Here is a 53,640-nt window from a genome sequence, read left to right as displayed (position 1 = left end):
CGGGTGGGCCAGGTGCACGGCGCGCTGGGGCGGCCCGGTGAGGAACTGGAGGCCGAGAGCAGGCTGTTGTTCGTCGGGGAGCGGTTGCGCGGGCATCTGCGGAACGAGTCCGCCGCCGCCCGGCCGGCCGATCCCGTGCTCGCCCGGCGGCTGCGCGAGTTGCTCGACGAGCGGATCACCGAGGGCGTCGTCCTGCGGGAGGCCGCGGGGCTGCTCGGCGCCCATCCCGCCCATCTCGTCCGGGCGTTCAGCACGGCCTACGGCATCGCCCCGCACCAGTACCTGACGTCCCTGCGCGTGAATCGCGCCCGGCGGCTCCTCCTGGAGGGACACCCGCCGGGCGAGGTGGCGGTGGCGGCCGGGTTCTACGACCAGTCGCACCTCACCCGGCACTTCCGGAAGCTCGTGGGGGTGCCGCCGGGGCGGTACCGGGCCGGCTAGGACCTGTCGTCGCGCTCCGGGCGCTGGGTGAGGTGGGCGAACGCGTCGAGGTTGCGGGTCGGCTCACCCCGCGAGACCCGCCACTCGTACTCCCTGCGGATCGCCGAGGCGAAGCCCAGCTCCAGCAGGGTGTTGAAGGCGCCGTCGGAGGCCTCCAGGACCTGGCCGAGCAGGCGGTCGAGCTCGTCGGCGGTGACGGCGGACAGGGAGAGACGGCCTGTGACGTAGACGTCGCCGTGCTGGTCGACGGCGTAACTCACGCCGTAGAGCTTGAGGTTGCGCTCCAGGAGCCAGCGGTGGACGCCCTGCTCGTTCTCGTCGGGGTGGCGGATGACGAAGGCGTTCAGCGACAGGGAGTGGCGGCCGACGCGCAGGGAGAGCGTCGTCTTCAGCTTGCGGGTGCCCGGGAGCTGGGCGACGTAGGTGCCGCGCTCGGGGCTCTCCCACTCCAGGTCGGCGTCCTTGAGCACTCCCTCGATGACCTGTGCCGCACGCTGTTCCTGATCGGTTTCACCCATGCAGCGAGCGTACGCGACGGCGGTGCGCCTGCATCGCGGCCGTGTAGACGTCCGCGGTGGCGGCGGCCGCCGTGTCCCAGCCGAAGGACTGGGCGTGGCGGGCCGCCTGGTCGCCCAGCCGGGGCGCCAGCTGCGGGTCGTCGGCGAAGTCGCGCAGCACGCGCGCGTAGTCGGCCGGGTCGTGCCCGCGGACGAGGAAGCCGGTGTGCCCGTCGCGCACGGCGATCGGCAGGCCGCCGACCGACGCCGCGAGCACCGGGGTGCCGGCCGCCTGCGCCTCTATGGCGACCAGGCCGAAGGACTCGCTGTAGGAGGGCATGACCAGCACGGAGGCGGCGCGGAACCAGTCCGCCAGCTGCTCCTGTCCGACCGGCGGGCGGAACCGTACGACGTCCGCGATGCCCAGGCGGGCGGCCAGCTTCTGCAGGCCCTCGGGCTTGGCGAGGCCGCTGCCGGAGGGGCCGCCGACGACGGGGACGAGGATGCGCGAGCGCAGTTCGGGGCGTTCGTCGAGGAGGACGGCGACGGCGCGCAGCAGCACGTCGGGGGCCTTCAGGGGCTGAATGCGGCCGGCGAAGAGCGGGATGAGCGCGTCCTGGGGCAGGCCGAGGCGGGCGCGGGCGGCGGCACGGCCGTCGGCGGGCGAGAAGCGCCCGAGGTTCACGCCGGGGTGGACGACGGCGACCTTGCCGGGCTCGGCCGTGTAGTGCCGCACCAGTTCGTCGGCCTCTTCGGTGGTGTTGGCGATGAGGCGGTCGGCGGCGGCGACGATCTGGGTCTCGCCGATGACGCGGGCGGCCGGTTCGGGGGTGTCGCCGTCGGCCAGGTTGGCGTTCTTGACCTTGGCCATGGTGTGCATGGCGTGCACCAGGGGGACGCCCCAGCGCTGGGCGGCGAGCCAGCCGACGTGGCCGGAGAGCCAGTAGTGGGAGTGGACCAGGTCGTAGTGGCCGGGGCGGTGGTGGGCCCAGGCCTGCATCACGCCGTGGGTGAAGGCGCACAGCTGGGCGGGGAGGTCCTCCTTGTTGAGGCCCTCGTAGGGGCCGGCGTCGACGTGCCGGACGAGGACGCCGGGGGCCAGCTCGACGGTCGGCGGGAGGGCGGCGGCGGTCGCGCGCGTGAAGATCTCGACCTCGATGCCGTGCGCGGCGAGGCGCTGGGCGAGCTCGACGATGTAGACGTTCATGCCGCCGGCGTCGCCGGTGCCGGGCTGGTGGAGCGGCGAGGTGTGCACGGAGAGCATGGCGACGCGGCGGGGCCTGCGGTGCAGCCGCAGCCGGGCCGGCGACGCCGCGGAGCGCCTGCCGAGCCTGCCGATGTACTGGCTCACGTGGCGTTCCTCCTCGCTCCGGGCATGCCTTCGCAGGGCGCACGGTGCCCTCCGACGGGGTGCAACACCGGAGCGTGGCGCTCCATTTCCCGATTCGGCAATTTTACCGAATCATTACCGCTTGTCGCTCAACCGTTCGATGGTGAGGAGAGGTCGGGTCGAGGACGTACGGGGTCGGGTCACAGCGGTCGCGGCCCCGGAACTGACCGGCACCGAACCGCCGGGGCCCCTACCCTCACGGGATATGACAGGCGCACGACACCGCCCGGCCTCTCCGCCTCCGCCTCCGCTCGAGGAACTCCTCCCCTGCCCCTGCTGCGGCCACCGCACCCTCGGCGAGCTGTGGGCCTACGAGATCTGCCCGGTCTGTTACTGGGAGGAGGACCCCTTCCAGCTCCGCCACCCCACGGCCGGCTTCGGCCCCAACCACGGGCTGAGCCTGATCGAGGCGCAGGGCAACTACCGGCGGATCGGCGCGGTCACCGAGGAGATGCGGCGCCACGTACGGCCGCCGCTGGACGACGAGCCGCTGGACCCGGGCTTCCGGCCCGCCGACCCGGACCGGGACCCGTTCGAGCGGGGACCTGCCTACGACCCGATGCCCGACGACCTCACCACGCTCTACTACTGGCGCCCCACCTACTGGCGGCGGCACCTCGCCCCCTGACCGGGGCGGCGGGCGCTTAACCTCGTACACATGACACCCCGCACCTCCACCCGCCCCCTCGGCACGGTGACGCGCGGGACGACCAACCCCAACCGGCTGCGCCGTATGGACCGCTGGATCGCGGCCACGCACGGCGCCGAGCTGCGCCGCGCGGCCGACCCGGTGGCGGTCGACCTCGGGTACGGCGCCGCCCCCTGGACGGCCGTCGAGCTGCTGCAGCGGCTGCGTACGGCCGCGCCCCGCGCGCGTGTGGTCGGCGTCGAGATCGACCCGGCCCGGGTCGCGGCGGCGCTGCCCTGGGAGCGGGCGGGGCTCGCCTTCCGGCACGGCGGCTTCGAGATCCCGATCCCGCAGCGGCCCCTGCTCGTCCGCGCGGCGAACGTGCTGCGGCAGTACGAGGAGGGCGAGGTCGCGGCCGTGTGGCGGCGGCTGTGCGCGCGGCTGGCTCCGGCCGACCCGGCGACCGGGTCGCGCGGCGGGCTGCTGGTCGAGGGGACCTGTGACGAGATCGGGCGCCGGCACGTATGGGTGGCACTCGGCCCGGAGGGGCCGCGCACGGTCACCTTCGCGACCCGGCTGGGCTCCCTGGAGCGCCCCTCCGACCTGGCGGAGCGCCTGCCGAAGGCGTTGATCCACCGCAACGTCCCGGGCGAGCCGGTGCACGCCTTCCTGCGCGACTTCGACCGCGCCTGGGCGGCCGCCGCGCCCTACGCCTCCTACGGCGCCCGGCAGCGCTGGATCCGCGCGGTGCGGGACCTGACCGCCGACTGGCCGGTGACGGACGGACCGGCGCGATGGCGGCAGGGCGAAGTGACGGTGCGCTGGGACGCTTTGGCCCCGGGCGCCTGATGGCTCCCGTCCCGGCAGGGCCCGTTGGAACGATCTCCGTGAGTCGTTCGTCACACTGACGGGGAGATCGTCATGCCGGGGCATACCGCCGCCGGAGTGGCGGGAAGTACTACCTCTGTCGCTTTCCGAGCCGACGTGGCAGCATCCCCAGGCGAACCGCAAGTTACTGATGGTTAATCAGTTTGGGGGCTGAGGTATGGGAACGGGCAGGCGTGGCCTGATGGCGACCGCGGTGGCCGTGGTCTGCGCGGTCACGGTGCTGGCGGCACCGGGCACGGCGTTCGCGAACCCCACCCCCTCCCCCACCCCCAGCGCGGGCCCGGCACTCGCACCCGCCAAGGACCTCGAGGCCGTCCGCAAGAAGCTCGACAGGCTCTACCGCGCCGCGGGCCGCGCCACGGACGAGTACAACGCCGCCGACGAGAAGGCGGACAAGCAGTCCGCCGAAGTCGTCGAGCTGGCCAAGAAGATCGTCAAGGGCCAGGAGAAGCTCAGGAAGCTCAAGGACCGCGCGGGCGCCGCGGCCGCCGCCCAGTACCGCGGCGGCGGGCTGCCGCCCGAGGCCCATCTGGTGCTGAGCGACGACCCGCAGGACTTCCTCGACGGCGCGGGCCGGGTCCGCGAGGGCCACCACGCGACCAAGGGCCTCCTGGGTGAATTGACCCGCACCCAGGAGGACTTGGAGCAGTACGCCAAGGACGCCTCCGCGCAGCTGAAGAAGCTGGAAGCGGGCCGCAAGGCCAAGGCCGCCGCGCAGAAGAAGATCGAGAAGCAGATCGCGCAGGCGGAGAAGCTCGAATCCGAGCTGCAGAAGGAGGAGCAGGAGCGCCTCGCCGAGCTGGAGAAGGAGGCCGCGGACAGGGCGCAGACCGCCTGGCTCGGCTCCGGCATCCTCCAAGAGATCAACGGCAAGGCCTCCGAGCAGGGCAAGAAGGCCGTGAAGTACGCCACGGCCCAGATCGGCAAGCCGTACCAGTGGGGCGCCGAGGGCCCCGAAACCTACGACTGCTCGGGACTGACGTCACAGGCCTGGATCTCCGCCGGGCGCGGCATCCCGCGCACCTCCCAGGAGCAGTGGAAGCGGCTGCGGCACGTCGACATCCAGGACATGCGCCCCGGCGACCTCGTCATCTACTTCGACGACGCCAGCCATGTCGGCATGTACATCGGCGACGGGGCGATCGTGCACGCGCCCCGCCCCGGGCGGAGCGTGACCATCGCGGGCGCCGGGACCATGCCCATCCTCGGAGTGGTGCGACCGGACGCCGACACCGACGCCGGCGCCGACTGAGCCCGGGCAGCACCTGAGGGACGTACGGGGGCCACGGAGGGGCCGCCCACCGGCCGACCGGGCGCCACATACCGGCCGACCGGGCGCCGCACACCGGCCAACCGGGCGCCGCACACCGGCCAACCGGGCGCCGCGCACCGGCCAACCGGGCGCCGCGCACCGGTTATCGGACATCCGCGGTGACCTGCCCCACGTGACCCACCGCACGCCTCGCCCCGAGCAGACAGTGCGCTGACGTGACGTTCGTCATCCCCACAACATCTCCGAGCTGTCCAACTGCTGCGCATATCGCGGCATATGACACAGGCCGATGGCACAGCGGCGTGGCTCACACCATTCCAATGCGGCACCGACACCCGCTATGGTCCCGCTCGGTGGGTCGAGGTCCCTCGCCCCACCGTGCCCTCGGGGGGAGGGAAGGAACCCAAGACGATGCCCGTACCCATACCGCGGCAGAGAGCGATCCCGGCCGCGGAGAGTGGTCAGGCGCAGGCCGCGTCCCCGCGCGGCGGCTCGGCCGAGGAGTCCGCGAAGGACGCCTCGCCCGCCGGCCGCACGCCGGACACCGCCGGGAACACCACGGACAAGGTGGAGAACAACACCGCCCACACCAACCTGACGCTGCTGCTGATCGAGGACGACCCGGCCGGTTCGCCGATCGTGCCGGACATGCTCGACCAGGCGGGCAAGCCGATCCGCGTCCGCACGGCCCGCAACCTGACGGAGGCCGGCCGGCTGCTGACCGACGACGTCCACTGCATCCTGCTGGACCTGGCGCTGCCCGCGCCGGGCCACAGCGACTCCGCGGACGAGCTCGCCGTGCTCCGGCACGTGCTGGAGCTCGCGCCCCGGCACGCCGTCCTGGCGCTGACCGCCTCCGGTGACGCCGAGCGCGGCGCCGAGGCGGTGCGGGTGGGTGCCCAGGACTACCTCTTCCGCGACGAGCTGGACGGCAGGCTGCTGAGCCGGGCGATCCGCTACGCGGTGGAGCGCAAGCGCTCCGAGTCGGCCGAGCGCCGGCTCGCCGAGGGCCGGCTGCGCGCGCAGGAGAACCGCCGCCTGGAGCGCGGCCTGCTGCCGACGCCGCTGCTGGAGGGCTCCTCGCTGCGGTTCGCCGCCCGCTACCGCCCGGGCCGCTCGCGCGCGCTGCTCGGCGGCGACTTCTACGACGTCGTACGCACGCCGGACGGCACGGTGCACGCCATGATCGGCGACGTCTGCGGGCACGGCCCGGACGAGGCCGCGCTCGGTGTGGAGCTGCGCATCGCATGGCGGGCGCTGACGCTGGCGGGCCTGTGCGGCGACCAGCTGCTGGGCACGCTGCAGCAGGTGCTGGAACACGAGCGGGCCGACGACGAGATCTTCGCGACCCTGTGCACGGTGGACATCGCACCGGACGGCCGGCGCGCCGGGCTGTGCCTGGCGGGTCACCCGTCGCCGCTGCTGGCCCGCCCGGGCAAGCCGGCCCGGCTGCTGCCCTACGACAACAACGGACCGGCCCTCGGCCTGCTCCCCGGCGCCCGCTGGCCGCGGATGCAGGTGGAGCTGGGCGCCGAGTGGAGCCTGATGCTCTACACCGACGGCCTGATCGAGGGCCACGTCGGCCGGGGCCGGGAGCGGCTCGGCCAGGACGGCATGACGGAGATGATCCGCCGCCAGTTCGCCGAGGGCCTGCGGGGCGAGCAGCTGCTGCGGGCCGCGGTGAACGAGGTGCGCGACCTCAACGGCGGCGAGCTGACGGACGACGTGGCGGTCCTGCTGCTCGACCGGGTGCCGTAGGCCCGGGCAGGGGCCGGGGCCGGGTGCCGTAGGTGTCCGGGCTGGGGCCGCGCAGGGGCCGGGGCCGATGTCCTTACCGGCCGCCGTTCCACGGGCCGTAGGGGCCGTCGCTGCTGGAGCCGCGCCGGCTGCGGCCGCCGCCCGGGAGGGCCCGGATCGCGGGCCGTACGTCGACCATGTACACGATCGTCGCGATGAGGCCGATGATCGGCAGGAACGACAGGATCGGGAAGAGCAGGTTCACCACGAAGGCGATCCCGAGGATGATCAGCCAGAAGGGCTTGGTCTTCTTGTCGGCCGCGCGGTAGGCGTCCTCCCTGCGCACGGCCGCGTCGAGCAACGCGAAGCCGCTGAAAACGATCAGGGCCATGCTCAGAAGCCACATCAACCCTGCGAAGCCCTGCATCAGCACAACGTCCACCACCTGACTCGGCTCGTCCTACGCGGTCACCGTACCCGTACAACGGGCCGGGCACCCCCGGGGTGCCCGGCCCGTTGCGGCCGCTCCGCCGTACTACTTGGCGGGCGGGGTGGTCTTCTTGGCGGTGGTGGGCTTGCGCGCCGGGGCCTTCTTGGCGGCCGGGGCCTTCTTCGCCTCGGCAGCGGCGGCCGGCTTGGCCGGCTCCTCCTTGACCTCGACCGGCTGCGGCTTCGGCTTCGGCTCGACGGCCACGGCCAGCTCCTCGACGCCCTCGGCGACGTCCTCGATGCTGTCGGCGGCCTCGCCGCGCCAGGTCCGCACGGCCTGCTCGCCGTGCTCGGCGACCTTCTCGTAGGTCTCGCGGGCCTTGACGGCGTACTCGGCGGCCACGCCGACGCCGCGCAGCGCGAAGTCCTGGGCGCTCTCGCCGATCTTCTTCAGGTCCGAGTCGATCGTGCTGCCGAGCTTCTTGATGTCGACGTCGATGGAGCCGATGAACTGCGTGACCTTGGTCTGCAGGGTCTCCTGCGTCTCCTTGACGCGGGCGGAGGCCTCCTTGGCCCGGGCGGACGCCTTCTCCTGGACGGCCTTGGTGTCGGTGTTGCGTACGGCGTCGAACCGCGCGGGAGCCTCGGAGCGCAGCTGCTCCACCAGGGCCGGCACCTTCTTGGCCTGCTGAAGGGCGAGGTCGGCGGTACCTGCGGCGAAGTAGAGCGGGGTCGGGTTGCTGAGGGTCTTGCGCAGGTCGTCGGTGATGGCCATGGTGATGGTCCTCCCGGATTCTGTGTCGCTTGAGGGTTCGGCTGAGGGTTGTGTGATCCGCGGCGGGCGGCCCATGCCCTGGTCCGGCTCAGCCGGCCGTCTGCTGCGGATCTGTGTCGCTGCCGCCGGAGCCCTCGCGGGTGCGGCGGGTGGCGGTCGTACCGCCGTCGTTCGTGCTGTCGCTGCGTGCGGCGCTCTTGCGGCTGCGGCGCCGGGCGGAGTGACCGCCGTCGGCCGGGCCGGCCGCGGGTATCCCGGTGCCGGGAGCGTCCCCGTCGACGCTCACCGCCCCGTCGGCGGTGACGACACCGACGACGCCGGCACCGCCCGCCCCGTCCGCACCGTCGCCGAAGCCGTTCTCCTTGCGGAAGGACTCGTAGATCTGCAGCAGCACCTGCTTCTGCCGCTCGTTCAGCGTCGGGTCGGCGAGGATGACGGCACGCGTCTCCACGTCGTCCTGATCACGCTCGGCGTCGAGGATGCCGGCCCGGACGTACAGCGTCTCGGCGGAGATCCGCAGCGCCTTGGCGACCTGCTGCAGCACCTCCGCGCTCGGCTTGCGCAGCCCGCGCTCGATCTGGCTGAGATACGGATTGGACACTCCGGCGGCGTCGGCGAGCTGCCGCAACGACAGCTGCGCAGTGCGCCGCTGCTCGCGCAGGTAGTCACCGAGATTGCCGACGTTGAGCGATGCCATGCCTCCACAGTGCAGCACTCCGCTAACTATTGCAAGCACCTGCTTGCAAAAGTGCGTCACAGCACCCGTCCGGCCGCAGTGCCGGGGAGCGAGCCACCGCCGGGGGCCGCCCCGCGCACCTCATACCCGGCTCCGCGTCATCGCGCACACGATCGCCGCAGTCATCGCCGGCGGTGGTCACGGTCCTTCGAGCTGCCCGACGGGTTCACCGCCGAGCGCGAGGCATCGCAGTGCTCACCGCCGCCACGGTAAGGGACATCGAACGCCTCCGCCTGTCCCCTTTTACGGGGACACGCAACCCGTTGACTCGAATACCCGACCGGCGAAATCCTTCTCTGCGAATTCATGGAGAGACGGGCGGTCGTGACGGTGACCATAGCGGAGACCGAGGAAACAGGTTCGTCGAGCCGGCTCGCCGGGGAACCGACGGGGGCGGTCTGGTCGGGGGATTCTCTCACCGGCAGAGAAGAACTATGGCGTATTCCCATCCCGTCCGGGGTGGTGGCCGAACTCATTCATGCCGCCCGTTCGGCGATTTCGAGCGGGACAGAGGTCGGGATCGGCGGGGCGCGTCCCGGCGGACTGCCGCGCAGCGAGGAGTTCGCCGCCCGTCTGCACCGGCGGCTGGCGGGGGGCCCGGGGTTCGTCGTCGTGACCGGGTTCCCGGTGGACCGCACCGATCCGCGTGAGGTCGAGATGGCCTACTGGATCCTCGGACTGCTGCTCGGCCGGCCTGTTTCGCAGAGCCGCAAGGGCGATCTGCTGGGCCGGGTCGAGGACCGCGGCGCCGATGTGTCCAGCCCCGTGCAGCGGGGGTACGAGAGCTCCGCCGAACTGCCGTTCCACGTGGACCGCACCGACGTGATCGGCCTGTTGTGCGTGCGCCCGGCGCGCAGTGGCGGTCTGAGCCGGCTGGCGTCGTCCCGATACGTGCACGACGTGCTGGCGGACGAGCATCCGGAGCTGCTGGCCGAGCTGTGCCGGCCCTTCCCGAACGACCGGCGGGGCGAAGAGCAGCCGGGTGAGTCCCCCTGGTGCGGGATCCCCGTGTTCAGCGAGACCGGCGGGGACTTCGCCGCCCGGTACGTGCGCCGCTTCATCGAGGGTTCGCAACGGCACGCCTCGGCGCCCCGCCTCACGGAACGCCAGATCGCCGCCATGGACGCGCTCGACCGGACCCTGAGGCGGCCCGGGGTCGCCCTCGACATGGAGCTGCGCGCCGGTGACCTGCAGCTCATCAACAACTTCCACATCCTGCACGCCCGGACGGCCTTCACCGACGGTGGCGGGCACGGACGGCTGCTCCTCAGGCTGTGGCTGGCCTTTTCCGGCAGCCCGGAACTCCCCGCGGACTTCGCCTCGCTGTACGGCGCCACCGCCGCCGGCAGCTACCGGGGCGGGGTCTGGCCGACCGGCGTCAACCCCCCGGGGCTGGGCCGGCCACTGGCCGAGTCCGGCTGAGGCCGCGGAGACGGGGATGGCATACGCACTGCCGGAACTCCGCCGGGTCGGCACGGTGGAGCTCCTCGACCACGACCGGCTGCCGGGTACCGCGACCGGTCCCGCCGCGCCGGGGCACCTGCTGCTCCTGCACGGGTTCGGCGACGACAAGACCGCACTCCGGGCGATCGGTGACGCCCTCTGCCCGGCGGGCTCCCTCGCCGTCTACCCCTCGCTGCGCGCCCACGGCGCCAGCCCGGCTCCGAAGTGGGGGTACTCACCGCTGGACTTCGCCGCCGACGTCCAGCGGATCCTCGACCCGGTGCCCGGGCCGCTGCATGTGATCGGCTACTCGTACGGGGCCCTGGTGGCCGCCGTGCTGGGGGTGGCCCTGGGGCCTCACCGGATATCCAGCGTCGTCCTCCTCGACCAGTCCTTCGAACGGCTGCCGGACCGGTACGAGGCCGACGAATGGGCCGAGGCGAGTTTCCTGAAGTGGCACTACGACTACGGCCACCTGCTGGACGCGCTGGACGGCCTGGGGATACCCGTTCTTTCCGTCGTCGCCCGTAGCAGCCCGGTGGTTCCGGAAGCGGAGCGGGCCCGCATGCTCGCCCGCGCACGACACGGAGGGCTTTTCTCCTGCGTCGTCACGGAGGGCACCCACCAGTCTTTTCTGAAGAATTCCGCCATCGAAATCATCGCGGAATTCTATGGCCGATCCATGGAGACCCGCACGTGACAGAGAGCACCCCCCACGAAAAAACCCCGGTCGCCATGAACACCCTGTTGCGCATCCACCGCGAGCTGCTCCAGGAATCCGACATCGGGCCCGAGGACAATTTCTTCGACCGCGGCGGCAACAGCATTCTCGCCTTCCGGCTGATCCGGCGGGTGGCGGAGGAACTCGGGGTCCGGCTGTCAGCCCGTACGGTCTTCACCGCCGCCTCGGTGCGCGAGCTGGCGGAACGGATGGACGCGAGCGGAGCGGAGCCGGCGTCCGCGCCCGCCACCACGTCCGACGGCCGGGCCTCGATGGCCCAGGAGTGGGCCGTGCTGTCCGCGCTGGGCGACCCGGACGCGCCGGCCCTCCAGTTCCACGCGGCCTACCGGCTGCGCGGTCCCCTCGAACCGGCGCTGCTGGAAGGCGCGCTGCAGGCCGTCGCCGACCAGCACGCGGCGCTGCGCACCGGGTTCGAGGCACGCGAGGGCACCGTGCGCCAGTACGCCGTCGCCGGAACCCGGGTGGACCTGCTGATCGACGAGTTGTCCTGGCTCCCCGAGGACGAGCGGTCCGAGGAGGCCGTACGGCTCCTCGACAAGGAGGTCCGCCGCACCTTCGACCGCACCGCGCCGCCCCTGTTCCGGGCGCACCTGGTGCGCTGCGCCGACGACGACCACTACCTGGCCCTGGTCTTCGACCACATGGCCGCCGACGGCTGGTCGCTGGACATCCTGACCGCCGACCTGGCCACCGCCTACCGTGCCCTGGCCGCCGGTGAGCGGCCCCGGCTGACCGCGTCCGGCGCCTACGCCGACTGGGCGGCACGCCAGTGGGACGGCTACCGGCAGGGCCGCGGCGAGGAGGTCGCGCGGTACTGGCGGGACCGGCTCGGACCCGACCCCGCGGCGTTGGAGCTCCGCCTGCCCGGTTACCTGCCGGACGGTGGCCTGCACGACCCGGCGAGCCTGGAGCACGACGTCCCCGCGCCGGTCGTGGCGGCACTCGACTCCTTGTGCGCCCGGATGCGCACGACGCCGTACGTCGTGACGCTCGCCGCGCTCAAGGCACTGGTCGCGCTGCGCACCGGGCGCTCCCGGGTCACCCTGCTGACCAGTGCGGCCAACCGGCTGGAGCCGGACTTCCAGGACACGGTCGGCTGGTTCGCGAACGGAGTCTTCCCCACGACCGACGTCGACCTCTCCCGCGACTTCGGCCACCTCGTCACCGCCGTACGGGAGACCGCGCTCGCCGCGACGGCGCACGGTGACCTGCCCGCGGCGTACGTCCGCGCCCTGATGTGGCCCGGCACGGCCGCCGGCAACGGCGGGTTCCGCAGGTCGCCCGGCGTCTACTTCATGTTCAACGACGTGTGGGGCGGGTCGCTGCGGCTCGGCGGGACACGGGCCGAGCCGGTCTTCCTGCCGGAGACGGCCGACTCGCCCGGCCTCCACCTCTGGATGCTGCGGCACGGCCCGGACGTGCGTTTCACCGCGCTGTACTACCGCTCCGAGTACCCGGACGCCGTGGTGCGGGAGTTCGCCCGGGACTTCCTGGCCGCCGTCCGGGCCCTCGCGGCCCAGCCCGACCTGCCGGTGCGGGAGGTCCTCGCATCCGGCCACCCCTCCCAGCGACAGGACCGCCATGCCTGACATCGACTACGACTCCTACGCCCGCGACGGCCACCACCTCCTGCCAGGACTGCTGGACGACAAGGACCAACGGCTCGCCGTCGAGGCCTTCGACGCCTTCGACGCGGCCGACGAGGTACCCGCCGGCTACGAGGCCGAGTACGACGAGGGGGGCGCCGACGGCGGAGGCCGCAGGCTGCGCAAGCTGCGCCGGCTGCTGTGGAACGACCCCGGGCTGTGGGGCCCGATGCTGGTGCGCTCCGGTGTCACCGGCATCGCCCGGCGGCTGATCGGCGACGGCGCCACCGTGGTCTTCCACGCCGCCTTCCTCAAACCGGCCCTGGTCGGCACCGAGGTGACCCTGCATCAGGACCAGGCGCTGTGGACGTACCAGTACCCCAAGGCGTTCAGCGTCTGGTTCGCGCTCACCGCGGTGTCCCCGGCCAACGGTGGCCTCTTCGGCAGCCCCGGCTCGCACGCCCGCGGCCACATCCCGCACCGCGAGCGCCCGCACTACCGCTGGCACCCGGGGCTGGACGCCGCCGAGGACGGGCTGCGCGAGCCCGTCCAGTTCGAACTGAACCCCGGTGACGCCGTGATGTGGGACCGCTACTTCGCGCACGGCAGCGCCGCCAACACCTCACCGGACGACCGGCGCGGCATGGTCGTCGTCTTCGCGGACGGGTCCGACCCGGAGTTCCGCGCCAAGGACAGCTTCCCGCTCGCCGGCCTCGACGACCTCCGGGAGACCCGATGACGTACATCATCGACAGCACGCTGCGCGAGGGCACGCAGTCCGCGCACGGCCGCTTCACCCTCGACCAGAGCGTCGACATCGCCACCCTGCTGGTGCGTTCGGGGGTGGACGCCATCGAGTGCGGCCATCCCGCCGTCGGCCCGGAGGAGATCCTGCGGACCGCCGCCGTGGTGGAGGCGGCAGGTGACGTGCCGGTGCTGGCCCACGCCCGCGCGCACGTCGACGACATCGAGGCCGTCGCCAAGAGCGGGGCTGCCTGGGTGGGCGTCTTCCTCGGCGTCAACGAGATATCGCGCCGCTCACGGCTCCCCGGCCACAGCGTCGAGGACCTGCACCTGAGGATCGAGGAGTCGGTCACGCACGCCCGGGGCCTCGGGCTGCGGGTGCGGTTCACGGTGGAGGACAGCAGCCGCACGGAGACCGAGGACCTGATCGCGGCCTACCGGATCGCCGTGGCGGCCGGAGCCGAGCGGATCTGCTTCGCGGACACCGTCGGAGTGCTGGAGCCGCAGGAGGTGGGCGAGCGGATCGCGCGGTTGCGCGCGGCGTGTCCCGGCACCGAGATCGAGGTGCACCTGCACGACGACCGCGGACTCGCCCTGGCCGGCACCCTTGCGGCGCTCGACGCGGGCGCCACGTGGGCGTCCACCTCCGTCAACGGCCTCGGCGAACGGGCCGGCATCACGGACTACGCCGCCCTCGCCACCAACCTCGACTTCCGGGGCACCCGGCCGCTGACCGCCGGTGAGCTGCTGCCCGAGCTCAGCCGCCTGGTCGGCGCCCACTCCCGCTCCATGCCGGACCACCGGCGCCCGGTCGTCGGCCGGGACGTGTTCCACCACGTCGCCAGACTCCATGTGGCGGCCGTGGAGCGGGAGCCCTCCTCGTACGAGTGGATGGACCCGGCGCGGGTCGGCCGCACCGGCACCACGCACCGGGCGGGGCTGCCCGAGCGGCCGGAGGAGTGGATCAACGATCCGCAGATCATCTCCGCGACCGAACTGCGCCACCACCGCAAGGGCCCGGGCGACCGCTTCGTGGTGGTCGACAACCGGTTCGTGCCCGGCGCCGAGCAGTACTGCATCGCCCGCCGCATCCCGCTCATGGACGACTACGGCGCGGGCCACGTCGACACCCATGTCCACCACTGCGACAGCCTCTTCGTCTTCCTCGGCGAGGAGGAGGCGTACCGGGGCCTGTCCGTCGAGGTGACGCTCGGCGACCGGACCTTCCCCGTGCAGAGCCCGGCCGGCGTGTTCATCCCGGCCGGAGTCCCGCACGGCTACCGCGTCGTGGGCGGAGCCGGGACCTACATCAACCACGTACTCGCGGGCGACTACAACTCCAGCCTGCTCGACCCCGTAGGGAGCCACCAGTGACCACCACCGTGCCTCGGAGCGCGACCGAGAACGAGAAGTCCGCCGCCTGGGACCTGATCGGCTCGCTGTTCTGGGAGTCGGGGCGGACCACCGCCAAGCCCAGCGACGAGGAGATCGGGCTGTTCACGGAGGGCATCGAGGCCGGTGACACGTGCACCGTCGTCGGCGCCTCCACCAAGGACCTGGTCGAGGCGCTGATCGCCCGCGGCGCCGAGGTGACCGTCCTCGACTTCTCCGCCCGTATGTGCGACGACCTGCGTGCCGCGCTGCCCGCCGGTTCCTGCCGGGTGCTGCGGCACGACATCACCCGGCCGGCGCCCGAGGACCTGCGCGGCACCCAGCGGTTCGTCCTCAACGACCGGCTGGTGAACCGCTTCAGCGAGACCGAGGCCCGCCGGGGCGTCGAGGGCATGCTGGACCTGCTCGCCGACGGGGGCAGGCTGCACACCTCGATCAAGCTGGGGCTGTACCCGATGGACGAGCGCATGATCGCCGTCGGACGCGAGCGCGGCTGTCTGGAGCGGTTCTACGACGCCGACGCGAAGGTCGTCGACTTCGCCGCCGCCGGGGACGTACTGACCGAGGCGCTGCTGCCGCACGGGGCCATCGACTCGGCGACCCTGCTCCAGTGGTACCGGGGGCGCGGCCGTGAGCAGCGGTTCGACCACGAGGACGTCGTCGCGCTGCTGGACGCGGCGGACGTGGCCGGCCGCGGTCTGGCCCTGCTGTCCACCACGCCGTTCGGGCAGGCGCCGTCGACCCGGATGTACACGGCCGAGGCACGCCCCGCACGACAGGACGGCTGACCGGTGTGCGGCGTCGTGGGCGTGAGCCTGGCCCCCGCCCCGTCCCGGGGGTGGCGGGCCGACCGGCTGGCCCGGCAGGCCATCGGGACGCTGTCGCACCGGGGCCCGGACGGCCACGGTGTGGTCGGCGACGCGGGGTCCGCGGTGGCCATGTGCCGGCTGCGGGTCCGGAGCCGGCCGGGCGACGCCGTGCCCTTCGCGGGAGGGGAGGCCGTGTACGCCTTCAACGGTGAGGTGTACACGGCCGGCGGGACGGTTCCGGCGGGCGGCACGGACGAGGCGGAGGCGGTGCACGCGGCCGGGGAGGGCCTGGGCGCGGCGCTCGACGGCATGTACGCCCTGGTCCGCCGGGCGCCCGACGGCTCCCTCACGGTGGCCCGGGATCCGCTCGGCATCAAACCGCTCTATCTGCGCCGCACCCCGGCGGGCGTCGCCGTGGCCTCCGAGATCCCGGCGCTGCTGGAGCTCTTCGGGCCCGCCGAGGTGCGTGCGGCGGCGGTCGCCCAGTTCCTGCTGTACGGCAGGGTGGTCGACGGCGGCACGTTCTATGAGGGCGTCGCGCCGGTGCCGCCCGGTGGCCGCCTGCTGATCAAGGAGGGCCGCGTCCAGCACCTCGGCACGGACACGGTCGCCCCCGCCCCGGTACCGGCCGGGCCCGAGGCGTTGCGGGCAGCCGTCGCCGACTCGGTGCGGCGGGTGCTGGTGTCGGACCGGCCGGTCGGCCTGGCGGTCAGCGGCGGCCTCGACTCCACGGTGCTGGCGCTGGAGCTCGCCCGCCTCGGGGTCCGTGAACTGTCGACGGTCAGCGTCGTGCCCGACGGCAACGGCGACGGGATCACCGGCCTCTGCGCCCTCGGCCTGCCCGGCACCGTCTGGCACGGCTGGCGGCACCGCTGGGCCCCGTTCGGCCCCGGGGACCTGCTGGACGGCATCCCGGACGCGGTGCGCGCGCTGGGCGAGCCGACCGCCATGACGAGCGTGCCCATGTACGCGGCGCTGGCCCGGCTGGCCCAGGACAGCGGCATCGTCGTCCTGCTGGCCGGCGAGGGCGCCGACGAACTCTTCGGCGGCTACCGCAGTTACCTCCGGCTGCCGGACACCACGGATCCCGTCTCCTTCTATCTCCCCACCGCTCGCGAGAACCTGCTGCGCTCGCTGCTGGCACCGGATGCGTACGAGGCGGCGCGTGACGCGCTCCACGACGCCCTGCCCGCGTCGGGCGGACGCCGAGCGGCGGAGGTGGTGCGGGAGTTCGAGTACACGCACAGTCTCGAACCGCTGCTCCGTCGCGCCGACCATCTGCTGATGGCGCGGGGAGTGGAAGGGCGTACGCCGTTCCTCCACGGCGGTGTGCCCGCTCTGGCGGCGGCGGAGTCCTTCGCCGGTCTGGTCGGCGCCGGGCAGACCAAGCTTCCTCTGCGGCGGGCGTACGGCGCGGAGTTGCCCGCCTACCGCGACGAGGTCAAGAAGCCCTTCCGGGCTCCGGTCGCCGACTGGCTCACCGGCCCGGCCGCCGGCCGCGTCGTCGCCGGACTGAACGGCCACCGGGACCTGCTGACCGGAGCCGGCCTCCGGCCGGACGGCATCGACCACCTGCTGGCCGGCCTGCGGGCGGGCGATCCCACGGCGGCCGAACTCTCCTTCCCGCTGCTGACGTTGGGGGCCTGGCTGGAATGGCAGGCCGATCAGAGCGCATCCCCGAGGAACTGACACATGCCAGAGCGAGAACTCCCCACCCTCCACGCGGCGGTCGCCCGGCAGGCGCTGATGCGACCGGACGTCACGGCCCTGGTCTTCAAGGGCACGCGGACCAGCTACGCGGAGCTGGACGCCGCTGCGGACGCCGCGGCGGCCGGGCTCCGCGCCCTGGGCGTCGGTCCGGGCAGCCTGGTGCCGGTGCTGCTGCCCCGCTCGCCGGAACTGGTCGTGGCGCTGCTGGCGGTGCTCAAGTGCGGGGCCGGGTACTCCGCGCTCGACCGTCGGTGGCCGGCCGCGCGGATCGACGCCGTGGTACGGGCGCTGGGGGCGCCGTTCGTGATCACGGACGGCGGCCTCCCGAACCTCGGCACCCCGACGCGGCCGCTGCCCTGCGGTGATCCGGCCGGGGCGGCGGAGCCCGCCGGGGTGGACGCCGCCGCGCCGGCCGCGGTGTTCTTCACCTCGGGCACCACCGGCACGCCCAAGGGGGTCCTGTCACCGCACCGGGCCACCACGCGTCTGTTCGCCGACCGGACCTTCGCGGACTTCGGCCGGGGCAGGGCGATGGTCCAGGCGGCGCCGGTGTCCTGGGACGCCTTCCATCTGGAGCTGTGGGGCATGCTCACGACCGGCGGCACCGCCGTGCTCGCCGACGGCGAGTATCTCTTTCCCGGCGACCTGCGCGACCTGGTCAAGTCGGCGGGAGTGGACTCGCTGTGGCTCACCGCCTCGCTGTTCAACCTGTTCGTCGACGAGGACATCGACTCGTTCGCCGGGATCCGGCAGGTGATGACGGGCGGTGAGCGCCTCTCCGTGCCGCATGTGCGCGCCTTCCTCGCCCGCCATCCGCACATCTCGCTCCTCAACGGCTACGGCCCGGTGGAGAGCTGCGTGTTCGCCACCACGCGGGCGGTCCGTCCGGCCGACTGCGAACTGCCCGACGGCATCCCCGTCGGCCGCCCCGTCCCCGGCACCGCCGTGCACCTCCTCGACGGCGACACGGTGCTGGAGGACGGCCGGCCGGGCGAGATCTGTGTCGCGGGCGACGGACTCGCCCTCGGCTATCTGGGCCAACCGGCGGCGACCGCCGAGAAGTTCGTCGTCGTGGACGTCGACGGCATCCCCACCCGGCTGTACCGCACCGGCGACCTGGGCCGGCGCGGCCCTGACGGAGTACTGCACTTCCTCGGCCGCGCCGACCGCCAGGTCAAGATCTCCGGCTACCGCGTCGAGCCCGCCGAGACCGAGCGCGCCGCACTCGGTGTGCCGGGCGTCCGGGAGTGCGCGGTGGTCCCGGTACCCGGCGGCGACGGCACATGGGAGGGCCTCGCGCTGTTCTACCGGAGCGATGCCGGCGACCCGGGGCCGGAGGCACTCCGGCGCACCCTGGCCGACCGGCTCCCGCACTACCTGACGCCCGCCTCCGTGCACCACCACGCCGGAACGTTCCCGCGCACCGCCAACGGCAAGCTCGACCGAGCGGCCCTGCTGGACTCACTCGACGAGCCCTCCCGCTGACCACACGGCTCGACCCGACCCGCGAACACACCCCTGCCCGCATCACCGCGTCCACGAAGGCCCCCATGACCACACCCCTCGGTCCGCCCCACGGAGGCACCCTGTGACCGTGCTCCCCCCTCGCCACGACCTGCACTCGACCGCCCGGTCGGCCGGTGCCGACCTCGCGGTGATGCCGTACACGGCACGGGTGCTGCTGGAGAACGCCGCGCATCTCGTGGCCACCGGCCGGGCGGAGCCCGGCCTGGTGCGGGCGGTGGCCCGTTGGGGAGCCGGTGACGGTACGCCGGGCGAACTGTCGTTCCAGCCCTCTCGGGTGCTCCTCCAGGACTACTCGGGCATCCCCGTGATCCTGGACCTCGCGGCGCTGCGCGCGGCGGCGGTACGCCGGGGCCTGCCCGCCGGACGGGTCAGCCCGGTGATCCCGGCCCACCTGGTCGTCGACCACACGGTCCGCGCCGATGTCACGGGCCGCCAGGACGCCCTGCGGATCAACACCGAGCTGGAGTTCGCCCGCAACGAGGAGCGCTACGCCCTGCTGCGCTGGGCGGAACGGGCGCTCCCCGGGTTGCGGGTGGTACCGCCCGGCAAGGGGATCGTCCACCAGATCAACCTCGAACGGCTCGCCCAGGTCGTCACCGTCGGTCCCGGCCCCGACGGACAGCCCCTGGCCAGGCCCGACACGGTGCTGGGCACCGACTCCCACACCTCCATGGTGGGCGCCCTCGGTGTACTCGGCTGGGGCGTGGGCGGCATCGAGGCCACGTCCGCGCTGCTCGGCGAGCCGGTGCTGATCGCCCCGCCCCGGGTGGTGGGGGTACGGCTGACCGGCCGCCCCCGCCCGGGCACCACCGCCACCGACATCGTCCTGACGCTCAACCAGCTCCTGCGGGATTACGGCGTGGTCGGCGCGATCCTGGAGTTCCACGGCGAGGGCGCGCGGCGGCTCTCCGTCCCGGACCGCGCCACGATCGCCAACATGGCGCCGGACCACGGCGCCACCACGTCCTTCTTCCCGGTGGACGACGAGACGCTCCGCTTCCTGCGGGCGACCGGCCGCGACCCGGAGCATGTGGCGCTCGTCGAGTCGTTCTGCCGGGCCCAGGGGCTGTTCCACGAGCCGGGCACTCGGTCCTCGGTGCGCTACGCGGAGGAGCTGACGGTCGATCTCGGCGGTGTGGAACCCTGCGTGGCCGGTCCGCACCGCCCGGACCAGCGGCTCGGGCTGTCCGCCGTGCCCCGCAGTCTGGCCGACGCCGGAAGCGGGACCGCGCCCCGCCCCGCCGCCGGGGGAACGCCGCAGGACGGTGCCGTGCTCATCGCGGCTCTGACGAGCTGCACCAACACCTCGCACCCCTCCTCGATGGTCACGGCCGGCCTGGTGGCCCGGCGCGCGGTCGAGCTGGGCCTCACGGTCCCGCCGTGGACCAAGACCAGCCTCGCTCCGGGCAGCCGTACCGTCCCGGCCTACCTGGAGGAGGCCGGGCTGCTGGCCCCGCTGGAGAAGCTCGGCTTCGGGGTGGTGGCCTTCGGCTGCACCACCTGCCACGGCAACAGCGGCCCGCTCACCGAGGAGGGGACCCGGGCGGCGGACAGCGGGGTCCTCGGTGCCGCCGTCCTCAGTGGGAACCGGAACTTCGAGGGCCGTATCCACCCGCGGATCCGCGCCGCCTACCTGGCCTCCCCGGGGCTCGTGGTCGCCTACGCCCTGGCCGGCACGGTCGACCGCGATCTCACCCGCGAGCCCGTCGCCTTCGCCCCGGACGGCCGGCCCGTCCACCTGCGTGACCTGTGGCCCGACCCGGCCGAGGTGGCCGAGGCGGTGCGGGCCGCCGCCGGTCCCGGACTCTTCGCGGACGTGTACGACGACCTGTTCGAGGGCGATGAGCGGTGGCGGTCGCTCGAGGTGCGCGGCGACGAGCTGTACGCCTGGCCGTCGGACTCCCGGTTCATCCTCCGACCGCCGTACGTCGACACCGCCGCGTCCGGGCCGGTGGCGGACGAGGTGACCGGGGCGCGCGTCCTCGTGCTGCTCGGCGACCGCGTCACCACCGACCACATCTCGCCGGTCGGCCCGATCGCGCCGGACAGCGAGGCCGGCGCGTACCTGACCGGGGCCGGGGTCCCGCCGGACCGGCTGGGCAGCTTCGGCACCCGCCGGGGCAACCACCACGTCATGGTCCGGGGCACCTTCGCCAACCCCCGGCTGCGCAACGCCCTGGCCGAGCACGGCAGGCAGGGCCCCTGGACACGGCACCAGCCCTCCGGCGAACCCGCCACGATCCATGCGACGGCCGAGCGGTACCGGTCGGAGGGCGTGCCCGCCGTCGTCGTCGCCGGGCGCGAGTACGGCGCCGGAAGCGCCCGCGACTGGGCTGCCAAGGGCACGGCGCTGCTGGGCGTCCGGGCGGTGATCGCGGAGAGCTTCGAGCGGATCCACCGGGGCAACCTGGTCGGCATGGGAGTGCTGCCGCTGTGCTTCCCGGCCGGGCAGAGCAGCGGCACGCACCGGCTGGACGGCTCCGAGCAGATCGACCTCGTGGGACTGTCGGGCCTGGGCCCGCGCGGCACGGTGCTCGTCCGGGTGCGCCGTGCCGACGGCTCCGTCACGGAGTTCGAGGCCACCGCCGCCGTGGAGACCTCCCGCGAAGCCGAGTATTTGCGGGTCGGCGGGATCCTCCCGTACGTGGTATCCCGGTTCGCCGCGGAGACGGCACGGTGACGGGCACCGCCCGCTCAGCCGGACGTCTCGTAGGTGACCTGCGCGGCGAACCAGTCGGCAAGCCGCCGCATGCGGTCCTCGACCTCCCGTTCGTCCGTCCCGGAGACGACCGCGAGGCCGGCCCGCAGGTTCGTGGCCTCGGTGGTGTCGGGCAGGACCGTGCCGGGACCGGCGGTGACTTCGGCGTACACCACCCCGGGCCGCCGCAGGACCTCGCCGGCGGCGGGCACCGCGCGTATCGGACCCGGTCGTGCGGACAGGTTCATGCCGCCGAAGACCGTGCCGTCCCCGTGGCCGGGGAAGCCGCTGACGCCGGAGGAGCGGCCGGTCGCCAGCCGGGCCCACACGTCGTGCAGCCGGACGCCGAAGGCGCGCTCGACGACCTCGTCGGTCCGGCCTCCGCCCACCCGCGCCCCGCATTCGCCGAACACGATCTCTCCGTCCCCGGCATGCTCGAACACCTCCAGGTGGAAGACCCCGTCGTGGTGCCCGAGCGCCTTGAAGGACGTCTCGGCCAGCGCCCCGACCTTCGCGTACAGCTCCGGGTGGGTGCGCGGCGGAAGCACGATGTGGGCCACCAGTCCGCCGCTGTGCACCTCGATCAGGTTCTGCACGTACCGGGAGATCGACAGCAGCCTCAGCTCCCCGCCCTCGACGAACCCGTCGACCTGGAACTCGACGCCCGGCACGTACTCCTCCAGCAGCCAGGGCCCGCCGCCCGCGGCGAACTCCGGCCGTTCGAGGACGGCCGCCAGCTCCCGCTCGTCGGCGACCAGGAACGTGTTCCGGGCCCCGCCGCCGTCGAGGGGCTTGAGCACCTGCGGGAACGACGGCAGCGCGGCCGCGGCACCGCCGGGCTCGTCGAGCACCGCACAGTCGGCCGTGCGCACCCCGGCGTCCCGGACGACACGCTTCTGCACGAACTTGTCCCGCATCGCCAGGGCCCGGGTGACCGCCGCCGCGTCGCCCGTGACCGCCGCCGCGTCGAGGAGGCAGAACTCCAGTCCGCTGCACACGGCGTCGAAGGAACCGGCGGCCAGGCCCACCCGGGCGAGTCCGGCCAGCACGTCGGTGCCACGGGCCGGGTCGGGCACCACGACCGGGCGCACGCCCATGGCGCGGGCGGCGGGGGCGTCGGCGGGTTTCACCGCACAGGTCACGTCCGCACCGGAACGGACGAGTGCGTCGACGGCACGGGACATCCAGCCGACGTGGAGGACGGCGGGCGCTTGTTGCATATCAGCTCTCCGAGAAGTGTCCGAGAAGACGAGAATCAGGAAGAAAAAGGATGATCCGGAAGGTACTGCCGTGGTCCCGGGCGGTGTGGGTGCTCAACCTCAGCACCCTCGCCCGGAGCGTCGGCCACGGCGTCGTGGTGACCATCTCCGTTCTGTACTTCACCCGTTCCGTGGGCATCGCGCCGGGCCAGGTAGGTCTCGGGCTGACACTCGCGGCGATCGCGGGCATGGCGGCGAGCATTCCGGCGGGCCGTCTCGCGGACGTCGTCGGCGCCCGGGGCGCCTCGGTCGGATATGTGGTCCTGCAGGCGGTGGCGCTGTGGGGCTACGCCTTCGTCGGTGGCTTCGGCGGCTTTCTGCTGGCGGCGAGCGTGGTGGCGGTCGCGGAGTCCGGATCCACGGCGGCCCGGGGGGCGCTGGTGGCCAGGGCGGTGCCGGGGACGGACCGGCTGCGCACCCGGGCCTATCTCCGCTCGGTGACCAACGTCGGCTTCTCCGTCGGCACGGTGGCCGGCGGTCTCGCTCTCGACGCCGGGTCCCGGGCCGTGTACACCGCCGAACTCCTCGCCGGCGGGGTGGTGTTCGTGGTCGCCGGGGTGATCCTGCTCGCGCTTCCCGCGCTGCCGCCGGTGCCCACGGAGCCGGACGGACCCCGATGGGCGGTGCTGCGCGACCGGCCGTACGTCGCGGTGGGACTGCTCAACGCGGTGCTCATCACGAACTCCGGCATCCTCAACGTCGCCCTGCCTCTGTGGATCGCCGAGCGCACCGACGCCCCCACGTCCGTCTACGCGGGTCTGCTGCTGATCAACACCGCGCTGGTGGTGCTGGGACAGGTCCCGGTGAGCCGGGGCGCCGAGGACATCAGGGGCGGCGCCAGGGCGATGCGCCGGTCCGGGCTGTGGCTCGCCGCGTGCTGTGTGCTGTTCGCGTCCGCCGCCGGGCGTCCGTCGTGGCTCGCGGTGGGTGTGCTCGCCGTGGGCGTCGCCGTCCACACGATGGGAGAGCTGCTCTACAGCGCGGGCTCGTGGGCCCTGTCGTACGAGCTGGCTCCCGAGCACGCCCATGGGCAGTACCAGGGCCTGTTCGGGCTGACCACGCAGCTGGGCACCGCCATCACCCCCGCCCTCACGGCCTTGTTGATCATCGACCACGGTATGGCAGGCTGGGCCGTACTGGCCGCCCTGCTGGCCGCCGCGGGGCTGGCCGCCCCGGCCGTGGCCGGGTGGGCGGAACGGACCCGTCCGCACCCGGTGACGCCGGTGCCGGCCGACGCGTAGCCACCCCTCAGCCCCCCTCCCCGTTCCGCCCCTAGGAGACCTGCCATGACCAGCACGTTCCGTCCTGACTTCGGGCTCACCGCGCAGGACTACGGCCGCCACCGCGCCGGATTCCCACCGCAGATCGTCACGCACCTGTACCGGCACGGCATCGCCTTCCCCGGCAAGGACGTGCTCGACATCGGGACCGGCACCGGCACCCTGGCCCGGCTGTTCGCCCGGGCGGGGGCGCGGGTGACCGGCCTCGACCCGGCGGAGCCGCTGCTGGAGCAGGCCCGGGAGCTCGACCGGGAGGCCGGGGTGCGGACCGACTACCGGGTGGGCACGGCGGAGTCGACGGGGCTGCCGGACGGGTCGTACGACGTGGTGGCGGCCGGCCAGTGCTGGCACTGGTTCGACGCGCCGAAGGCCGCGGCCGAGATCACGCGGCTGCTGCGTCCCGGTGGCCGGGTGGTCATCGCCCACTTCGACTGGCTGCCCCTGCCGGGCAACGTGGTCGAGGCGACCGAGGAGCTGATCCTCTCCTTCAACCCGGCCTGGACGATGGGCGGCGGCACCGGCCTGTACCCGCGCTGGCTGACCGACCTGGCCACCGCGGGCTTCACCGGCATCGAGACCTTCTCCTTCGACCTGGCCGTGCCGTACCCGCCCGAGGCGTGGCGGGGCCGGATCCGGGCCAGTGCCGGGGTCGGCGCCAGCCTGCCGCCGGACGAGGTGGAACGCTTCGACGACGCCCTCGGCCGGGTGCTGGGCGAGCGTTTCCCCGGCGAGGTGATCGAAGTCCCGCACCGCACCTGGGCCGTTGTGGCCACGAGGGGCGACGGCTGACGCGGTCACCAGGCGTCCGTCAGGGCGGCCCGGGTGAGCTCGGCCTTGTTCCCCAGGCCGAGTTTGCCCTTGGCCCGCTTGACGTACGTGTTGATGGTGTGCGGGCTCAGCCCCAGTCGGCGGGCGGTCTGGTCGTGGGTGTAGCCGTCCGCGATCAGCCGCAGCACCTGTCGCTCCCGCGCGGACAGGGGGAAGCCGCCCTTGTCGGGTGGCACCGGCGTGTCCGGGGCCGCCGCGTCACGGATCGCGGCGACCAGTTCGGCGGCGGTGCAGCGTTCGGAGAGGTGCCCCGCGAAACCGGATGCGGCCATGTCGAGGTCCGGCGGCGGATCGTTGGGGGACATCAGCAGCATCCGGGTGGCCCGCGCGCCGATCGCGGGGTCGCGCGGCTGGTGGTCGGTGACCAGGACGTCCATATGGCGCGGGGCGTTCTCGCCACCGTCCTCGGGGACGCTGTGAACCTGGAGTCCGGGCACCGCCGACAGCGCCGTGCGCACCGCCCATGCGGTGAACTGACGGTCGTACAGCAAACCGATCTGGTACACCGCTCACTGCCAGCCCACGTCGGAGGCGTCCGCGGAGCTCGCCGTGACAGTGGTGTCGGTCGTGTTCAGGGGGGCGTCGGACGCCGCCGGGACGCATACGCCTGCCAGCACCGTGCCCAGTACGAGGGCGGCGACGGCGGCCGACCGGGCGATGTAGTCACTGATCGGATTCATGGTGGTAACCCCTGTCAGGAGATCCCTCACGGGAATCACGGATCGAAGAGTCCTGATGCGGATGCGATCTGCTCGTGACCAGCACTCTGACCGGCCGCGGGAGAGCGCGGAAGGGATCTTCACTGGACGGAAGGTGCAGTGGACTGTTCCGTCCAGGCGGGCCGGGCTCGGTCAGTCGTGCGGAAGCGGTCCGGGCTCCGGCCACCGGCCGGGCGACGGGGTGCCCGGCAGTTCCGCCCCGACCACCTCCCAGTCCGGATGCAACGACGGGCAGCCCGTCAGCATCCGGCGGCACACCTCGTGGGCCACGGACCGGGCTTCCTCCGCCCGCTCCGCGACCAGATACAGCCCGAGAACGGGATACGGCAGGGCCCGCCCGTGCGTCACCACGTGCTCGATCCGGTCCGCCGCCCGCGCGGACGACCGGACCAGGCTTTCGATGCCTTCGGGCAGCACGGCCCCTGGTGGACCCTTGATATGGACGTGGATGAGATACACGCACCGACTCTGGCAATCCGCCACGACCCCCGCCACCGCTCCGCTGAGGACGGTTCCGGCAACGGACACATCCGTCCTGCCCTGTTTCCTTCCCTCCGCCTCCCCGTGAATCCAGTCACAGCCGCTCCCGGCCGTGTCGGGAATGATGCAGCATGCATCGAGGTGCGTACGCGTCAGATTCGTACGCTTCACGAACAGGGGGACGTCGTGCTGGCATTGCTGGGGCTCGACGACAAGACGGAACAGGTGTACCGGGCGATGTTGTCGGAACCGCAGGCCGGAGTGGCCGGACTCGCGGATCGGCTCGGCCTGAGCGAGGAGGCGGTCCGCTCGGCTCTGGACACGCTCAGCGAACTGTCCCTGGTCCGCCCCTCCTACGACCGGCGCGGCGAACTGCGGCCGGTGTCGCCGGACATCGGCATGGAGATCCTGCTCGCCCGCCAGCAGGCCGAACTCGCCGCCCAGCAACAGCGCGTGGACGCGTCCCGCGCCGCCGCCGCCCAACTCATCGCCCAGTACGCCGATCTGCGCCCCGACGCGGCGCATGTGGAGGTCGAGCAGCTCGTCGGCCTCGACCGGGTCCGCGACCGGCTCGCCACCCTCACCGCCGAGGTGCGCACCGAGGTCCTCACCCTGGCGCCCGACGGCGCACAGACCGAGGACAACATGCGCGCGTCTCGTCCCCTCAACGAGGCCCTGCTGGACCGCGGCGTCCGGATGCGCACGGTCTATCTCGACAGTGCGCGCAACAGCACCGCCACCGTGCAGCACGCCACCTGGCTGGCCGAACACGGCGGCGAGGTCCGTACCACGCCGTCCCTGCCGACCCGCATGATCATCATGGACCGGTCCCGGGCCGTCCTCCCCGTCAGCAGCGACGACACCTCGGCGGGCGCCGTCGTCCTCACCGGCAACGGCACGCTCACCGCCCTGTGTGCCCTGTTCGAGAGCATCTGGCAGACCGCCGCCCCGCTCGGCGAGACCTGCCGCCGCGACAGCCAGGGCCTCACTCCGCAGGAGGCCAACGTCCTGCTGCTGCTCTCCAACGGCCACACCGACGAGTCCATCGCCAAGCGTCTGGGCGTCTCGCCGCGCACGGCCCGCCGTATCGCCGGCGAACTCATGGAACGGCTCAGTGCTCGCAGCCGCTTCGAAGCCGGCGTCCGCGCCGTCCAACGCGGCTGGCTGCCCTCGACGCCCTGAGATCGCGGGCCTTCTCAGACCTGGAACGTGTGCAGGCCGGCCACCGCCAGGGTCTGTTCGGCTTCGTAGGCCTCGAACGTGCCGACGGGCCGGAAGCCGAGCCGGGCGGCCAGGGCGAGGGAACGGGTGTTGGCCGTCTGGGTCACGATCAGGACCGGCTGATCGGGCAGTTCGGAGGCGGCGGCACGCAACGCGGCGGTGGCTGCTTCGAAGGCCAGTCCCCTGCCCCAGGCAGCACGGCGCAGGACGTAGGTCAGTTCCAGCTCCCCGCCCTCCTCGGTGACGTGTCCGGGCAGGTCGAGGGGGCGTCGGTGGATCAGGAGCATCCCGAGGAGGTCGTCGGTCGTCCGGTCGGCGATGACGAACGAGCCGGGCTTGTCGGTGACGTGCGCGACGCCCCTCGCGTCGAAGTACTGCTCGACCGCACTCCGCGGCCTCGGACCGCCGAGATGTGACCGGACCCTGGGGTCGGTCTGCAGCTCGATGAGCCCGGCGCGGTCGGCGTCGTGCGCTGCGCGCAGCCGGAGCCGGGGCGTGGCGATCTCCGTGGCGGACAGGGCGGGCGAAGTGGCCACCGGGACTGGCGGGTTCGGTGGGTGCGGTGCGTTCTGTTCGTTCCGTGTGCGGGGCGACGTCATGAGGGCTCGACCAGACCCCCGACGATGCAGAAAGGATGCCCGGCCGGGTCCGTGAGGACGCGCCATCTGCCCGGGTCGGGCTGATACTCCGGCTTGCCCGCGCCCAGCCTCAGCAGCCGCGTCTCCGTCTCCTCCAGGTCCCCGACCCGGAAGCAGCAGTGCAACTGCTGGGGAACGGCAGGGTCGGGCCAGCTGGGAGCCCGGTGGTCCTCGACCCACTGGAAGGCGAGGGAGAGGCCGTTCTCACTCTCCAGCGCGGCGAAGCCGGCGTCCGACGCCGGATGCAGCTCCAGTCCGGTGGCCTGCCGGTAGAACGCCGCAAGGGCGAGCGGATCGGCACAGTCCAGGGTGATCGCGGTCAACTTCATCCGGCGAGCACCTCCTGGCAGTCCGCCCAGGCGGGTTCGCTCAGCAGGGGACGGACGCGGGTGAAGAATCCGAGGAGTTCGGGACCCCACCGGTCGCGGAAGGCGGGGTCGAGGCGGGCGAGGTCGAGTTCATTGGCGGCGGACAACTCGGCGAAGTCCCGCCGCGGTTGCGGCTCCGGGGTGTGGCTCAGGCCGGTGAACCGGTCGTGAAAGGGTCCGTCGGCGTCGGCGAGCGCCGGATAGGTGGCCGCGCGATCGCAGGAGGCGTACAGATACACCAGAGACTCGGCCTCGGCACCGACCGCCGCCGCGAGTTCGTCACGGCGGTCCAGGGGCAAAAGGGCGTCCGGAAAGCCGTCGGTGCCGTAGAACGCGTGGCACAGGCCCGCCAGTTGGAGGGCAGGGCGGGCGCCCCACTCGGCGAGTTGTCTCTGCACCCGCGTGAGGTGGGCGAGGAGGGTGCCGCCCGGATGGGCGATGTCCGCCGCGCCGAGCTCGCTCAGGAGCGCGACGGCCGGGCCGGGGTGGGCAAGGGGGACTGACACAGAGGAAGTCCTTCCCACGGTGGTCGGGGGCGGTGACCATCAAATCGGTGGACGGACCGGGCCCGCCATCGGTTTGATCCCATCATGACCACCTCACGGCCCTCACTCGTCCGGGCCGCCGCCCGGAACAACGCCGAGTGGTGTGCGGCGATGTGCCGGGCGCACGGCGTGACCGGCGAGTTCGGGGCCGACGCCTGGACCGCCCCGGTGCGCACGCCGCTCTACTACCCCGACGCGGTGACGCTGGGGCCGGACGCCGACCCCGACGCGCTCACCGCCCGGATCGACACGGCCTCGCCCGGCGCCTCGGTCAAGGACAGCTTCGCCGACCTCGACTTGACGGAGGCCGGGTTCCGGGTGTTGTTCGAGGCACAGTGGATCCACCGGCCCGCCGGGGCGGCAACGGCGGCACCCGATCTCGAATGGGACGTGGCGGGCGACCCGGACACGCTGCGTGCCTGGGCACTGGCCTGGGACGACGGGGCGGGGAACGCCGACCTGTTCCGGCCCGGGCTGCTCGCCGATCCGGAGACCTTCGTGATCCTGGGCCGCTCCGCTGACGACACCGAGGGCGGAGCGGTCGCCGGAGCGGTCGCCAGCCGAAGCGAGGACGTGGTCGGCGTCTCGAACGTCTTCGCCCGGGACGGCGGGCCCGACGCCGCCTGGCCGCTCGTCCTGCACGCACTCGCCCGTCTCTTCCCCACCCTGCCCGTCGTCGGCTACGAGCAGGGTGACGATCTGGCGGTCGCGCTCCGCCACGGCTTCGAGCTGGTGGGGCCGTTGCGCGTGTGGACGCACTCCGGTCAGCACGGTCCGCGTGACTGACCCCGCCCCACCGGCCCCGTCCCCCTACCGCGGCTTGTGCGCCAGAAACGTTGCCGCCCGCCTCTTCGATCCGCCCTCCGGCTCCTGTACCACCCGCGTCGTGACCACCAGTCCGGCCCGGGCGAGCAGGTCCGCGATGCGGTCCGGCGGCAGCAGGTGTGACTCGTAGGACACCGGATGGTCGCCGTATGCCCGGGTCGGGCGCAGGTGCTCGCCGTCACCCGCATGGCCCGCCAGCATGAGCCGGCCCCCGGGCGCGAGGGTGCGGTGGAACTCCGCGAACACGGCCGGGAGCCACTGGGGCGGGGTGTGGTGGGTCGAGTAGTACGCCAGGATGCCGCCCAGTTCGCCGCTGCCGATCTCCAGTGCGGTCATCGAGCCGACGGCGAAGCGGAGTTCCGGGTACGCCGCCCGGGCCAGTCCGATCATCTTCGGCGACACGTCCACGCCGAACACCGGCACTCCGAGGGCGGCCAGGTGTGCCGTCACCTTGCCGGGACCGCAGCCCAGGTCGGCGACCGGCCCGACGGCAGCCGTGAGTTCGGCGAAGGAGGCCAGCAGGCCGCGGGAAACCGGGTCCAGCGCGGCCGGTTCCGGCACGAGTCGGGCGTAGTCGGCGGCGACGGTGTCGTAGGACTCGCGGACGGCGGTGAGGTGGGAGGGCTCGGTCATGCCGCGAAGGTAGGCGACGGCACTGACACGCCTCGCACTCCGGCCCGGCAGCGCTCATGAACACCGCCAGGATGGTCACGCCCACTTGCCTAAAGGTTTTAGGCAGATGCACACTCCCTTCAGGCAGAAGGGAGAGACCTCATGGCACGCGTGGGACTGACGCCGGAGCGGCTGACCGAGGCCGGTGCGGAGCTCGCCGACGAGGTCGGCTTCGACCAGGTCACCGTCTCCGCACTCGCGCGGCGGTTCGACGTCAAGGTCGCGAGCCTGTACTCGCACGTGCGCAACTCCCAGGACCTGAAGACCAGGATCGCCCTGCTCGCCCTCACCGAACTCGCCGACCGCGCCGCCGACGCCCTGGCCGGACGGGCCGGCAAGGACGCCCTGTCCGCCCTCGCGAACGTGTACCGCGACTACGCCCGGGCGCACCCCGGCCGCTACGCCGCGGCCCAGCTGCGGCTCGACCCGCAGACGGCCGCCGCCAGTGCGGGCGTCCGGCACGCGCGGATGACCCGGGCCCTGCTGCGCGGTTACGACCTCACCGAACCGGACCAGACCCACGCGGTCCGGTTGCTCGGCAGCGTCTTCCACGGCTACGTCAGCCTGGAGCTCGGCGGCGGTTTCAGCCACAGCGCGCCGGACACCGAGGAGACCTGGGCCCGGATCCTCCACGCCCTCGACACGCTGCTGCGGAACTGGCCCGCGGCCCCCACCGACCCCCGAGGCTGACACCCATGCACACCGAGCACGACTGGATCACCACGCCCCTCACGGCGGACCTGCTGCGCGGCGCCCTCGACGTGGAGCGCACCGAGCACGGCCTGCTCCCCCACCGCCTGCCGGCCAGGGCCCGCGCGCAGAACACCAACGCGCAGCTGGCGATGGCCGAGGCCCAGCCCTCCGGCGTACGGCTGGTGTTCCGTACCGCCGCGACGGCCGTCGAGCTGGACACCCTGCGCACCAAGCGCGACTACACCGGCTTCCCGTCGCGCCCGGACGGGCTGTACGACCTGCTCGTCGACGGCCGCCCCGCCGGGCAGGCCGCCGGGACCGACGGCAACGTCCTGACCGTCGACCTGGCCACCTGGGAGGGTGAGTTCACGTCCGGCCCGGTCGGCACGGTCCGCTTCACAGGTCTGCCCGCGCGGGACAAGGACGTCGAGATCTGGCTGCCGCACAACGAGACCACCGAGCTGGTCGCCCTGCGCACGGACGCCCCCGTGGCGCCCGCGCCGGACCGGGGACGCCGGGTGTGGCTGCACCACGGCAGCTCGATCAGCCACGGTTCCGACGCGGCGAGCCCCACCGCCATCTGGCCCGCGATCGCCGCGCTGCGGGGCGGTGTTGAGCTGGTCAACCTGGGATTCGGCGGCAGCGCGATGCTCGACCCGTTCACCGCGCGCGCCATGCGGGACACCCCGGCCGACCTGATCAGCGTCAAGATGGGCATCAACATCGTCAACGCGGACGCGATGCGGCTGCGCGCGTTCGGTCCCGCCGTGCACGGCTTCCTCGACACGATCCGCGACGGCCACCCGGACATCCCGCTGCTGCTCGTCTCCCCCATCCACTGCGCCATCCACGAGGACACACCCGGCCCCACCGCCCCGGACCGCGCCGAGATCGGCAAGGGCCGCCTGGTCTTCTCCGCCATGGGCGACCCCGCGGAGACGCCCCTGGGCAAACTCACCCTCACCGTCATCCGCGAGGAACTGGCGCGCATCGTCGAACAGCGCGCCGCCGACGACCCGAACCTCCACTACCTGGACGGCCTCGGCCTCTACGGCGAGAAGGACGCCGCCGCCCACCCCCTGCCCGACCACGTCCACCCGGACGCGGCCACCCACCGTCACATCGGCGACCGCTTCCACGAACTGGCCTTCGGAGACGGCGGGCCCTTCGCCGTGACGTAGCGGCCGACCGGCCGAGGCCGGCCGCTCAGTCCTCGAAACCCTGGTCCGCCAGGATCCCGTCGATGCGGGCACGGTGGGCCGACTCCCAGTCGTCCAGGGACTGCGCGGCCTCCTTGGCGAGCCTGGCCCGGGCCGCGGCCAGGACCTCCTCGCGCCGGGCCGACGTCGGTCATGACAGGGACCCCAGCCGTCGAAGATCCGGCTAGAACGGCAGTGGCCTCCCCCGCACCACCTCCAGCCGCGACACCGCCCGGGTCAGCACCACGTACAGCCGGTGCAGCCCCCGTTCCTCCGCCTCGGCGATCGCCGCCGGTTCGACGGCCACGACCTGGTCGTACTCCAGGCCCTTGACCACGCTCGCCGGCACCAGCGCGACCCGCGCGCCGAGTTCGTCCGGGCCCGCCGTCTCGACGCCGGCCGCGTCCAGGGCCGCCCGCACCCGGGGAACGTCCGCGTCCGCCGCGACGACCCCGACCGAGCCCTCCCGCTCCAGCGCCTCCCGTACGGCCGCCACGACCGCCCCGGGCACGCCGTCGACGGTCGTCTCCCGCATCCGCAACTCCCCGTCCCAGCGCAGCGAACGGGCGGCCGGCACGTCCACCGCCAGCCGCTCCAGCAGCCGGTTGGCCAGCCCCACGACCGCACGCGGCACCCGGAACCCGGTGGTCAGGGCGATCACGTCCGCGTCCGGCTTGCCCAGGTGCGCGAGGACCGTACGCCACGACCGCGCCGCCCACGGTGTCGTCCCCTGCGCCAGATCACCGAGCACGGTCAGCGAACCGAAGCGGGCCCGGCGTGCGATGGCCCGGCACTCCATCGGAGACAAGTCCTGCGCCTCGTCGACGACGACGTGCCCGTACCCCTCGGGATGCGCGATCAGCCCGGCGGCCTCGTCGAGCAGCACCAGATCGGCGGCCGAGAAGCGCGCCGACCGCCAGGACCGGGGCGGCCGCCGCCACAGCAGCGCCCGCTGCTCACCGGGGTCGAGGATCCCCTCGGCAGCCGTCGCCAATACACCCTCGTCGCCGAGCAGTTCCGCCACGACCTCCTCGGGCCGCACCCGCGGCCACACGGCGTCGAGGTACGCCGACACCGGCCGCGCCCGCTCGATCCGCCGCACCCAGGCGGCGGTGGGCGGCCCGGCCCGCCGCTCGGCCTGCTCGCGCAGACACCGCACGATCCGCGCCCGCACCCGCTGCCGCCCGACCTCGTACGGCGGTTCCTCCTGCCGCACCCGGTCGACGATCTCCGCCAGTACCCCCGCCGGGACCCGCCACCGGTACGACCCGTCCGGTACGGCCAGCGACGCCCCGCCGCCGTCGGGGCGCACCCGCGCGTACAGCGCCCGGTGCAGCACCTCGGCCATCCGGGCGTCGTGCTTCACGACCGCGGCCGGCTCCTCGTCCACGCCACGGACCGGGCACCGGGCGATCTCCTCCCCCAGGGTCGACTGCCGCACACCGGTCTCGCCGAGGGCCGGCAGCACCTCGGCGATGTACGACAGGAAGGTGCGGTTGGGTCCGAGGATGAGCAGGCCGCCTCGCCGGATGCGCTGCGGGTGCGTGTAGAGCAGATACGCGGCCCGGTGCAGCCCGACGGCGGTCTTGCCGGTGCCCGGCGCGCCCTGCACGCACACCGACACCGCCAGGTCCGCCCGCACGAGGTCGTCCTGCTCGGGCTGGATCGTCGCGGCGATGTCCCGCATGGGCCCGACCCGGGGCCGTTCGATCTCCCGGGCGACGATAGCGCTGTCCCGCGTCTCCCCGCGCTCCAGGTGCTCGTCCTCCAGACCGGTCAGGTCCGCGGAGTCGCCCCGGCTGCCGGGCGCCCAGCCGAACCGCCGCCGCACGGCGACGCCCTGCGGGTCGCGTGCCGAAGCCTGGTAGAAGGCGCGCGAGACGGGCGCACGCCAGTCGACGACGAGGGGCGGTTCGGCCGGGTGCTCGGAGATCCGCAGCCGCCCGATGTGCAACGGCCCGTCCCCGCTCTCCAGGGCTCCGAAGAACAACGGCCCCTCGGGCAGTTCCCGCAGCGCCTTCGCCCGGCTGCGCAGCCGGTACCCGAGGACTTCGGCATCGGCCCCGGACGCGGAGACGTCCTCACCGATGACGACCTGTTCACCGGCGCCCTCGACCATCGCGGCGAGGGCGGTCCGGCAGCGCTCGTGATGGGCGCGTTCCGTGGCGAGGGCGTGCTGGAGGGCGGGCTCGGTCGAGGTCATTCCCCCGAGCGTACGCTAAAACGTGACTGAGTTAAATACGTTACCGAGCCTCACGGTGGAGGTTCGGCGGCAGCCACGCCGCGAGCCGTCCGAACGCCCGCTCCGCGGCCGCCACGGCCTCCGGCCGCACGTCCGCCACCCGCTCCCCCGCCGCGATCCGCCGCCAGTTCTCCAGGGCGAGCACCCGCAGCACGGCCATGATCTGCCCGGCCGCCAGCCGCGCCTCCAGATCACCCCCGAGCACCTCGGCGAGCGCGGCCTCCGACCGCTCCTGGTGCGCGTACGCCCGGGCGACCAGGGAAGGCGTCCCGTACAGCAGGGCGTGGAAGGCGAGTACGTCGGGATGGTCGTTGAGCCCGGTCACCGGATCGCCCCGCTCCAGCCCGGCCACGAAGTGCCGCCGCAACGCCTCCACGGGCGCCGTCCCCGCCTCCGCCACCACCCGGGCGGCCTCCCCCTCGTGGTCGGCGATCCGGTACAGCACCAGATCCTCCTTGGCCGGGAAGTACCGGAACAGCGTCGGCTTGGAGATCTCGGCCGCCGCCGCCACCTCCGCGACGGACACCGCGTCGAACCCCTTCTCCAGGAAGAGCCGCACGGCGATGTCCGACACGGTCTCGTACATCCGCTGCTTCTTGCGCTCACGCAGGCCGGGGGTGCTCATGCCTGGGAGCCTACGCAGAAGCAGGATCAGGCGAGGGCGCGGGCGAGGTACGGGTTCGCCGTCGAGCGCACCGGGAGGCCGAGCGAGCCCGTGGCGACGGCCAGCGTCACCGCGTAGGAGGCCACCGCCCGCCGGACGTTGGGGGCGTCCAGGCCGGCACCCGTCACGATGCGGTCCAGGTCGACGTACGCGGAGCGCACGATCTCCAGCCGGCGGTACACCCGCCAGTCCTTGCGCCAGTCGCGGGTGTACTCGGCGGGCAGCCGGCGCTCCCAGCGCCGGAACATGCGGTCCCTGATCTCCGGCCGGGTGGGCGTGAGGTGCATGTGCCGCACCAGGTCGTAGAGGGGGTCGCCGACGACGGCCATCTCCCAGTCGATGATCGTCAGCGCCAGCCGGTCGTCGCGGCGCACGAGGTTCCAGGGGTTCAGGTCACCGTGCAGGAGCGCGGGCTCCCGATGGCTCACCTCGTACCGGGAGAGGATCAGCTCCAGCCGGTCGGCGTCGGGCAGCCCGAGGTGCCGGGCCAGTTGCTGCGATTCCTTCGGCAGGTCCCGCACCAGGGAGATCAGCCGGCCCCGGAGCCGCCCGTGGAACGCGCCCTCGCCCGCGGTGGGGTCGACCTGCTGGTACCTGACGCCCGTCAGGGCGCACAGCTGGTCCACCAGGCCGTCCGCCTCGTGCGGCAGCAGACCGTGGACGGGGTGGTGGGGAGGCCGGTCGACGTCCGGCGGCCCGACGTAGGTGTGGAGGGCGATGGTGTCGCCCTGGTAGGTCTCACCCAGGGCGAGCACCCGCGGTGCCGCCACCCCGGCGGACGACTCCTCGATCGCGCGCAGCACGGCGTGCTCGCTGAGGATGCCACGCTCCCGCCGGCACACCTCGGGCAGCTTCCGCCGTACGACCACAGGAGCGTCGAAGCCCGGCACCGACACCACGGTGTTCAGGTGGGCGGTGCCCTTGAACACCCTGCACGCGGGCGCCGCCCCCTCCGCCAGCAGGGCGTCGCGGACCGCTGCGGACGGGAAGTCGGTGCGCTCGGGGACCCGCCGGTCGGGCCGCCACCGGAACGCCTCCGCGGCCCATGCCCGACCGTCGACGTCCCCCTTCCTCCGCGACACCAGCCACCGGAAGAGGGCCCGCCGGATCTCGCCCTCCCCCGGCACGCCGACGAGCCGCAGCGGTTCCGCCGCCGCCTCCAGGGCCCGGCGCACCTCCACGGTCGCCTCGTCGAGGCTCGTCTGCGTGAACGATTCCTCCAGGGACCGGGCTGCCCTCATCACGTCGGCGAAGAGGGACTGCGCCCGCTCGAACGCCAGGTAGTGCCGCAGATCCCGGGCCAGGCCGTTGACCGCGGCCGGACGGACCCGCTGCATGGCCTCGGCCCAGGCGTCGACCACCTCGGCCCACTGGTGCGCCGGGTACCGCATGCGCACGAGGTGGGTCGCGAGGTCGTGCAGCGGATCGCCGTAGGTCGCCAGCTCCCAGTCGACGCAGACGAGGGGCGGGTCGCCCGCGTACGACACAATCACGTTGTCGCGGTGCAGATCGCCGTGGAGCAGGCTGTACGGCCGCCGCGCCATCGCGGGCACCCGGCCGGCCAGCCCGGCGAGCGCGTCCTCGGGGATGCCCAGCGCCGCGAACAACCCGCCGAACTCCTCCCGGTTGGGGCGTCTGATCTGCTGGTCCGCCAGGTGGGCCAGGGTCCGCAGGAAGCCCTGGCTGTCCGTGTGGTTGCGGGGCCAGACGGCCGGCAGGGCGGGCAGCGCCGCGCGCCGCACCTGTGCCGTCCGGGCGAGCAGACCGGCCAGTTCCCTGACGATCAGGGTGTCGACGGGCTTGCCGTCGCCGCAGACGCCGGACAGCGGCACGCCCTCCACAAAGCTGTGGATCGCGAAGTCGTCCCGTTGCACCAGACACCGCGGGGCGTGGGGCATGACGCCCCTGACGGCGGCGAGGACCTCGGCCTCGTCCTGCCAGGTCCGGATGACCACGGGCAGCGCGTCCGGACGCCGGATGCGGACCGTGACCGGCGTCCCGGCCTCACCGCCGACCAGCCGGGCCATGTCCTCCGTCAGCGCGAGGACGTGGTTCCGGTTGTGGTGGCCGCCGCTCTCCTGCCCCAGCTCGGCGGCGAGTGCGGCGAAGGCCCGGAAGGTGGCGTCGTGTGCGGCGCGCTCCCCGAGAAGTGGACGGGGACGAGGAGGTGCGCCCACTGGCCGCTCCGGGAGTACGAGAAGGGGGGACGGTATGGCAAACCGTAGGTTCGCGGCCGACGCCGCGCATGGCGGAGTGAGCCATTACGGGTGTCTGCCACCCATCAGCATGAGACTGCGTGAACTCGTTCGAGGACGGCCGGTTGGCCTCGTCCCATACGAGCGGTGCGAGTGTTTGACTCAATCCTTGCGCGGTGCCGGAATGCTACACCCGCCCACCAGGCATCTCCTGCCGTCCCCTGAGCACATTTCAGTCACCCGCGCAGCAGGCTCAACAGCGGCTCCAGGGACACGAGCACCGTGTCGGCCCCGGCGTCCCTGAGGATCTTGGCCTTGCGCTCGTTGCGCGCGTACCCCAGGAACGGCACCCCCGCGCGGCCCGCCGCCTCGTGATCGGAGGGCGTGTCACCGATCATCAGCGCCTCCCCCGGTGCCGCCCCCATCGCGCTCAGCGCCCGGTTCAGGCAGTGCGGATCCGGCTTCAGGTGACGCAGCTCCTGGGTGCGCCCGTAGACGTGGGGCGCGAAGCAGTCGGCCAGACCGCGGCCCTCGAGGTAGGTGCGGGCCGCCCGTGGCGAGTTGTTCGTGGTGATCGCCAGGCGGGAGCCCACCGCCGTCCAGGTGCGGATCAGCGGGTCCGCGTACGCGGTCGGCCAGGCCGAGGAGGAGGCCCGCAGTTCCTCCTGGGTGAGACGTTCCTCCAGCTCGGCGACCAGGTCGCTGCCGGGGTGCCGGCGGTCCACGGCGCGCAGGACCACCTGCGGGTCGAGGGACTCGCGCTCGGCGTCCGTGAGCAGGCCGTGCAGACCGCGGCCCTCCAGCCAGGACACCAGGTCGCTCGAGACCCGCTCCGCGGAGTGCCCGGCGAACAGGCGGCAGACGGGCCCGTCGAAGTCCCACAGCACGACACGGGCCTGTTCGATCAGATGGCGGAGTCGGTTCGGATCGTTCTCGGTCTCGAAGGACACCGCACCAGTCTGCGTCGCATCAGAAGTCACTAGGAGAGTGTCAGGTCCGTCGTGATGGTTTCCCAGAGGGCGTTGAACCACTTCTGGGATTCCTTCACGAATGCCGCGTCCCGCCGGCCCGTCCGCTCCACGAAGGAGAAGAGCAGGGACTGGGAGCCGAGGACGTCGTACATGTCCAGGGTCTGGCTGCCCCATTCCTCCTCGCGCCTGGTCAGCATGTAGTAGCCCATCAGGGCCTCCTCCTCGTTGAGGAGATACAGCTTCACCGGCGGGGTGAAGGGCAGCGCCCGGAACGTGACATGGACGTCGATGCCGTGCGTCGAGCGCAGCGTCCGCAGGTTGTGCTGGAGGACCTGCCCCTGGGCGTTGCGCATCGCCAGCCAGCGCTGGTGCACCGGGTTGTCGTCGCCGTGGGCCTCGACCGGCACGGGGAACGCCAGCTCGATGTCCCGGGACGGGACCAGGATGCGGACGTCGATCGACTCGGGGTGGAGGCGGCCCTCGTGGATCAGGCGCAGCGGCTCGCCGATGGCGACCATCAACGTCTCCGCCGTGTGGCAGACCACGTCGACCCGGACGCGACGGGCCGAGAACGCCTCGGTCAGGCGCGGGGCCAGACCCACCATGGTGGGCTGGGGCTCCCCTCGGGTGGCGGCCGGGACGGCGACCCGTGGCGGACTGCCCTTGCTGACGTCGGCGAGGAGACCGTCGTCCTGGAGGGCCCGCAGGGCCTGGCGGACCGCGCCCCGCTCCACGCCGAACTCCTCGGCGAGCCGGGTCTGGGTGGGCAGGCGGTCCCCCGGCCTGAGCTCCCCGGCCCGGATGCGTTCCCGCAGGCTGTCGGCGATCTCCTGGGGCGATGACCTTCTGCTGCCGTTGACTGCCACGTTCTCCGCCACGCTCTCCTGGGCCACGACCAAACGCTACAACTTTGATCCATCTGACGGGAGTTGCTTGAAAGTTGTTTATAACTAGGGACCAAGTGGGGACAACTTAATCAGAGTTGGTTGCCAACTTCTCAAAGTTGGCGGAAGTTTTGCTTCCGGACTTCCGAAGGGGGAACACCGATGCCCGCCCTCGCTCTCCTCTCCGCCGCCTTCGTCGTCGCCTTCGAACAGCTCGTCCAGTGGAAGTACGGTCCGGCCGGCATCGTGGGCCTGATCCTTCTCACCGTCGGCGTCAAGGCCAAGAGCCCGGCCGTCAGTTCCGCGGGAGCCGTCGTGCTCGCGCTGCTGATGACGGGGCCCGCACGATGACCCACCGCACCGCACCGGAACGACCCGTGGGGGACGTCAGTCCGTGAGCACCAGCTCCGAACTGATCGTCTCCCACAGTGCGTTGAACCACAGGTGCGACTGCTCCACGAACGTCGTGTCGCGCAGCCCGGCGCCCTGCCGGAAGGCGAACAGCATGGACCGGGTGCCCTGGGCGTCGTACAGCGCCGGCTGCTCGCGGTCGGTCTCGGCCTCACGGCGCGTCAGCGTGTAGTACGCGAACAGCGCCTCCGTGCCGTTCAGCAGGTACAGCTTCACCGGCGGGGTGAAGGGCAGGGCCCGGAACGTGACGTGCACGTCGATGCCGTGGGTGGCGCGCAGGGCCAGCAGGTTGTGCTCGAGGACCTGCCCCTGGGCGTTGCGCATCGTCAGCCACCGCTCGTGCACCCAGTCGTCGCCGCGCCCCTCGACCGGCACCGGGAAGGCCAGGTCGATGTCCCGGCTCGGCAGCAGCACCCGGACGTCGACCTTGGCCGGTTTCAGCCGTCCGGCGTGGATCTGCCGCAGCGGTTCACCGATGGCCAGCGTGAGGGAGACGGACGTCAGGCACACGGCGTCGATCTCGACGTGCTCCGCCGCGAAGGCCTCCGCGATCCGGGGTGCGAGAGCCACCGTCGTGGGCCGCGGCGGCGCTTGCGGGCCGGTCAGCACGCCGACGGGGTCGGACGCGACGGTCGCCGGACTGCCCTTGGACACGTTGGTGAGCAACCGCTCGGACTGCAGGATCCGCAGCGCCTGCCGCACGGCACCGCGCTCGACCTCGAACTCCTGTGCCAGCTGCGCCTGGGTGGGCATGCGCTCACCCGGGCGCAGCGCTCCCGACCTGATCCGGGCGCGCAGCTCGTCGGCCACCTGGTGATGTGTTCTCTGTGGCCGTCCTGACCTCTTCCGTCCGTTGACGGAGTCATGTTCCGGGTCCACCACTGAACAGTACAACTTCCCGCCATCTTCCGGCAGTTCAGGGAAAGGTGGTTATGAGCCGCTTCCCGGCGGAGATAAGTACAGAGAAGTTGGTAGCCAACTTGGGGAACATGGTCAGACCTCAGGGAGGTTGGCCACCCGCAGGGGACTCCCTTCCGGAGGGGAGCCGGGAGTCCCGCCCGGCCGGCACGGCCGCACGACAACCACAACCGAACAGCTCACTACGGATGCGGGTCCCCAGCACACCGGCAGGAAGGGAGCGGCTCAGAACATGTCCGGGCACCACGGCCGCCTGGACGTACGCAGCAGGGCGTCGGCCTTCCGGGCGGCGCCCACTCGTCCTTCGCGCACCCGCCCCAGCGCCGCCAGCCGCACCGCCGACTCGTCCCCGAGCCACAGCGCCGACAACTCCCCCAGCCCCAGCTCGAGTTCCGCGCTCCCGGTGGTCGGCGTGCAGGACGCCCCCTCGGGCGAGGCCTGAAGCCGGTAGCGCCCGCCGGTCAGCCCGTCCACGCCGGCGACCTCCAGCACCAGGGCCCCCTGACCCTCGTACGTCCGCGCCTCCAGCGCCCGCTCGACGTCCAGGATCCGCACCCACAGCCAGTCCGCCAGCGAGGTGATCCGGGCCGCCCTCGGGTCGGGCAGGAAGTGCGGGAGCAGGTCGTCGGGCGCCCGCCGGCCGCTCTTCACCTTCACGACCCAGTCGACGGAGCAGACGTACTCCCACAGCGCGCGTTCCGCTGCCGGTGTCGTGCCGATCAGCCACCGCACGGTCGCCGTGTTCAACGGCTGCTTGGCGTCGCCCCAGTTGTCGTCCACCTCGTAGGCTGCCATGCCCTCGACCTCGCCGGAGGCCGAGCGGTACACGGCGTAAAAGGGCGGCTTCCACGACGGGTCCCAGCGCAGGACGCCGGTGTTCACCTTCCACCACGTCTCGTCGCGGTCGATGGCACCGGGCAGCCCCCGGCGCAGCCGCTCGTGCAGTTCGGGGCCGAGCTTGCGGACGTCCTCGCCCTCCACCAGATCGATCCGCCCGCCGTCCGCCGGACCCGCCCAGCGGGCGTCGAGGCCCGCGCGCGGCACGTCGACCGTCCACTCCGCCATCCGGGTCGCCGGCCCGAAGCCGTAGCGGCCGTAGATCGGGTACTCGGCGGCGATCAGCGTCGCGACGACGTCCCCGCGGTCCTTCGCGGCCGCCAGGTCCTTCGCCATCATCCGGCTGAGCAGTCCGCGGCGGCGGTGGGTGGCGGTGACGGTGACGCCCGAGATCGCGTCGGCCGGGAGCAGGGCCCCGCCGACGGCCGTGAGCTCCTGGTCGAAGGAGCGGAAGGTCGCCACGCACCTGCCCCGGTCGAAGGCCCCGAGGTAACGGCCCTCGACGAACCGCCCGCGCCGGCCCTCGACCTCCTCCCCGGAGAGCGCGGCCGCCCGCAGGAAGCCGGTGTTCACGGCCCGCAGCCAGTCGGTGAACTCGCCCTCGGTGATCGGGCGTATGTCGATGTCGTCGGCACGGGGCATGGAAGCCATGACTTCACGCTAGGCACAGGACCGGTCGGTGTCGCGTGAATATCCGACCGGCCCTCCACCCGGCCCCGGAGCTCCGGGGGAGCCTGCTCGAGCGGGCCGCGCAGCGGACCCCGCCCGCCCGGCGGTAAGGCGTGGGACGGCCGCGCGGCCGTCCTCCGAGCGCCGCGGTCTTTCGGCGCCCGGCCCGGAGCGGCTCAGACCAGCAGGTCCTCGACCTGCGCCTCCCCCTCGCGGTAGCGGCGCGCGATCTCCGCGCCGCACTCGTCGGCCGTGCGCTGGAGCCGCCGGCGGCGCCGGGAGACCTGCTGCTCGTGCCGCTCGAGCCGGCCCATCGCCGTGTTGAGCTCCAGGTCCGTGCGCGCGTCCAGGTCGGACAGCTCGACCTCGGCGAGCATCTCCGCGGCCAGCCGCCGGTACTCCTCGCCCTGCGGTGTGCCCAGGGTGACGTGGCGGGCCGAGGAGCGGTGCCGGGCCGGGGCGTCCCGCAGGATCTCCGCCAGCCGCTCCACCACCGAGGTCTCCTCGGCCACGGCGACGGAGGCGGCGTCCGCCGGGGCACGCCGGGTCACCTCGGCGCGCAGGATGTCGATGCGTCCCTGGAGCAGCCGCCGCAGATAGCTCAGGTCGGCCTCGTCCCGCTGGGCCTCGCGGCGCAGGGTGCGCAGTTCGGGCAGGCTCAGCGCGGGCAGCTCCGGCCCGGAGGTGTCCGAGGGCAGCCTCGGGCTGTCCGTGCGCTGTGTGGGCGGCCGGTGGTACTCCGACGCGCCGATCCCCGTGTACGACCGGAAAGCCGCCTGCTGCTGTCCGGTGATTGATGTGCTCATGTGCCTCAACCGTCCCCTCGACCGGTGTGTTCAAGCATCGTGCCACCCCAAGTGGCCGCTATGGGAACGAGTGCCCCCGATAGACCCCAGATGGGCGGTATAGCAGCAAAATACGTCCGTGCAGGGGCTGTTGGCGCCCGCGCAAACCACCCTTTCGGGCCATGCGCCGACCGGCCGAGGCGCGAATGTCACCGCCCTGCATGATGGACGTATGCGAGCAGTGGTGCAGAGGGTGGACGGCGCGAGCGTCGTCGTGGACGGCGAGACGGTGGGGGCGATCGAGGGCGAGGGGCTGTGCGTCCTCGTCGGCGTCACCCACGAGGACACCAAGGAGAAGGCGGCCCAGCTGGCCCGCAAGCTCTGGTCGATCCGGATGCTGCACGACGAGAAGTCCTGCAGCGACGTCGACGCACCGCTCCTGGTGATCAGCCAGTTCACCCTCTACGGCGACGCCCGCAAGGGCCGCCGCCCCACCTGGAACGCCGCCGCCCCCGGGGACGTGGCCGAACCGCTGGTCGACGAGGTCGTCGCCCGGTTGCGCTCCCTGGGCGCGACGGTGGCCACGGGCCGTTTCGGAGCGGCGATGCGTGTATCACTGACGAACGACGGCCCGTTCACCGTGCAGATCGAAATCTGACCCGAAAGATCTACAAGTCCTACGGCTCGACGACGACTTCCTGGGCCGCGGCGGTGTCCCCGGCCACCAGCGGGGCGTCCGGCGCCACGTTCCGCTTCACCAGGGCGAGGGCGACCGGGCCGAGCTCGTGGTGGCGGGCGGACGTCGTGATGAAGCCGATCTTGCGGCCGTCGGGGCCCTCGTCCGCGAGCCGCAGCTCCGTCCCGGCCGCGGGCAGGTGGACCTCGCTGCCGTCGAGGTGCAGGAAGACCAGGCGGCGCGGCGGCTTGCCCAGGTTCTGGACCCGGGCGACCGTCTCCTGGCCCCGGTAGCAGCCCTTCTGCAGGTGCACCGCCGAGCCGATCCAGCCCAGCTCGTGCGGGATGGTGCGGTGGTCGGTCTCGAAACCGAGCCGGGGCCGGTGCTGCTCCACGCGCAGCGCCTCGTAGGCGAGGATCCCGGCGGGCGGCCCGGCCTGCCCGGCGAACGCCTCCAGATCGGCGCGCGGCAGGAACAGGTCCCGGCCGTGCGGCGTCTCCCGTACGACGACGCCGTCCGGCACCTCGGCGATGGAGCCGGCCGGGAGGTGCACCACGGCGATCTCGTCCGTGCGGTCGGCGACCTCGACCTTGTAGAAGAACTTCATCGACTCCAGGTAGGCGATCAGCGCCTCCTGGGTGCCCGGCTCCGCATGGGCCCAGACCGTCGCGCCGTCGTCGACGAGGTACAGCGCGTGCTCGATGTGGCCGTTCGCGGAGAGGATCAGCGCCTCGGTCGCCCGGCCCACCGGCAGGTCGCTGACGTGCTGGGTGAGCAGCAGGTGCAGCCAGGCCAGCCGGTCCTCGCCGGTGACGGTGACGACCCCCCGGTGCGAGAGGTCCACGAATCCGGTGCCGTCGGCGAGGGCGCGCTGCTCACGGAACAGGTCGCCGTAATGGGCGGCGACGCCTTCGTCCACGCCCTCCGCGGGGACGGCGCCGGGCAGGGTCAGCAGGGGGCTCTTCATATCCGTAAGCCTACGACTCGGTAGTTGAAGCCTTGAGCGTGCAGTCCTCGCACCGGCCGAAGATCGCGAAGTGCTTCATGTCGGTGTCGAAGCCGAACGTCTGCCGCAGCTTGTCGGTGAACTCGGCGGCCACCGAGACGTCCGCCTCGATCACGTTCTGGCAGTCCCGGCAGACCAGGTGGATGTGGTGGTGCCGGTCCGCGAGGTGGTACGTCGGCGCCCCGTGCCCCAGGTGCGCGTGACTGACCAGCCCGAGCTCCTCCAGAAGCTCCAGCGTCCGGTACACCGTCGAAATGTTGACCCCCGACGCCGTCTTCCTCACTTCCACGAGGATGTCGTCGGGGGTCGCGTGCTCAAGGGTGTCCACGGCTTCGAGCACGAGTTGCCGCTGCGGGGTCAGCCGGTAGCCGCGCTGCCGCAGATCACTCTTCCAGTCGGTGCTCACCACACCCAAGAGTCTAGGACCACTTGCGCGGGACCGGTCGAGGAAGGCCCGGGCCTACTTGAAGAAGGCGATGCCGTCGTCCGGCATGTCGTCGGGCAGGGCCTTGGCCCAGCGCTCGACCTCCTCCGGGGTGACGACCTTCTTCAGGTGGGCGGACATGTACGGGCGCAGCTCGACCTCGGGGGTCTGCTTCTCGCCGACCCACATCAGGTCGCTCTTGACGTAGCCGTACAGCCGCTTGCCACCGGTGTAGGGCTGGGAGGCGGCCGTGCGGGCCACCGCGTCCGTCACGAGGTCGATCTGCGGCTTCTTGTCGGCCAACTCGCCGTACCAGATCTCGATGACGCCGTCGTCGCGGGTCATCGTCACCTCGACCTTGCGGTCGGCGTCGATCCGCCAGTAGCCGTGCTCGGACTCCAGGGGACGGATCTTGTTGCCGTCCTTGTCCAGCACCCAGCTGTGGGACTGGTACTCCAGGAAGTCCCGGCCGTCGTGGGCGAAGGTGACCTCCTGCCCGAAGTTGCACTTCTCGGAGCCGGGGAAGTCGTGCACGCCGGCGCCCGCCCAGTTGCCGAGCAGGAAGGCGAGCGGGACGAGGTCCTTGTGGAGGTCGGACGGGATCTCGATCATGGGAACTTCCTAGACGTGGGTCAGCGCTGGCCCTGGTACAGCTTCTTCACGGTCAGTCCGGCGAAGGCGAGGACGCCGACGGCGACCAGGACCAACAGGATTTCGAAGAAGATCTCCACGGGGTGCTCCTTGAGCGGGGGTGCGAACGGTTGCACAGGGCCGAGCCCAGCTTACGCGGCCGGGATCCGGGCCTCTTGACGAGGTACGGCCGTGCGACCTCAGCCGAGCAGCCGGCTCTGCAGCGTCACCGTCTGCTGGAAGGGCACGGCCCGCGCGCCGCCCTTCCGGGACTGCACGACCAGCGCGAGGGTGTCGCCGGCGGCGAGGTAGGCGTGGCGGACGTGCTCGCCGCCGTGCGGCCTGGACTCGTCGTAGACCACGCGCTGCACGTCCTCCACCAGGGCCTCCTGGGGGAACGTCCGGTCGTTGGCCGAGGTCGCGGCGCCGCGCAGCGGGAACTTCGGCGCGCTGAAGGGGGCGAAATAAGGCCCCAGCAGCGCGTCCACGACCGCCGCGGTGTCGAACTGGAGCAGATAGATCCGCGTACGCGTACCGTCCGGCATGCTCCAGCCGCGAGCGGCGATGTGCCGCAGCCCGTGATCGGTGAGGTGCCGCCCGAGTTCCGCGCGGTCGTCCTTCGCGGCGTATTCCGCCAGGAAGTCCTTCCGCGCCAGCCAGCCGTCCGCGCCCCGCAGTGTCCCGTCGTCCCGGGCGCCGGCGGGAGCGGGCAGAAGCAGCGCCCGCAGGTCGGCGTGGTGCGTGCCGGCCCTGTTGGCCTCGGCGAAGGGGCCCGGGCTGCCGGAGGGCAGCGGCGGCCTGGTGAGCGCCGGGTACTCCCAGCGCCCGTCCGACTCCGTCGAGAGCCCGGGTAGGTCGGTCCGCTCCAGCCTCGTGAGGCCGTACGCCGTGCCCGCGCCGACCACCGCGAAGACGGCCACGGCGGTCGTCCAGCGCAGGACGGCCCGCAGGGCTCCGCGGTCCTTGCGGTCCCTGTCGTCCCGGTGCACAGGCGCCGGGGGTGCCTCCGGCACGACCTGCTCCGCGGGCCGTACGGCGGTCTGCTGCTCCTCGGTCATATCGCCTTCCCCGGCTCGGTGATGCGGTCGAGCTGCTCGCGGAACAGCGCCGCGGCCCCCTTGGTGTCGAGTGGCTTCGCACCGTCCGCGAGAGCGGTGACCAGGACGTTCCCGACGTGCGCGAAGCAGAGCATCGTCTCCAGCTCCTCGTCGTCGTCCTTCGGCGGCAGGAAGCAGGAGGCGTCCTTGTGGCCCTTGATCCTCGGGCCCGTACGGAAGTTTTCCAAGGAGTCGAGGAACGCGCTGCTCATCCGCGAGGCCTCCCGGACGGCGTCGCGGTTCTCCATCCGGAAGAGCTGGACGCGCAGGGCGACGGCGTCGTCGGTGAAGCCGTCGGAGAGCTGGGTCGTGCTGAGGTAGCTGCGCATGGCGATGCCGCTGATGCGCTGCTGGTCGACGGCCTTCTCCAGTCGCTTGCGCTGAGTGCGCGGCAGGCCGCTCAGCGCCTCCTTGCGCAGGGCCGTGGCCTCCTGCCCGCTCAGCGCGGCGTCCGGGCCGTACTCGCCGAGATCGGGGCCCGGCCCCCAGCCGTCGGTCCCGTACGGCACGAGCATGCCGGCGAGCCCCGTGGGGGCGGCCTTCTTCTCCGTCTTCGGCTCGCTCCTGGCCTCGGGGGAGGCCCAGACCGGCGCGCCCGCGTCCCGGTCGGCGCCGTTCACGGCCACGACGGTGTACCCCACGCCGCCGACGACGGCGACCGCCAGCAGCGCGGAGGCGGCGGCAGCGGCGGCCCGGGCGCGGCGTGCGGGCTTCTCGGCGACCCGGGGGACGGGCTGGGACACGGTCCCCGCCTCGACCGGCTCGACCGGCTCGACCGGCTCGACCGGCTCGACATGGTTGTCACTCACAGCCGCTCCATCTGCCGCTCGGCCAGGTCCATGATCTTCGCCTTGGAGATCGGCTCGGTGTCCACGATCCACATCTCCAGGCCGATGTCGCCGCGCCAGGCGTGTGCCTCTGCGGTGTACATGGGCAGGTAACCGGGTCTGGTCTCGGGTCGCGTATGGACGTAGGCACGCCCGTTCCCGGAACCGGGGATCGCCCAGCTGTCGGTGCCTCCCTCGTCCTCGACCCAGTACTGGGTGTTCTTCACGTTCCCGGCGGCGGCGAGCGTCTCCTCCTGCCGGAACTGCACCAGGCGGATCTCCACCTCCTGGGTGCGGCCGACCAGCCAGCCGGTGACGGCCGCGCGCCGGAACTCGTCGCCGACGATCTCGCCGAACATCTCGCCCGGCTTCTCGTAGAGGCCGGTGTAAGCCGCCAGGTCCAGCCAGCCGTCCTTACCCATCAGGCGGGTGGCGTCCCGCGCCCCGCGCGGCTTCTCCAGCAGCAGCTCGCGCAGGTCGCCGTCGGTCTTCACCCGCCGGTCCTGTGCGGCCGACAGCGGCTCGGGCCCCTCGCCCTTCGCCTGCCCCACCACCGGCTGCGCGAGCGAGGGCAGCTTCGTGGGCGCGCGGTGCACCTGTACGAGGTAACCGGCGCAACCGCCGGCGATCAGCCCCAGCACGGCGGCGCCACCGATCAGCACCGCCGTACGCCGCCGCCGACGCGGCCCGGGCCGGGGCGCGGCGGCCACTTCTTCCTCTGCTTCCAAGACGTCCCCCCACACACACAGAACGCGAGTCGCGCATTCCGTATGCGCGCGCACAGGAGACCCTCGGTCGATGGCCACGGTTGCACGGGAGTTGATTACGATTCGGCCATGGCGAAGAAGCTGGTGATCAAGGTGACGGCGGGGGCCGACGCACCCGAGCGGTGCTCTCAGGCGTTCACGGTGGCGGCGGTGGCCGTCGCCAGCGGCGTCGACGTCTCCCTGTGGCTGACCGGCGAGTCCGCCTGGTTCGCCCTGCCCGGCCGGGCCGCCGAGTTCGAGCTGCCCCACGCGGCTCCCCTGCCCGACCTGCTGGACTCCCTCCTCGCGGGCGGCCGGGTCACCCTGTGCACGCAGTGCGCGGCCCGCCGCGACATCACCGAGCAGGACGTCATCAAGGGCGTGCGGATCGCGGGTGCGCAGGTCTTCGTCCAGGAGGCGATGGCGGACGGGACGCAGGCGCTCGTCTACTGAGGCGCTTCCGTGTAGAGGCAGAACGGGTGGCCCGCCGGGTCCAGGAGCACCCGGACGTCTTCCTGCGGCTGGAACTCCGCGAGCCGCGCGCCCTCGGCGACGGCACGCGCGGTCGCCCGTTCCAGGTCCTCGACCTCGAGGTCGAGGTGCATCATCATCTGCTGCCGGCCGGGGCCGCTCGGCCAGACGGGCGGCACGTACCCGGGTTCGGTCTGGAAGGACAGCCCCGTGCCACCCCCGGGCGGCCGGATGTGCACCCAGTCCGGGCCGTCCTCGCCCGGCCGTACGGCCCAGCCGGGCAGCAGCCGCAGATAGAAGTCCGCCAGTTCGCGAGCGTCCGGTGCGTCCAGCGTCGCCGCCGCCAAGCGCATGGCCCTCCCCCCGGCCGGTTCAGGACCGGCGCTTCCTGCCGTCCAGCTCGTCCCACCATTCGTCGGACTGCGGATCCCCGGAGGGGTCGTCCCACCACCGGTCCTCCGGGCCCCGCCGGTTCGCCACCATGGCCGCCACGGGCGGGATGACCATGGCGACCACGCACATCCCGACGGCGACGGGGACGGACCACAGCCGCACGACACCCCAGGCCAGCACGAAGAGGCCGATGCACAGGCCCATCATCGCGAAGTATGTGTGACGCCGGCGTGCGTACATGTCTCCAGCGTAGGTCCGGGCACGCCGAAGGGCCGCACCCCAGGCGTCCAACCCGGGGGGTGCGGCCCCTCTGGCACTCTCGCCGTCAGACGGCGATCGCGACCTCCGCCAGGCCGCCCTGCTGGGCGACGACCGTGCGGTCGGCGGTGGCGCCGGGCACGAGGGCACGGACGGTCCAGGTGCCCTCGGCCGCGTAGAAGCGGAACTGTCCGGTCGCCGAGGTCGGCACCTCGGCCGTGAACTCGCCGGTCGAGTCCAGCAGACGGACGTAGCCCACCACGGGCTCGCCGTCCTTGGTCACCTGACCCTGGATGGTGGTCTCACCGGGCTTGATCGTCGAGGCGTCGGGGCCGCCGGCCTTCGCACCGCACATGTCGTACTCCTGAAGTTGGGAAAGTTCGGTGGGGGTTGGTTACTTGTTGGCGCCGAGCTCGATCGGCACGCCCACGAGGGAGCCGTACTCGGTCCAGGAGCCGTCGTAGTTCTTGACGTTCTCCACACCGAGGAGCTCGTGCAGCACGAACCAGGTCAGCGCGGAGCGCTCACCGATGCGGCAGTAGGCGATGGTGTCCTTGGCCAGGTCGACCTGCTCCTCGGCGTAGAGCTCCTTGAGCTCCTCGTCCGACTTGAAGGTGCCGTCGTCGTTGGCGTTCTTGGACCACGGGATGTTGCGGGCGCTCGGCACGTGGCCGGGGCGCTGCGACTGCTCCTGCGGCAGGTGGGCCGGGGCGAGCAGCTTGCCGGAGAACTCGTCGGGCGAACGCACGTCGACGAGGTTCTGCGAACCGATGGCGGCCACGACGTCGTCGCGGAAGGCACGGATGGAGGTGTCCTGGGCCTTGGCCTTGTAGTCCGTCTTCGGACGCTCCGGCACCTCGTCGCCGGCGACGAGCTCGCGGGCGTCGAGCTCCCACTTCTTGCGGCCGCCGTCGAGGAGCTTGACGCTGTCGTGGCCGTACAGCTTGAAGTACCAGTAGGCGTACGAGGCGAACCAGTTGTTGTTGCCGCCGTAGAGGACCACGGTGTGGTCGTTGCCGATGCCCTTGTCGGACAGGAGCTTCTCGAAGCCCTCCTGGTCGACGAAGTCACGGCGGACCGGGTCCTGCAGGTCCTGCGTCCAGTCGATCCGGATGGCGTTGCGGATGTGGTTCTTCTCGTAGGCGGACGTGTCCTCGTCCACCTCGACGATGGCGATGGTCGGGTCGTCCAGGTGCTCCTGGAGCCAGTCGGCGTCAACCAGGACGTCGTTGCGGCTCATGCTTCTTCTCCTCCGGGGCAGTTACGGCGGGGCGTGCGAGGTCTGCAGGGCGCGCCCTTGAGGCAGGGCGGCGCACGGGTGCCCGTGATGCGGGGCTGCGGGGATGCGCGCGCCGGCGCGACTGCCGACGCGATCGCTCAGAAGGTGCGACAGAGCATGGCGGCGACGCGGCACAGGTCTACTGCCCGCCGCTTCGTGAGGTCCGCCTGTCGCTTCATAGCCTCGATCGTAGGGACGGTCGGGCGGGCATGTCACCGGTGTGTCGCATGCTGAGACGTGATGGTCCGCGATGTGGGATCAAGACGGGGCGCGAGGCCTCCGGGCCGGGTCGCGACCCGATGCGCCGGCCGTCACATCTGAGCCGCGGACACCGCCGTCTCGCCCACCGGACACCCCTGGTCCGCCGCCCTGCGCCCTCTCTACCCGGCCAGCCGGACGTCGGAACCCTTCACCGTGATCTCGACGCCGTCCGGGGCGGCCTGGACGGTGTCCACCTTGATGCCGCCGGGCAGCCCGTCGATCTTCTGCTGGAAGTCGGTGATCGCCCGCACGCGGTTCTCGGCGATGTCGACACCGCCGAAGCTGGGCAGGCCGTCGGCGTGCACGCGGACGGTGCCGTCCTCCACCTTCACCGAGCTGAGCACGGAGACCGGCTTCGGGAGTTTGCTGCCCAGCACCGTGGCCTCGACGGTCACCTTGATCTTGCCGTTGCCGCCGTCGGAGAGGCCGACGACGTTGGCGGTGACGCCCGGGGCGACCTGCGTGGGCTCGGACTTCGCCGTCTTCAGCAGCTCGTCGTAGGCGATGGTCGCGGTGCCGGTGGCGCTGGTGGCGGTGGCGGAGCTGTAGTCGCCGGAGAACTCGACGCCCTTCATGTCGGCCCGGAGGTCGTCGATACGGATCTTCCGGCCCTCGTTGCCCGTGGCGGCCTCGTAGTCCTTGATGCCGACCTCGACGTCGTCCAGGGAGCCGCCGGCGACCTGGGTGAGGAAGGGGAAGCCCTTGATCGACACGTCCGGGGTCGCCGACAGGTTCTCCGTGGTCCTCAGCCGGTCGGCGGCCTCGTCCTCGGCGAAGTTGACCGCGACGCGATCGGCGATCACGAAGAGGCCGCCCAGGATCACGACGAAGATCAGCAGTATTCGCAGTGCGCGCATGCGGTGTGTCCCCCACCGGTCCGGTGTTTCGACGACCCGGTGGCCGTCCCTTGCGCGAGGGTAACGCCGAGCGGAAGGGGGACCGGAGCATTGTTGATCATCTGTGACGGGCCGGAGGCCCGGTGTCCGGGCCTCCGCGCTACGCCAGCGCCCGGCCCAGGACGTAGACCGCCGGGGCCGCCGCCGCCAGGGGCAGGGCCACGCCCGCCGTGAAGTGGACGAACCGGGACGGGTAGTCGTAGCTCGCGACCCGGTGCCCGATCAGGGCGCAGACGGCGGCGCCCGCGCCGAGCAGGGCACCGGAGGTGCCGACGCCCGTGACCGACCCGGCCGCGACGCCCGCGCCCGCCGCGGCGAGCAGGGACACCACGACCGAGGCCGGAGTCGGCAGCGGCAGGGCACGGGCCGGGACGGCCACCGCCACGGCCACCGCGCCCACGGTCACCGCGTCGGCGGCGGCCGCGAGGTACCCGCCGGCCACGATCGCCAGCGCCGAGGCCGCGACCGTCGCCATCAGGCCGTACATCCGCTCCTCCGGGTCGGCGTGCGAGCGCAGCTGCAGGACCAGCGCCAGCAGTACCCACACCCCGAGCGTGCCGAGGATCGCCGCCGGGGAGCCGTCCGAGACCAGCAGGGCGGCGTCGCCGGCCAGCGCGCCCGCGAAGCCCAGGGCGATGCCCTGCCGGGCGGGCCACATCCCGTTCAGCCGGAACCAGCCCGCCGCGATGACGGCCTGGAGGATCACCAGCGGCACGAGCAGCGCGTACGTCCCGACCGCCGCAGCGCCGGCCAGCAACAGCCCGAGCAGCGCCGTCAGCGCGGCCGGCTGCATTCCGGGCTCGATGATCGGGGAGCGTCCCTCCGCCCGGGCCCGCTGGGCGTCCGTGACGCGCGTGTTCCCGCCGACGGTGGCGGGGCCGTAGCCCGAGGCGTCGGCGGCGCCGGCCGGGTCCGCCGGTCCCTGGGCCGGGGGGTCCTGGCGCGGCGGGGGCGACTGGGGCGTCAGGATCGCCGTCTCCGGGTCCGGCGCCTGCGCGGACACCGCCTGGTGGTTCTGCGTCTCCCAGGTCTGCCCCTGCCACTGCTGCGTGTACTGCTGAGCGGCGTGCGGGTCGTACCCCTGGTAGCCCTGCCCGGGCCACGCCCGCGGCTGCTGCTGCCCGTAGGGGTCGTAGCCGTCGTACGGCTGCTGGGGCTGGTTCGGCTGGTCGGTCATCGTCACCCTCCTGCGAACGGCGGGAGCACCTCGACCGTGCCGCCGTCGGCCAGCCGTACCGTCTCATGGCCGCGGGTGCCCACGGGATCACCGTCCACGAGGAACGAGCACCGGCGCAGGACGCGCTCGAGTTCGCCGGGGTGCCGCTCGCGCACCCCGTCGAGCGCCTCGGCGAGCGTGGCCGCCTCGTACGGCTCCTCGGCCACCCCGGCCGCGGCCTTGGCGGCGGCCCAGTAGCGCACCGTGACCTTTGGCATCTGCTTCCTCAATGAATTCGGACGGTGAACCCCGTCAGGCTAGCCCGCCCGGGCGACGCCCCACTCCCCGATCCGGACCAGCAACTCGTCGGCCGCCGCGTGCTCGGCGTGCCCCATGCCCGGCTCCAGCCACAGTTCGCCCTGGTCACCGGCGGCCGCGGCCAGCATCCGCGGATGGTCGACGGGGAAGTAGCCGTCGGCGTCGCCATGCACGATCAGCAGCGGGGTCGGGGCGATCCTCGGCACCGCCTCCACCGGCGAGAGGGGCACCGGGTTCCAGTCCCGGTGGTGGATGCGGGTACGGAACCCGTACCGGCCCACGACCCGCCCCTCGGGCCGGGTCACCAGCCAGTGCAGCCGCCGCATGGGCGCGGTGCCCCGGTAGTACCAGCGGGCCGGTGAGCTGACCGACACCACCGCGTCGGTCTGCCGCGGGTGCAGCGCCGCGTGGCGGAGCACCACCGAGCCGCCCATGGAGAAGCCGACGGTCACCA

The 53,640-nt window shown here is 72.6% G+C and carries 59 protein-coding genes (2 of these 59 cut by a window edge); 23 read left to right on the top strand and 36 right to left on the bottom strand.

Annotation, left to right across the window (positions count from 1 at the left end):
• A protein-coding gene (locus tag AB0F04_RS13835; RefSeq protein WP_362041031.1) for an AraC family transcriptional regulator crosses the window boundary here: on the top strand, positions 1-441 show its 3' portion. It extends 420 nt beyond the left edge of the window; the window shows 441 of its 861 coding nt (coding positions 421-861); its start codon lies off the left edge, out of view; its stop codon occupies positions 439-441.
• Here AB0F04_RS13835 and AB0F04_RS13830 read toward each other — a convergent pair.
• On the bottom strand, positions 438-959 hold the full coding sequence (locus AB0F04_RS13830; protein WP_362041029.1) for a YbjN domain-containing protein: 522 nt from the start codon (positions 957-959) through the stop codon (positions 438-440). The two genes, AB0F04_RS13835 and AB0F04_RS13830, sit on opposite strands and share 4 nt — an antisense overlap.
• On the bottom strand, positions 952-2,289 hold the full coding sequence (gene mshA, locus AB0F04_RS13825; protein ID WP_362041028.1) for a D-inositol-3-phosphate glycosyltransferase: 1,338 nt from the start codon (positions 2,287-2,289) through the stop codon (positions 952-954). The genes AB0F04_RS13830 and mshA overlap by 8 nt, the downstream gene beginning before the upstream one ends.
• Positions 2,290-2,533: 244 nt before the next feature.
• Here mshA and AB0F04_RS13820 point away from each other — a divergent pair, with 244 nt between their 5' ends.
• From AB0F04_RS13820 to AB0F04_RS13805, 4 genes are all read left to right on the top strand, one after another.
• Positions 2,534-2,956, top strand: coding sequence for a CPCC family cysteine-rich protein (locus tag AB0F04_RS13820; RefSeq protein WP_362041026.1), 423 nt, complete (start codon positions 2,534-2,536; stop codon positions 2,954-2,956).
• Between the two features lie 30 nt (positions 2,957-2,986).
• Complete coding sequence (locus tag AB0F04_RS13815) at positions 2,987-3,805, top strand: class I SAM-dependent methyltransferase (RefSeq protein WP_362041024.1); 819 nt, start codon at positions 2,987-2,989, stop codon at positions 3,803-3,805.
• Between the two features lie 196 nt (positions 3,806-4,001).
• Positions 4,002-5,096 carry an NlpC/P60 family protein gene (locus tag AB0F04_RS13810; protein ID WP_362041023.1) on the top strand — a complete coding sequence of 365 codons (1,095 nt, stop codon included), beginning with the start codon at positions 4,002-4,004 and terminating at the stop codon, positions 5,094-5,096.
• Between the two features lie 432 nt (positions 5,097-5,528).
• Positions 5,529-6,875, top strand: a complete 1,347-nt coding sequence (locus tag AB0F04_RS13805) for a SpoIIE family protein phosphatase (RefSeq protein WP_362041021.1) — start codon at positions 5,529-5,531, stop codon at positions 6,873-6,875.
• Positions 6,876-6,948: 73 nt separating this feature from the next.
• Here the strand turns inward: AB0F04_RS13805 and AB0F04_RS13800 are convergent, their stop codons facing one another.
• The 3 genes from AB0F04_RS13800 to AB0F04_RS13790 all read right to left on the bottom strand — a co-directional run bounded on the left by AB0F04_RS13800 (position 6,949) and on the right by AB0F04_RS13790 (position 8,755).
• Complete coding sequence (locus AB0F04_RS13800; protein ID WP_362041019.1) at positions 6,949-7,281, bottom strand: DUF2516 family protein; 333 nt, start codon at positions 7,279-7,281, stop codon at positions 6,949-6,951.
• 108 nt (positions 7,282-7,389) lie between these two features.
• Complete coding sequence (locus AB0F04_RS13795; protein ID WP_362041018.1) at positions 7,390-8,058, bottom strand: hypothetical protein; 669 nt, start codon at positions 8,056-8,058, stop codon at positions 7,390-7,392.
• An 88-nt stretch (positions 8,059-8,146) separates the two neighbouring features.
• The gene (locus AB0F04_RS13790; protein WP_362041016.1) at positions 8,147-8,755 is read right to left on the bottom strand and encodes a helix-turn-helix transcriptional regulator; all 609 of its coding nucleotides are present in this window, start codon (positions 8,753-8,755) and stop codon (positions 8,147-8,149) included.
• A 363-nt stretch (positions 8,756-9,118) separates the two neighbouring features.
• On the opposite strand from AB0F04_RS13790, the gene AB0F04_RS13785 reads away from it, so the two are divergent.
• The 9 genes from AB0F04_RS13785 to acnA all read left to right on the top strand — a co-directional run bounded on the left by AB0F04_RS13785 (position 9,119) and on the right by acnA (position 21,427).
• Complete coding sequence (locus tag AB0F04_RS13785) at positions 9,119-10,216, top strand: TauD/TfdA family dioxygenase (protein WP_362041015.1); 1,098 nt, start codon at positions 9,119-9,121, stop codon at positions 10,214-10,216.
• A 16-nt stretch (positions 10,217-10,232) separates the two neighbouring features.
• Positions 10,233-10,937 carry an alpha/beta fold hydrolase gene (locus AB0F04_RS13780; protein WP_362041013.1) on the top strand — a complete coding sequence of 235 codons (705 nt, stop codon included), beginning with the start codon at positions 10,233-10,235 and terminating at the stop codon, positions 10,935-10,937.
• Positions 10,934-12,568, top strand: a complete 1,635-nt coding sequence (locus AB0F04_RS13775; protein WP_362041012.1) for a condensation domain-containing protein — start codon at positions 10,934-10,936, stop codon at positions 12,566-12,568. The genes AB0F04_RS13780 and AB0F04_RS13775 overlap by 4 nt, the downstream gene beginning before the upstream one ends.
• A complete protein-coding gene (locus AB0F04_RS13770) occupies positions 12,561-13,304 on the top strand; it encodes a phytanoyl-CoA dioxygenase family protein (RefSeq protein ID WP_362041010.1) in 744 nt (247 codons plus the stop codon). Before AB0F04_RS13775 ends, AB0F04_RS13770 begins: the two co-directional genes overlap by 8 nt.
• The gene (locus tag AB0F04_RS13765) at positions 13,301-14,683 is read left to right on the top strand and encodes a hypothetical protein (RefSeq protein WP_362041008.1); all 1,383 of its coding nucleotides are present in this window, start codon (positions 13,301-13,303) and stop codon (positions 14,681-14,683) included. Before AB0F04_RS13770 ends, AB0F04_RS13765 begins: the two co-directional genes overlap by 4 nt.
• Positions 14,680-15,489 carry a hypothetical protein gene (locus AB0F04_RS13760; protein WP_362041006.1) on the top strand — a complete coding sequence of 270 codons (810 nt, stop codon included), beginning with the start codon at positions 14,680-14,682 and terminating at the stop codon, positions 15,487-15,489. Before AB0F04_RS13765 ends, AB0F04_RS13760 begins: the two co-directional genes overlap by 4 nt.
• Before the next feature lie 21 nt (positions 15,490-15,510).
• Entirely contained in the window at positions 15,511-17,199 is a 1,689-nt protein-coding gene (locus AB0F04_RS13755) for an asparagine synthetase B (protein ID WP_362041004.1), read from the top strand.
• Between the two features lie 3 nt (positions 17,200-17,202).
• A complete protein-coding gene (locus AB0F04_RS13750) occupies positions 17,203-18,705 on the top strand; it encodes an amino acid adenylation domain-containing protein (protein ID WP_362041002.1) in 1,503 nt (500 codons plus the stop codon).
• Between the two features lie 103 nt (positions 18,706-18,808).
• Entirely contained in the window at positions 18,809-21,427 is a 2,619-nt protein-coding gene (gene acnA, locus AB0F04_RS13745) for an aconitate hydratase AcnA (protein ID WP_362041001.1), read from the top strand.
• Positions 21,428-21,441: 14 nt separating this feature from the next.
• Here acnA and AB0F04_RS13740 read toward each other — a convergent pair whose 3' ends face one another.
• On the bottom strand, positions 21,442-22,665 hold the full coding sequence (locus tag AB0F04_RS13740; protein ID WP_362041000.1) for an ATP-grasp domain-containing protein: 1,224 nt from the start codon (positions 22,663-22,665) through the stop codon (positions 21,442-21,444).
• Between the two features lie 50 nt (positions 22,666-22,715).
• On the opposite strand from AB0F04_RS13740, the gene AB0F04_RS13735 reads away from it, so the two are divergent.
• Positions 22,716-23,945 carry an MFS transporter gene (locus AB0F04_RS13735; protein WP_362040998.1) on the top strand — a complete coding sequence of 410 codons (1,230 nt, stop codon included), beginning with the start codon at positions 22,716-22,718 and terminating at the stop codon, positions 23,943-23,945.
• A 45-nt stretch (positions 23,946-23,990) separates the two neighbouring features.
• Positions 23,991-24,773 (top strand): methyltransferase domain-containing protein, encoded by a 783-nt coding sequence (locus AB0F04_RS13730; protein ID WP_362040995.1) that lies wholly within the window; start codon positions 23,991-23,993, stop codon positions 24,771-24,773.
• 5 nt (positions 24,774-24,778) lie between these two features.
• On the opposite strand, the gene AB0F04_RS13725 is transcribed toward AB0F04_RS13730, so the two are convergent.
• From AB0F04_RS13725 to AB0F04_RS13715, 3 genes are all read right to left on the bottom strand, one after another.
• The gene (locus AB0F04_RS13725; protein WP_362040993.1) at positions 24,779-25,318 is read right to left on the bottom strand and encodes a LuxR C-terminal-related transcriptional regulator; all 540 of its coding nucleotides are present in this window, start codon (positions 25,316-25,318) and stop codon (positions 24,779-24,781) included.
• Positions 25,319-25,321: 3 nt separating this feature from the next.
• Entirely contained in the window at positions 25,322-25,492 is a 171-nt protein-coding gene (locus AB0F04_RS13720) for a hypothetical protein (RefSeq protein ID WP_362040991.1), read from the bottom strand.
• A gap of 171 nt (positions 25,493-25,663) precedes the next feature.
• Positions 25,664-25,990, bottom strand: a complete 327-nt coding sequence (locus AB0F04_RS13715; RefSeq protein ID WP_362040989.1) for a hypothetical protein — start codon at positions 25,988-25,990, stop codon at positions 25,664-25,666.
• Positions 25,991-26,197: 207 nt separating this feature from the next.
• On the opposite strand from AB0F04_RS13715, the gene AB0F04_RS13710 reads away from it, so the two are divergent.
• On the top strand, positions 26,198-27,193 hold the full coding sequence (locus AB0F04_RS13710; RefSeq protein WP_362040988.1) for a helix-turn-helix transcriptional regulator: 996 nt from the start codon (positions 26,198-26,200) through the stop codon (positions 27,191-27,193).
• A gap of 14 nt (positions 27,194-27,207) precedes the next feature.
• Here AB0F04_RS13710 and AB0F04_RS13705 read toward each other — a convergent pair whose 3' ends face one another.
• From AB0F04_RS13705 to AB0F04_RS13695, 3 genes are read right to left on the bottom strand one after another with little or no spacing between them, the layout of a single operon-like run.
• Positions 27,208-27,768, bottom strand: coding sequence for a GNAT family N-acetyltransferase (locus AB0F04_RS13705; RefSeq protein WP_362040986.1), 561 nt, complete (start codon positions 27,766-27,768; stop codon positions 27,208-27,210).
• Positions 27,769-27,827: 59 nt separating this feature from the next.
• Positions 27,828-28,199 (bottom strand): VOC family protein, encoded by a 372-nt coding sequence (locus AB0F04_RS13700; protein WP_362040985.1) that lies wholly within the window; start codon positions 28,197-28,199, stop codon positions 27,828-27,830.
• Entirely contained in the window at positions 28,196-28,744 is a 549-nt protein-coding gene (locus tag AB0F04_RS13695) for a DUF6817 domain-containing protein (RefSeq protein WP_362040983.1), read from the bottom strand. The genes AB0F04_RS13700 and AB0F04_RS13695 overlap by 4 nt, the downstream gene beginning before the upstream one ends.
• An 84-nt stretch (positions 28,745-28,828) precedes the next feature.
• On the opposite strand from AB0F04_RS13695, the gene AB0F04_RS13690 reads away from it, so the two are divergent.
• Positions 28,829-29,569 (top strand): hypothetical protein, encoded by a 741-nt coding sequence (locus AB0F04_RS13690; protein WP_362040981.1) that lies wholly within the window; start codon positions 28,829-28,831, stop codon positions 29,567-29,569.
• A gap of 24 nt (positions 29,570-29,593) precedes the next feature.
• On the opposite strand, the gene AB0F04_RS13685 is transcribed toward AB0F04_RS13690, so the two are convergent.
• A complete protein-coding gene (locus AB0F04_RS13685) occupies positions 29,594-30,241 on the bottom strand; it encodes a class I SAM-dependent methyltransferase (RefSeq protein WP_362040980.1) in 648 nt (215 codons plus the stop codon).
• A gap of 141 nt (positions 30,242-30,382) precedes the next feature.
• On the opposite strand from AB0F04_RS13685, the gene AB0F04_RS13680 reads away from it, so the two are divergent.
• Complete coding sequence (locus tag AB0F04_RS13680) at positions 30,383-30,970, top strand: WHG domain-containing protein (RefSeq protein ID WP_362040978.1); 588 nt, start codon at positions 30,383-30,385, stop codon at positions 30,968-30,970.
• Positions 30,971-30,975: 5 nt separating this feature from the next.
• Complete coding sequence (locus tag AB0F04_RS13675; RefSeq protein WP_362040977.1) at positions 30,976-32,154, top strand: GDSL-type esterase/lipase family protein; 1,179 nt, start codon at positions 30,976-30,978, stop codon at positions 32,152-32,154.
• A gap of 202 nt (positions 32,155-32,356) precedes the next feature.
• Here the strand turns inward: AB0F04_RS13675 and AB0F04_RS13670 are convergent, their stop codons facing one another.
• From AB0F04_RS13670 to AB0F04_RS13650, 5 genes are all read right to left on the bottom strand, one after another.
• Entirely contained in the window at positions 32,357-34,375 is a 2,019-nt protein-coding gene (locus AB0F04_RS13670; protein WP_362040974.1) for an AAA family ATPase, read from the bottom strand.
• Positions 34,376-34,415: 40 nt separating this feature from the next.
• Complete coding sequence (locus tag AB0F04_RS13665) at positions 34,416-35,039, bottom strand: TetR family transcriptional regulator (protein ID WP_362040972.1); 624 nt, start codon at positions 35,037-35,039, stop codon at positions 34,416-34,418.
• Positions 35,040-35,065: 26 nt separating this feature from the next.
• On the bottom strand, positions 35,066-37,255 hold the full coding sequence (locus AB0F04_RS13660) for an aminoglycoside phosphotransferase family protein (RefSeq protein ID WP_362040971.1): 2,190 nt from the start codon (positions 37,253-37,255) through the stop codon (positions 35,066-35,068).
• 254 nt (positions 37,256-37,509) lie between these two features.
• Complete coding sequence (locus AB0F04_RS13655) at positions 37,510-38,223, bottom strand: HAD family hydrolase (RefSeq protein WP_362040968.1); 714 nt, start codon at positions 38,221-38,223, stop codon at positions 37,510-37,512.
• Positions 38,224-38,252: 29 nt separating this feature from the next.
• Positions 38,253-39,143 carry a GntR family transcriptional regulator gene (locus AB0F04_RS13650; RefSeq protein ID WP_362040966.1) on the bottom strand — a complete coding sequence of 297 codons (891 nt, stop codon included), beginning with the start codon at positions 39,141-39,143 and terminating at the stop codon, positions 38,253-38,255.
• A 147-nt stretch (positions 39,144-39,290) separates the two neighbouring features.
• Between AB0F04_RS13650 and AB0F04_RS13645 the strand changes: the two genes are divergently transcribed.
• Positions 39,291-39,479: a hypothetical protein gene (locus AB0F04_RS13645; protein WP_031143363.1), complete on the top strand. Its 189-nt coding sequence runs from the start codon at positions 39,291-39,293 to the stop codon at positions 39,477-39,479.
• A 36-nt stretch (positions 39,480-39,515) separates the two neighbouring features.
• On the opposite strand, the gene AB0F04_RS13640 is transcribed toward AB0F04_RS13645, so the two are convergent.
• The 3 genes from AB0F04_RS13640 to AB0F04_RS13630 form a co-directional block, all read right to left on the bottom strand.
• Entirely contained in the window at positions 39,516-40,433 is a 918-nt protein-coding gene (locus AB0F04_RS13640; protein ID WP_362040964.1) for a winged helix-turn-helix domain-containing protein, read from the bottom strand.
• A gap of 249 nt (positions 40,434-40,682) precedes the next feature.
• Positions 40,683-41,936, bottom strand: a complete 1,254-nt coding sequence (locus tag AB0F04_RS13635; RefSeq protein WP_362041927.1) for a GNAT family N-acetyltransferase — start codon at positions 41,934-41,936, stop codon at positions 40,683-40,685.
• 203 nt (positions 41,937-42,139) lie between these two features.
• Positions 42,140-42,769, bottom strand: a complete 630-nt coding sequence (locus AB0F04_RS13630) for an aerial mycelium formation protein (protein ID WP_362040962.1) — start codon at positions 42,767-42,769, stop codon at positions 42,140-42,142.
• A 211-nt stretch (positions 42,770-42,980) separates the two neighbouring features.
• On the opposite strand from AB0F04_RS13630, the gene dtd reads away from it, so the two are divergent.
• Complete coding sequence (dtd, locus tag AB0F04_RS13625; RefSeq protein ID WP_358962532.1) at positions 42,981-43,406, top strand: D-aminoacyl-tRNA deacylase; 426 nt, start codon at positions 42,981-42,983, stop codon at positions 43,404-43,406.
• 19 nt (positions 43,407-43,425) lie between these two features.
• On the opposite strand, the gene AB0F04_RS13620 is transcribed toward dtd, so the two are convergent.
• The 6 genes from AB0F04_RS13620 to AB0F04_RS13595 all read right to left on the bottom strand — a co-directional run bounded on the left by AB0F04_RS13620 (position 43,426) and on the right by AB0F04_RS13595 (position 48,136).
• Positions 43,426-44,391: a folate-binding protein gene (locus tag AB0F04_RS13620; protein WP_362040960.1), complete on the bottom strand. Its 966-nt coding sequence runs from the start codon at positions 44,389-44,391 to the stop codon at positions 43,426-43,428.
• 10 nt (positions 44,392-44,401) lie between these two features.
• On the bottom strand, positions 44,402-44,839 hold the full coding sequence (locus AB0F04_RS13615; RefSeq protein ID WP_097217438.1) for a transcriptional repressor: 438 nt from the start codon (positions 44,837-44,839) through the stop codon (positions 44,402-44,404).
• A gap of 51 nt (positions 44,840-44,890) precedes the next feature.
• A complete protein-coding gene (locus AB0F04_RS13610) occupies positions 44,891-45,466 on the bottom strand; it encodes an FABP family protein (RefSeq protein WP_362040959.1) in 576 nt (191 codons plus the stop codon).
• Positions 45,467-45,684: 218 nt separating this feature from the next.
• Entirely contained in the window at positions 45,685-46,542 is an 858-nt protein-coding gene (locus AB0F04_RS13605) for a hypothetical protein (protein WP_362040957.1), read from the bottom strand.
• Complete coding sequence (locus AB0F04_RS13600; RefSeq protein WP_362040954.1) at positions 46,539-47,390, bottom strand: hypothetical protein; 852 nt, start codon at positions 47,388-47,390, stop codon at positions 46,539-46,541. The genes AB0F04_RS13605 and AB0F04_RS13600 overlap by 4 nt, the downstream gene beginning before the upstream one ends.
• Positions 47,387-48,136: a hypothetical protein gene (locus AB0F04_RS13595; protein ID WP_362040952.1), complete on the bottom strand. Its 750-nt coding sequence runs from the start codon at positions 48,134-48,136 to the stop codon at positions 47,387-47,389. The genes AB0F04_RS13600 and AB0F04_RS13595 overlap by 4 nt, the downstream gene beginning before the upstream one ends.
• A 108-nt stretch (positions 48,137-48,244) precedes the next feature.
• On the opposite strand from AB0F04_RS13595, the gene AB0F04_RS13590 reads away from it, so the two are divergent.
• Complete coding sequence (locus AB0F04_RS13590; protein WP_344466453.1) at positions 48,245-48,607, top strand: DsrE family protein; 363 nt, start codon at positions 48,245-48,247, stop codon at positions 48,605-48,607.
• On the opposite strand, the gene AB0F04_RS13585 is transcribed toward AB0F04_RS13590, so the two are convergent.
• From AB0F04_RS13585 to AB0F04_RS13545, 9 genes are all read right to left on the bottom strand, one after another.
• On the bottom strand, positions 48,601-48,978 hold the full coding sequence (locus AB0F04_RS13585) for a VOC family protein (RefSeq protein ID WP_362040951.1): 378 nt from the start codon (positions 48,976-48,978) through the stop codon (positions 48,601-48,603). The two genes, AB0F04_RS13590 and AB0F04_RS13585, sit on opposite strands and share 7 nt — an antisense overlap.
• A 19-nt stretch (positions 48,979-48,997) precedes the next feature.
• Positions 48,998-49,258, bottom strand: a complete 261-nt coding sequence (locus tag AB0F04_RS13580; protein ID WP_362040949.1) for a DUF3099 domain-containing protein — start codon at positions 49,256-49,258, stop codon at positions 48,998-49,000.
• Between the two features lie 85 nt (positions 49,259-49,343).
• Positions 49,344-49,631 (bottom strand): DUF1416 domain-containing protein, encoded by a 288-nt coding sequence (locus AB0F04_RS13575; RefSeq protein ID WP_003991226.1) that lies wholly within the window; start codon positions 49,629-49,631, stop codon positions 49,344-49,346.
• 39 nt (positions 49,632-49,670) lie between these two features.
• The gene (locus AB0F04_RS13570; RefSeq protein ID WP_053670898.1) at positions 49,671-50,516 is read right to left on the bottom strand and encodes a sulfurtransferase; all 846 of its coding nucleotides are present in this window, start codon (positions 50,514-50,516) and stop codon (positions 49,671-49,673) included.
• A 137-nt stretch (positions 50,517-50,653) separates the two neighbouring features.
• On the bottom strand, positions 50,654-50,734 hold the full coding sequence (locus AB0F04_RS13565; protein WP_350310325.1) for a putative leader peptide: 81 nt from the start codon (positions 50,732-50,734) through the stop codon (positions 50,654-50,656).
• 201 nt (positions 50,735-50,935) lie between these two features.
• Entirely contained in the window at positions 50,936-51,673 is a 738-nt protein-coding gene (locus AB0F04_RS13560) for a DUF2993 domain-containing protein (protein WP_362040948.1), read from the bottom strand.
• A 139-nt stretch (positions 51,674-51,812) separates the two neighbouring features.
• On the bottom strand, positions 51,813-52,889 hold the full coding sequence (locus AB0F04_RS13555; RefSeq protein ID WP_362040946.1) for a hypothetical protein: 1,077 nt from the start codon (positions 52,887-52,889) through the stop codon (positions 51,813-51,815).
• Between the two features lie 2 nt (positions 52,890-52,891).
• Entirely contained in the window at positions 52,892-53,146 is a 255-nt protein-coding gene (locus AB0F04_RS13550) for a MoaD/ThiS family protein (protein WP_010036212.1), read from the bottom strand.
• Between the two features lie 39 nt (positions 53,147-53,185).
• Positions 53,186-53,640, bottom strand: partial view of an alpha/beta fold hydrolase gene (locus AB0F04_RS13545; RefSeq protein ID WP_362040945.1) — the 3' portion only. It continues 397 nt past the right edge of the window; the window shows 455 of its 852 coding nt (coding positions 398-852); its start codon lies off the right edge, out of view; it ends in the stop codon at positions 53,186-53,188.

Source organism: Streptomyces sp. NPDC029041 (assembly GCF_040637515.1).
In the GTDB taxonomy this organism is placed as follows: domain Bacteria; phylum Actinomycetota; class Actinomycetes; order Streptomycetales; family Streptomycetaceae; genus Streptomyces.
The sequence above is the reverse complement of the archived record's forward strand: the minus strand, read 5'-3'. Positions and strand labels throughout refer to the sequence as shown.

Bases quoted from the DNA above. Each gene is read 5' to 3' on its own strand.
- AB0F04_RS13550 (WP_010036212.1), bottom strand. From the start codon at position 53,146: ATGCCAAAGGTCACGGTGCGCTACTGGGCCGCCGCCAAGGCCGCGGCC.
- AB0F04_RS13810 (WP_362041023.1), top strand. From the start codon at position 4,002: ATGGGAACGGGCAGGCGTGGCCTGATGGCGACCGCGGTGGCCGTGGTC.
- AB0F04_RS13565 (WP_350310325.1), bottom strand. From the start codon at position 50,734: ATGAAGCGACAGGCGGACCTCACGAAGCGGCGGGCAGTAGACCTGTGC.
- AB0F04_RS13720 (WP_362040991.1), bottom strand. From the start codon at position 25,492: ATGAATCCGATCAGTGACTACATCGCCCGGTCGGCCGCCGTCGCCGCC.
- AB0F04_RS13605 (WP_362040957.1), bottom strand. From the start codon at position 46,542: ATGACCGAGGAGCAGCAGACCGCCGTACGGCCCGCGGAGCAGGTCGTG.
- AB0F04_RS13675 (WP_362040977.1), top strand. From the start codon at position 30,976: ATGCACACCGAGCACGACTGGATCACCACGCCCCTCACGGCGGACCTG.
- AB0F04_RS13635 (WP_362041927.1), bottom strand. From the start codon at position 41,936: ATGCCCCGTGCCGACGACATCGACATACGCCCGATCACCGAGGGCGAG.
- AB0F04_RS13620 (WP_362040960.1), bottom strand. From the start codon at position 44,391: ATGAAGAGCCCCCTGCTGACCCTGCCCGGCGCCGTCCCCGCGGAGGGC.
- AB0F04_RS13585 (WP_362040951.1), bottom strand. From the start codon at position 48,978: ATGCGCTTGGCGGCGGCGACGCTGGACGCACCGGACGCTCGCGAACTG.
- AB0F04_RS13630 (WP_362040962.1), bottom strand. From the start codon at position 42,769: ATGAGCACATCAATCACCGGACAGCAGCAGGCGGCTTTCCGGTCGTAC.
- AB0F04_RS13800 (WP_362041019.1), bottom strand. From the start codon at position 7,281: ATGCAGGGCTTCGCAGGGTTGATGTGGCTTCTGAGCATGGCCCTGATC.
- AB0F04_RS13750 (WP_362041002.1), top strand. From the start codon at position 17,203: ATGCCAGAGCGAGAACTCCCCACCCTCCACGCGGCGGTCGCCCGGCAG.
- AB0F04_RS13700 (WP_362040985.1), bottom strand. From the start codon at position 28,199: ATGAAGTTGACCGCGATCACCCTGGACTGTGCCGATCCGCTCGCCCTT.
- AB0F04_RS13740 (WP_362041000.1), bottom strand. From the start codon at position 22,665: ATGCAACAAGCGCCCGCCGTCCTCCACGTCGGCTGGATGTCCCGTGCC.
- AB0F04_RS13680 (WP_362040978.1), top strand. From the start codon at position 30,383: ATGGCACGCGTGGGACTGACGCCGGAGCGGCTGACCGAGGCCGGTGCG.
- AB0F04_RS13830 (WP_362041029.1), bottom strand. From the start codon at position 959: ATGGGTGAAACCGATCAGGAACAGCGTGCGGCACAGGTCATCGAGGGA.
- AB0F04_RS13645 (WP_031143363.1), top strand. From the start codon at position 39,291: ATGCCCGCCCTCGCTCTCCTCTCCGCCGCCTTCGTCGTCGCCTTCGAA.
- AB0F04_RS13665 (WP_362040972.1), bottom strand. From the start codon at position 35,039: ATGAGCACCCCCGGCCTGCGTGAGCGCAAGAAGCAGCGGATGTACGAG.
- AB0F04_RS13690 (WP_362040981.1), top strand. From the start codon at position 28,829: ATGACCACCTCACGGCCCTCACTCGTCCGGGCCGCCGCCCGGAACAAC.
- AB0F04_RS13580 (WP_362040949.1), bottom strand. From the start codon at position 49,258: ATGTACGCACGCCGGCGTCACACATACTTCGCGATGATGGGCCTGTGC.
- AB0F04_RS13670 (WP_362040974.1), bottom strand. From the start codon at position 34,375: ATGACCTCGACCGAGCCCGCCCTCCAGCACGCCCTCGCCACGGAACGC.
- AB0F04_RS13590 (WP_344466453.1), top strand. From the start codon at position 48,245: ATGGCGAAGAAGCTGGTGATCAAGGTGACGGCGGGGGCCGACGCACCC.
- AB0F04_RS13610 (WP_362040959.1), bottom strand. From the start codon at position 45,466: ATGATCGAGATCCCGTCCGACCTCCACAAGGACCTCGTCCCGCTCGCC.
- AB0F04_RS13795 (WP_362041018.1), bottom strand. From the start codon at position 8,058: ATGGCCATCACCGACGACCTGCGCAAGACCCTCAGCAACCCGACCCCG.
- AB0F04_RS13780 (WP_362041013.1), top strand. From the start codon at position 10,233: ATGGCATACGCACTGCCGGAACTCCGCCGGGTCGGCACGGTGGAGCTC.
- AB0F04_RS13730 (WP_362040995.1), top strand. From the start codon at position 23,991: ATGACCAGCACGTTCCGTCCTGACTTCGGGCTCACCGCGCAGGACTAC.
- dtd (WP_358962532.1), top strand. From the start codon at position 42,981: ATGCGAGCAGTGGTGCAGAGGGTGGACGGCGCGAGCGTCGTCGTGGAC.
- AB0F04_RS13805 (WP_362041021.1), top strand. From the start codon at position 5,529: ATGCCCGTACCCATACCGCGGCAGAGAGCGATCCCGGCCGCGGAGAGT.
- AB0F04_RS13575 (WP_003991226.1), bottom strand. From the start codon at position 49,631: ATGTGCGGTGCGAAGGCCGGCGGCCCCGACGCCTCGACGATCAAGCCC.
- AB0F04_RS13570 (WP_053670898.1), bottom strand. From the start codon at position 50,516: ATGAGCCGCAACGACGTCCTGGTTGACGCCGACTGGCTCCAGGAGCAC.
- AB0F04_RS13770 (WP_362041010.1), top strand. From the start codon at position 12,561: ATGCCTGACATCGACTACGACTCCTACGCCCGCGACGGCCACCACCTC.
- AB0F04_RS13555 (WP_362040946.1), bottom strand. From the start codon at position 52,889: ATGACCGACCAGCCGAACCAGCCCCAGCAGCCGTACGACGGCTACGAC.
- AB0F04_RS13560 (WP_362040948.1), bottom strand. From the start codon at position 51,673: ATGCGCGCACTGCGAATACTGCTGATCTTCGTCGTGATCCTGGGCGGC.
- AB0F04_RS13815 (WP_362041024.1), top strand. From the start codon at position 2,987: ATGACACCCCGCACCTCCACCCGCCCCCTCGGCACGGTGACGCGCGGG.
- AB0F04_RS13790 (WP_362041016.1), bottom strand. From the start codon at position 8,755: ATGGCATCGCTCAACGTCGGCAATCTCGGTGACTACCTGCGCGAGCAG.
- AB0F04_RS13765 (WP_362041008.1), top strand. From the start codon at position 13,301: ATGACGTACATCATCGACAGCACGCTGCGCGAGGGCACGCAGTCCGCG.
- AB0F04_RS13685 (WP_362040980.1), bottom strand. From the start codon at position 30,241: ATGACCGAGCCCTCCCACCTCACCGCCGTCCGCGAGTCCTACGACACC.
- AB0F04_RS13820 (WP_362041026.1), top strand. From the start codon at position 2,534: ATGACAGGCGCACGACACCGCCCGGCCTCTCCGCCTCCGCCTCCGCTC.
- AB0F04_RS13735 (WP_362040998.1), top strand. From the start codon at position 22,716: ATGATCCGGAAGGTACTGCCGTGGTCCCGGGCGGTGTGGGTGCTCAAC.